Annotated in this window: 57 protein-coding genes, 5 tRNA genes and 3 pseudogenes (1 of these 65 running past the window's edge); 32 read left to right on the top strand and 33 right to left on the bottom strand. The window is 70.4% G+C overall.

Going from position 1 to position 53,684, the window contains the following annotated elements; translation table 11 throughout:
* The first annotated feature begins 153 nt into the window (after nt 1–153).
* The 14 genes from ccmA (at nt 154) to RDV84_RS18230 (ending at nt 11,061) form a co-directional block, all read left to right on the top strand.
* On the top strand, nt 154–1,014 hold the full coding sequence (gene ccmA, locus RDV84_RS18290; RefSeq protein WP_425606235.1) for a heme ABC exporter ATP-binding protein CcmA: 861 nt from the start codon (nt 154–156) through the stop codon (nt 1,012–1,014).
* A 148-nt stretch (nt 1,015–1,162) separates the two neighbouring features.
* Nucleotides 1,163–1,867: a heme exporter protein CcmB gene (gene ccmB, locus RDV84_RS18285; RefSeq protein ID WP_309151141.1), complete on the top strand. Its 705-nt coding sequence runs from the start codon at nt 1,163–1,165 to the stop codon at nt 1,865–1,867.
* A 112-nt stretch (nt 1,868–1,979) separates the two neighbouring features.
* Nucleotides 1,980–2,732 (top strand): heme ABC transporter permease CcmC, encoded by a 753-nt coding sequence (gene ccmC / locus RDV84_RS18280; RefSeq protein ID WP_250449955.1) that lies wholly within the window; start codon nt 1,980–1,982, stop codon nt 2,730–2,732.
* On the top strand, nt 2,729–2,905 hold the full coding sequence (ccmD, locus tag RDV84_RS18275; protein ID WP_309151140.1) for a heme exporter protein CcmD: 177 nt from the start codon (nt 2,729–2,731) through the stop codon (nt 2,903–2,905). Before ccmC ends, ccmD begins: the two co-directional genes overlap by 4 nt.
* Complete coding sequence (gene ccmE, locus RDV84_RS18270) at nt 2,902–3,369, top strand: cytochrome c maturation protein CcmE (protein WP_078996315.1); 468 nt, start codon at nt 2,902–2,904, stop codon at nt 3,367–3,369. Before ccmD ends, ccmE begins: the two co-directional genes overlap by 4 nt.
* A gap of 237 nt (nt 3,370–3,606) precedes the next feature.
* Nucleotides 3,607–5,625: a heme lyase CcmF/NrfE family subunit gene (locus RDV84_RS18265; RefSeq protein ID WP_309151139.1), complete on the top strand. Its 2,019-nt coding sequence runs from the start codon at nt 3,607–3,609 to the stop codon at nt 5,623–5,625.
* A complete protein-coding gene (locus RDV84_RS18260) occupies nt 5,622–6,245 on the top strand; it encodes a DsbE family thiol:disulfide interchange protein (protein ID WP_309151138.1) in 624 nt (207 codons plus the stop codon). The genes RDV84_RS18265 and RDV84_RS18260 overlap by 4 nt, the downstream gene beginning before the upstream one ends.
* A gap of 104 nt (nt 6,246–6,349) precedes the next feature.
* Nucleotides 6,350–6,793 (top strand): cytochrome c-type biogenesis protein, encoded by a 444-nt coding sequence (locus RDV84_RS18255; RefSeq protein ID WP_078996361.1) that lies wholly within the window; start codon nt 6,350–6,352, stop codon nt 6,791–6,793.
* 11 nt (nt 6,794–6,804) lie between these two features.
* The gene (locus tag RDV84_RS18250; protein ID WP_425606370.1) at nt 6,805–7,836 is read left to right on the top strand and encodes a tetratricopeptide repeat protein; all 1,032 of its coding nucleotides are present in this window, start codon (nt 6,805–6,807) and stop codon (nt 7,834–7,836) included.
* A gap of 57 nt (nt 7,837–7,893) precedes the next feature.
* On the top strand, nt 7,894–8,016 hold the full coding sequence (locus RDV84_RS26830) for a DUF6053 domain-containing protein (RefSeq protein WP_425606236.1): 123 nt from the start codon (nt 7,894–7,896) through the stop codon (nt 8,014–8,016).
* A 151-nt stretch (nt 8,017–8,167) separates the two neighbouring features.
* A complete protein-coding gene (metX, locus tag RDV84_RS18245) occupies nt 8,168–9,328 on the top strand; it encodes a homoserine O-acetyltransferase MetX (RefSeq protein WP_309151136.1) in 1,161 nt (386 codons plus the stop codon).
* Complete coding sequence (locus tag RDV84_RS18240; protein ID WP_057947848.1) at nt 9,325–9,921, top strand: cysteine dioxygenase family protein; 597 nt, start codon at nt 9,325–9,327, stop codon at nt 9,919–9,921. Before metX ends, RDV84_RS18240 begins: the two co-directional genes overlap by 4 nt.
* Before the next feature lie 113 nt (nt 9,922–10,034).
* Nucleotides 10,035–10,487 (top strand): DUF2214 family protein, encoded by a 453-nt coding sequence (locus tag RDV84_RS18235; RefSeq protein ID WP_309151135.1) that lies wholly within the window; start codon nt 10,035–10,037, stop codon nt 10,485–10,487.
* Between the two features lie 13 nt (nt 10,488–10,500).
* Nucleotides 10,501–11,061 (top strand): AAA family ATPase, encoded by a 561-nt coding sequence (locus tag RDV84_RS18230; RefSeq protein ID WP_309151134.1) that lies wholly within the window; start codon nt 10,501–10,503, stop codon nt 11,059–11,061.
* Nucleotides 11,062–11,092: 31 nt separating this feature from the next.
* Here RDV84_RS18230 and RDV84_RS18225 read toward each other — a convergent pair whose 3' ends face one another.
* The 3 genes from RDV84_RS18225 to RDV84_RS18215 all read right to left on the bottom strand — a co-directional run bounded on the left by RDV84_RS18225 (nt 11,093) and on the right by RDV84_RS18215 (nt 12,853).
* On the bottom strand, nt 11,093–11,359 hold the full coding sequence (locus RDV84_RS18225; RefSeq protein ID WP_078996321.1) for a hypothetical protein: 267 nt from the start codon (nt 11,357–11,359) through the stop codon (nt 11,093–11,095).
* Nucleotides 11,360–11,516: 157 nt separating this feature from the next.
* The gene (locus RDV84_RS18220) at nt 11,517–12,257 is read right to left on the bottom strand and encodes a CPBP family intramembrane glutamic endopeptidase (RefSeq protein WP_309151133.1); all 741 of its coding nucleotides are present in this window, start codon (nt 12,255–12,257) and stop codon (nt 11,517–11,519) included.
* A 137-nt stretch (nt 12,258–12,394) separates the two neighbouring features.
* Nucleotides 12,395–12,853, bottom strand: a complete 459-nt coding sequence (locus RDV84_RS18215; protein ID WP_309151132.1) for a hypothetical protein — start codon at nt 12,851–12,853, stop codon at nt 12,395–12,397.
* Between the two features lie 282 nt (nt 12,854–13,135).
* Between RDV84_RS18215 and RDV84_RS18210 the strand changes: the two genes are divergently transcribed.
* Nucleotides 13,136–13,687 (top strand): hypothetical protein, encoded by a 552-nt coding sequence (locus tag RDV84_RS18210; protein WP_309151131.1) that lies wholly within the window; start codon nt 13,136–13,138, stop codon nt 13,685–13,687.
* Between the two features lie 52 nt (nt 13,688–13,739).
* Here RDV84_RS18210 and RDV84_RS18205 read toward each other — a convergent pair whose 3' ends face one another.
* The gene (locus RDV84_RS18205) at nt 13,740–14,042 is read right to left on the bottom strand and encodes a hypothetical protein (protein ID WP_057947855.1); all 303 of its coding nucleotides are present in this window, start codon (nt 14,040–14,042) and stop codon (nt 13,740–13,742) included.
* 265 nt (nt 14,043–14,307) lie between these two features.
* Between RDV84_RS18205 and RDV84_RS18200 the strand changes: the two genes are divergently transcribed.
* Complete coding sequence (locus RDV84_RS18200; protein ID WP_309151130.1) at nt 14,308–14,742, top strand: hypothetical protein; 435 nt, start codon at nt 14,308–14,310, stop codon at nt 14,740–14,742.
* Nucleotides 14,743–14,924: 182 nt separating this feature from the next.
* Here RDV84_RS18200 and RDV84_RS18195 read toward each other — a convergent pair whose 3' ends face one another.
* The 3 genes from RDV84_RS18195 to RDV84_RS18185 all read right to left on the bottom strand — a co-directional run bounded on the left by RDV84_RS18195 (nt 14,925) and on the right by RDV84_RS18185 (nt 16,486).
* Nucleotides 14,925–15,293 (bottom strand): hypothetical protein, encoded by a 369-nt coding sequence (locus RDV84_RS18195; protein WP_309151129.1) that lies wholly within the window; start codon nt 15,291–15,293, stop codon nt 14,925–14,927.
* 406 nt (nt 15,294–15,699) lie between these two features.
* Complete coding sequence (locus RDV84_RS18190; protein WP_057947857.1) at nt 15,700–16,074, bottom strand: hypothetical protein; 375 nt, start codon at nt 16,072–16,074, stop codon at nt 15,700–15,702.
* Nucleotides 16,075–16,081: 7 nt separating this feature from the next.
* Entirely contained in the window at nt 16,082–16,486 is a 405-nt protein-coding gene (locus RDV84_RS18185) for a hypothetical protein (protein ID WP_309151128.1), read from the bottom strand.
* Between the two features lie 264 nt (nt 16,487–16,750).
* Here RDV84_RS18185 and RDV84_RS18180 point away from each other — a divergent pair, with 264 nt between their 5' ends.
* A complete protein-coding gene (locus RDV84_RS18180; protein WP_158229799.1) occupies nt 16,751–16,927 on the top strand; it encodes a hypothetical protein in 177 nt (58 codons plus the stop codon).
* 460 nt (nt 16,928–17,387) lie between these two features.
* Here the strand turns inward: RDV84_RS18180 and RDV84_RS18175 are convergent, their stop codons facing one another.
* From RDV84_RS18175 to RDV84_RS18160, 4 genes are all read right to left on the bottom strand, one after another.
* Nucleotides 17,388–17,600, bottom strand: coding sequence for a hypothetical protein (locus RDV84_RS18175; protein WP_309151127.1), 213 nt, complete (start codon nt 17,598–17,600; stop codon nt 17,388–17,390).
* A 237-nt stretch (nt 17,601–17,837) separates the two neighbouring features.
* Nucleotides 17,838–17,924, bottom strand: a tRNA-Leu gene (locus RDV84_RS18170).
* Between the two features lie 67 nt (nt 17,925–17,991).
* Entirely contained in the window at nt 17,992–18,156 is a 165-nt protein-coding gene (locus RDV84_RS18165; protein ID WP_157490385.1) for a hypothetical protein, read from the bottom strand.
* 2 nt (nt 18,157–18,158) lie between these two features.
* Nucleotides 18,159–18,476, bottom strand: a complete 318-nt coding sequence (locus RDV84_RS18160) for a hypothetical protein (protein WP_309151126.1) — start codon at nt 18,474–18,476, stop codon at nt 18,159–18,161.
* A gap of 225 nt (nt 18,477–18,701) precedes the next feature.
* On the opposite strand from RDV84_RS18160, the gene RDV84_RS18155 reads away from it, so the two are divergent.
* Nucleotides 18,702–19,532, top strand: a complete 831-nt coding sequence (locus RDV84_RS18155; RefSeq protein WP_309151125.1) for an NRDE family protein — start codon at nt 18,702–18,704, stop codon at nt 19,530–19,532.
* 96 nt (nt 19,533–19,628) lie between these two features.
* Here the strand turns inward: RDV84_RS18155 and RDV84_RS18150 are convergent, their stop codons facing one another.
* The 10 genes from RDV84_RS18150 to RDV84_RS18110 form a co-directional block, all read right to left on the bottom strand.
* Complete coding sequence (locus RDV84_RS18150; RefSeq protein ID WP_309151124.1) at nt 19,629–20,165, bottom strand: hypothetical protein; 537 nt, start codon at nt 20,163–20,165, stop codon at nt 19,629–19,631.
* A 486-nt stretch (nt 20,166–20,651) separates the two neighbouring features.
* The gene (locus tag RDV84_RS26825) at nt 20,652–20,783 is read right to left on the bottom strand and encodes a DUF6053 domain-containing protein (RefSeq protein WP_425608177.1); all 132 of its coding nucleotides are present in this window, start codon (nt 20,781–20,783) and stop codon (nt 20,652–20,654) included.
* Between the two features lie 96 nt (nt 20,784–20,879).
* Nucleotides 20,880–21,230, bottom strand: coding sequence for a hypothetical protein (locus RDV84_RS18145; protein WP_309153752.1), 351 nt, complete (start codon nt 21,228–21,230; stop codon nt 20,880–20,882).
* A gap of 105 nt (nt 21,231–21,335) precedes the next feature.
* Nucleotides 21,336–21,539, bottom strand: a complete 204-nt coding sequence (locus tag RDV84_RS18140) for a PspC domain-containing protein (RefSeq protein WP_057947864.1) — start codon at nt 21,537–21,539, stop codon at nt 21,336–21,338.
* Nucleotides 21,540–21,585: 46 nt separating this feature from the next.
* Nucleotides 21,586–21,966 (bottom strand): YfeK family protein, encoded by a 381-nt coding sequence (locus RDV84_RS18135; RefSeq protein ID WP_158229801.1) that lies wholly within the window; start codon nt 21,964–21,966, stop codon nt 21,586–21,588.
* 23 nt (nt 21,967–21,989) lie between these two features.
* Nucleotides 21,990–22,715, bottom strand: coding sequence for an SGNH/GDSL hydrolase family protein (locus tag RDV84_RS18130; protein ID WP_309151123.1), 726 nt, complete (start codon nt 22,713–22,715; stop codon nt 21,990–21,992).
* A 243-nt stretch (nt 22,716–22,958) separates the two neighbouring features.
* On the bottom strand, nt 22,959–24,029 hold the full coding sequence (locus RDV84_RS18125) for a class III poly(R)-hydroxyalkanoic acid synthase subunit PhaC (RefSeq protein WP_078996336.1): 1,071 nt from the start codon (nt 24,027–24,029) through the stop codon (nt 22,959–22,961).
* A 1-nt stretch (nt 24,030) separates the two neighbouring features.
* Complete coding sequence (gene phaE / locus RDV84_RS18120; RefSeq protein ID WP_309151122.1) at nt 24,031–25,389, bottom strand: class III poly(R)-hydroxyalkanoic acid synthase subunit PhaE; 1,359 nt, start codon at nt 25,387–25,389, stop codon at nt 24,031–24,033.
* 214 nt (nt 25,390–25,603) lie between these two features.
* Complete coding sequence (locus tag RDV84_RS18115) at nt 25,604–26,218, bottom strand: CDP-alcohol phosphatidyltransferase family protein (protein WP_309151121.1); 615 nt, start codon at nt 26,216–26,218, stop codon at nt 25,604–25,606.
* Nucleotides 26,219–26,402: 184 nt separating this feature from the next.
* Nucleotides 26,403–28,358, bottom strand: coding sequence for a 3-hydroxybutyrate oligomer hydrolase family protein (locus tag RDV84_RS18110; protein WP_309151120.1), 1,956 nt, complete (start codon nt 28,356–28,358; stop codon nt 26,403–26,405).
* Nucleotides 28,359–28,461: 103 nt separating this feature from the next.
* On the opposite strand from RDV84_RS18110, the gene RDV84_RS18105 reads away from it, so the two are divergent.
* A complete protein-coding gene (locus RDV84_RS18105) occupies nt 28,462–29,124 on the top strand; it encodes a response regulator transcription factor (protein WP_250449933.1) in 663 nt (220 codons plus the stop codon).
* A gap of 330 nt (nt 29,125–29,454) precedes the next feature.
* Here RDV84_RS18105 and RDV84_RS18100 read toward each other — a convergent pair whose 3' ends face one another.
* Nucleotides 29,455–32,787 carry a hybrid sensor histidine kinase/response regulator gene (locus RDV84_RS18100; RefSeq protein WP_078996341.1) on the bottom strand — a complete coding sequence of 1,111 codons (3,333 nt, stop codon included), beginning with the start codon at nt 32,785–32,787 and terminating at the stop codon, nt 29,455–29,457.
* Nucleotides 32,788–33,110: 323 nt separating this feature from the next.
* A complete protein-coding gene (locus RDV84_RS18095) occupies nt 33,111–35,279 on the bottom strand; it encodes a TonB-dependent receptor (protein WP_309153751.1) in 2,169 nt (722 codons plus the stop codon).
* Between the two features lie 307 nt (nt 35,280–35,586).
* Between RDV84_RS18095 and RDV84_RS18090 the strand changes: the two genes are divergently transcribed.
* Nucleotides 35,587–36,984, top strand: coding sequence for a GntP family permease (locus RDV84_RS18090; protein WP_057947871.1), 1,398 nt, complete (start codon nt 35,587–35,589; stop codon nt 36,982–36,984).
* A pseudogene (locus RDV84_RS26815) lies at nt 36,909–37,073 on the top strand (DUF6053 domain-containing protein); the annotation flags it as partial. The gene RDV84_RS18090 and the pseudogene RDV84_RS26815, both read left to right, overlap by 76 nt.
* On the opposite strand, the pseudogene RDV84_RS26810 reads toward RDV84_RS26815, so the two are convergent.
* Nucleotides 37,001–37,165 (bottom strand): annotated as a pseudogene (locus RDV84_RS26810) (DUF6053 domain-containing protein); the annotation flags it as partial. The pseudogenes RDV84_RS26815 and RDV84_RS26810 overlap by 73 nt on opposite strands.
* Between RDV84_RS26810 and RDV84_RS18085 the strand changes: the two are divergent.
* The 6 genes from RDV84_RS18085 to RDV84_RS18060 all read left to right on the top strand — a co-directional run bounded on the left by RDV84_RS18085 (nt 37,150) and on the right by RDV84_RS18060 (nt 43,179).
* On the top strand, nt 37,150–38,061 hold the full coding sequence (locus RDV84_RS18085) for an STM4015 family protein (RefSeq protein ID WP_078996343.1): 912 nt from the start codon (nt 37,150–37,152) through the stop codon (nt 38,059–38,061). The pseudogene RDV84_RS26810 and the gene RDV84_RS18085 sit on opposite strands and share 16 nt — an antisense overlap.
* Nucleotides 38,062–38,089: 28 nt before the next feature.
* Entirely contained in the window at nt 38,090–39,259 is a 1,170-nt protein-coding gene (locus RDV84_RS18080) for an STM4014 family protein (RefSeq protein WP_309153750.1), read from the top strand.
* Nucleotides 39,252–40,085: an STM4013/SEN3800 family hydrolase gene (locus RDV84_RS18075; protein WP_057947873.1), complete on the top strand. Its 834-nt coding sequence runs from the start codon at nt 39,252–39,254 to the stop codon at nt 40,083–40,085. Before RDV84_RS18080 ends, RDV84_RS18075 begins: the two co-directional genes overlap by 8 nt.
* Nucleotides 40,082–41,482 carry an STM4012 family radical SAM protein gene (locus RDV84_RS18070; protein WP_309151119.1) on the top strand — a complete coding sequence of 467 codons (1,401 nt, stop codon included), beginning with the start codon at nt 40,082–40,084 and terminating at the stop codon, nt 41,480–41,482. The genes RDV84_RS18075 and RDV84_RS18070 overlap by 4 nt, the downstream gene beginning before the upstream one ends.
* Nucleotides 41,483–41,486: 4 nt before the next feature.
* Nucleotides 41,487–42,338 carry an STM4011 family radical SAM protein gene (locus RDV84_RS18065; protein ID WP_309151118.1) on the top strand — a complete coding sequence of 284 codons (852 nt, stop codon included), beginning with the start codon at nt 41,487–41,489 and terminating at the stop codon, nt 42,336–42,338.
* 91 nt (nt 42,339–42,429) lie between these two features.
* Complete coding sequence (locus RDV84_RS18060; RefSeq protein WP_078996347.1) at nt 42,430–43,179, top strand: hypothetical protein; 750 nt, start codon at nt 42,430–42,432, stop codon at nt 43,177–43,179.
* A 180-nt stretch (nt 43,180–43,359) separates the two neighbouring features.
* On the opposite strand, the gene RDV84_RS18055 is transcribed toward RDV84_RS18060, so the two are convergent.
* From RDV84_RS18055 to ppsR, 7 genes are all read right to left on the bottom strand, one after another.
* Nucleotides 43,360–43,998, bottom strand: a complete 639-nt coding sequence (locus RDV84_RS18055; protein WP_309151117.1) for a DUF1294 domain-containing protein — start codon at nt 43,996–43,998, stop codon at nt 43,360–43,362.
* A gap of 265 nt (nt 43,999–44,263) precedes the next feature.
* Nucleotides 44,264–44,339, bottom strand: a tRNA-Glu gene (locus tag RDV84_RS18050).
* 58 nt (nt 44,340–44,397) lie between these two features.
* A tRNA-Ala gene (locus tag RDV84_RS18045) sits at nt 44,398–44,473 on the bottom strand.
* A gap of 85 nt (nt 44,474–44,558) precedes the next feature.
* Nucleotides 44,559–44,634, bottom strand: a tRNA-Glu gene (locus RDV84_RS18040).
* Between the two features lie 49 nt (nt 44,635–44,683).
* Nucleotides 44,684–44,759, bottom strand: a tRNA-Ala gene (locus RDV84_RS18035).
* Between the two features lie 45 nt (nt 44,760–44,804).
* The gene (locus tag RDV84_RS18030) at nt 44,805–45,356 is read right to left on the bottom strand and encodes a DUF1249 domain-containing protein (RefSeq protein ID WP_250449929.1); all 552 of its coding nucleotides are present in this window, start codon (nt 45,354–45,356) and stop codon (nt 44,805–44,807) included.
* A gap of 322 nt (nt 45,357–45,678) precedes the next feature.
* Nucleotides 45,679–46,500 (bottom strand): posphoenolpyruvate synthetase regulatory kinase/phosphorylase PpsR, encoded by an 822-nt coding sequence (gene ppsR, locus RDV84_RS18025; RefSeq protein WP_057947877.1) that lies wholly within the window; start codon nt 46,498–46,500, stop codon nt 45,679–45,681.
* 158 nt (nt 46,501–46,658) lie between these two features.
* Between ppsR and ppsA the strand changes: the two genes are divergently transcribed.
* Together ppsA and RDV84_RS18015 are read left to right on the top strand one after the other, a co-directional pair.
* Nucleotides 46,659–49,046: a phosphoenolpyruvate synthase gene (ppsA, locus tag RDV84_RS18020; protein ID WP_309151116.1), complete on the top strand. Its 2,388-nt coding sequence runs from the start codon at nt 46,659–46,661 to the stop codon at nt 49,044–49,046.
* A gap of 8 nt (nt 49,047–49,054) precedes the next feature.
* Nucleotides 49,055–50,062, top strand: coding sequence for a mechanosensitive ion channel family protein (locus RDV84_RS18015; protein WP_309151115.1), 1,008 nt, complete (start codon nt 49,055–49,057; stop codon nt 50,060–50,062).
* A 231-nt stretch (nt 50,063–50,293) separates the two neighbouring features.
* Here RDV84_RS18015 and orn read toward each other — a convergent pair whose 3' ends face one another.
* A complete protein-coding gene (gene orn / locus RDV84_RS18010; RefSeq protein ID WP_078996352.1) occupies nt 50,294–50,875 on the bottom strand; it encodes an oligoribonuclease in 582 nt (193 codons plus the stop codon).
* 63 nt (nt 50,876–50,938) lie between these two features.
* On the opposite strand from orn, the gene RDV84_RS18005 reads away from it, so the two are divergent.
* Nucleotides 50,939–51,424: a DUF2721 domain-containing protein gene (locus RDV84_RS18005; protein ID WP_057947880.1), complete on the top strand. Its 486-nt coding sequence runs from the start codon at nt 50,939–50,941 to the stop codon at nt 51,422–51,424.
* A gap of 53 nt (nt 51,425–51,477) precedes the next feature.
* Here the strand turns inward: RDV84_RS18005 and RDV84_RS26805 are convergent.
* A pseudogene (locus RDV84_RS26805) lies at nt 51,478–51,585 on the bottom strand (hypothetical protein); the annotation flags it as partial.
* 35 nt (nt 51,586–51,620) lie between these two features.
* On the opposite strand from RDV84_RS26805, the gene RDV84_RS18000 reads away from it, so the two are divergent.
* Complete coding sequence (locus tag RDV84_RS18000) at nt 51,621–52,103, top strand: DUF2721 domain-containing protein (protein WP_240635310.1); 483 nt, start codon at nt 51,621–51,623, stop codon at nt 52,101–52,103.
* A 754-nt stretch (nt 52,104–52,857) separates the two neighbouring features.
* Nucleotides 52,858–53,684 carry the 5' portion of a Cache 3/Cache 2 fusion domain-containing protein gene (locus RDV84_RS17995; RefSeq protein WP_057947881.1) on the top strand. It continues 310 nt past the right edge of the window, so only the first 827 of its 1,137 coding nucleotides appear in the window; its start codon is at nt 52,858–52,860; its stop codon lies beyond the right edge, outside the window.

The raw sequence follows: 53,684 nt of genomic DNA, 5'->3' as shown, positions 1-53,684 counted from the left end.
TTTCGCTCCTGCTTGACCACTGGTACCTGGCCGCCCTCTCCAATCCCGTCATTCCGGCGAAAGCCGGAACCCCATGTTGACTTTGCCCCTGGCAACCAGCGCGGCGACGCGGGTACGGCCACAAGATCAAAATGGGTTCCGGCTTTCGCCGGAATGACGGGTCGCAGGGCTCGGGCTTGGCCCCTGGCCCTTGAGCCGAGGACCCGGCCTCGACGCGACGCAGCAACGAACCGCCTTCCACGAACCGTATCGATCGCCGGCACCCGACCCGCCCGCCCCCGGCACTCACTGAACAGGACGACTCGCATAAACTCCCCGATCCGCGGCCGCCCGGCCGCACGGTATCCCTTCCTTCCGCACGACCGCCCGGTGACCGCCCTGCCCTCCGCCGCCCCACCGTTGCTGCACGCCCGTGGCCTGCGCTTCGCCCGCAACGACGAACCCGTGTTCGGGCCGCTGGAGTTCGCGGTCGAGGCCGGCGAGGCCTTGCTGGTGCAGGGCGACAACGGCGCCGGCAAGACCACCTTATTAAGAGTGTTGGCCGGGCTGCTGCGCGCCGACCACGGCGAGGTGGCGCTGCAAGGGCAGCCGGCCGACCCGGCCCGGCGCGCCCGCGCGATCGCCTACCTGGGCCACCTGCCCGGGCTCAAGGCCGATCTGAGCGCGCTGGAGAACCTCGATTTCCTGTGCGGCCTGCACGGCCGCCGGCCGAGCCAGGACGCCGCCGGCGCGCTGGCGACCGTCGGCCTGGCCGGGTACGAGGACGCGCTCGCCCGCCAGCTCTCGGCCGGGCAGAAGAAACGCCTGTCGCTGGCGCGGCTGTGGATGTCGCCGGCGCCGCTGTGGCTGCTCGACGAGCCCTACGCCAACCTCGACCTGGAAGGCATCGAGCTGGTCAACCGCATGGTCCAGGCGCACCTGCGCGAAGGCGGCGCGGCCCTGGTCACCACCCACGGCGCCTACGCCGCGCCGCCGGTGCGGACCCGCCTGCTGATCCTGGAGAAAGCCGCATGACGGCCAGGTCCCGGTCCGCGATCGCGAACGCCCGTGCGATTGCCGGCTCGCCCGCGGCGGCCGCAAACGGCCGCTCGCGCGCCGCGATACGCACCGCCGCGGCCCGCCTACCCGCCCACGCCCGCCCGCGCGCGGCGGAGCCCCACGCATGAGCCCGGCCACCGACGCCGCCCTCGCGCCCGGCCTGATCGGCTCGGCCCGCGCCCTGATCGCGCGCGACCTGCGCCTGCTCTGGCGCCGCCGCGGCGACGCGCTGCAGCCGGCGCTGTTCGCCCTGCTGACCGTGATGCTGTTCGCGCTGGCGCTGGGCGGCGAACGCGCGGCGCTGGCCAAGGTCGCCGCCGGGGTGCTGTGGCTGGCCTGCCTGCTGGCCGGACTGCTGGCGCTGGAAAGCCTGTTCCGCGGCGATGCCGAGGACGGCTCGCTGGAACAATGGATGCTGGCGCCGGTGCCGCTGGGCTGGCTGGTCGCGGTGCGCACGCTGGTGCACTGGGCCACCACCTCGCTGCCGCTGCTGCTCGCCGCGCCGGTGCTGGGCGAACTGCTGTACCTGCCGCGCGACCAATTGCCGGTGCTGCTGGCCTCGCTGGCGCTCGGCACGCCGGTGCTGAGCCTGCTCGGCGCGGTGGTCGCCGCGCTGACGGTCGGCATGCGGCGCTCTGGTATCCTCGTGGCCTTGCTGGCCTTGCCGTTGTACGTGCCGGTGCTGGTGTTCGGTGCCGGCAGCGTGGCGCGGGCGTCCCAGGGACTGGACCCGGTCGGCGGCTTGCTGCTGCTGGCCGCGATGCTGGCGGTGGCCCTGCTGCTGGCGCCGTTGGCGGCCGCTGCGGCAATCCGCATCGCGTTGAACTGACGGCGCGGCGGCATAGTCGGAACTCTCGTCCTTAGCCCGCGCGCCGCCCAGCGCGCCCAACCGTCCAGGCCGCCCCCGCGACCCAGACGCCAGACCGCGAACGAACCGCTGCATGAATCCGCTCGTCCTGTGGTTCCACAAACTCGGCTCGCCGCCCACCTTCGACCGCTTCGCCGCGCGCTGGGCGCGCTGGGGCTACGGATTGGGCCTGCTGGTCATGGCCTGGGGCATCTATAGCGCGCTGTTCGTGGCGCCGCCGCACCGCGAGCAGCTCGACGGCTTCCGCATCTTCTACATCCACGTGCCCAGCGCCTGGATGAGCCTGGCAGTGTTCGCGCTGATGGCGGTCTATGCGGCCATCGCCCTGGTCTGGCGGATCAAGCTGTGCGAGATCCTGGCCATGGCCTGCGCGCCGATCGGCGCCGGCTTCACCCTGATCACCCTGGCCACCGGCTCGATCTGGGGCAAGCCGATGTGGGGCACCTGGTGGGAATGGGACCCGCGCCTGACCACCGAACTGATCCTGCTGTTCCTGTACCTGGGCGTGATCGGCCTGTACCACGCCATCGACGACCGCCGCGCTGCGGCGCGCGCCGCCGGCCTGCTGGCCATCGTCGGCGTGGCCCTGCTGCCGGTGATCCGCTACTCGGTGGTGTGGTGGAACTCGCTGCACCAGGGCTCGACCATCAACATGTTCGGCCCGTCGCACATGGACCCGAGCATGGTGCCGCCGCTGATCTGGATGCTGATCGGCACCAAGCTGTGGTTCGTCGGCGCCCTGCTGGCGCGCGCGCGCGCCGACAACCTGCGCCGCGAATCGGGCAAGGCCTGGGTGACCGAACTGGCGATGGGCAAACGCGCATGACCCACCTTCCCTACATCGTCGGCGCCTACGCCGTGTTCGCGGTCGTGCTGGGCTGGGACTACATCTCCAGCTCGCTGCAGATCCGCCGCGAGCTGCGCATCGCCCGCCAACGCGCCGCGCGCGCGGCCGCCCGTCCCGCGTCGCGCGACGCCTCCACCGAGTTGAGCCGATGAATCCGACCCGCCGCCGCCGTCTGTTGTGGGTGCTGGGCCTGGTCGCCGCCGCCGGCGCGGCCACCGCCCTGGTCGCCACCGCCCTGCAGCGCAACATCGCCTACCTCTACACGCCCAGCGAAGTGCTGCGCGGCGAGGCCGGCGGGCACGCCCGCTTCCGCCTCGGCGGCATGGTCGCCGCCGGTTCGTTCCAGCGCACGACCGGCTCGCTCGACGCCAGCTTCCGGGTCACCGACGGCGACGCGCAGATGCCGGTCAAGTACACCGGCATCCTGCCCGACCTGTTCCGCGAGAAGCAGGCGGTGGTCGCCACCGGCCGGATGCAGGGCGACACCTTCGTCGCCGAAGAAATCCTGGCCAAGCACGACGAGAGCTACATGCCCAAGGAAGTGGCCGACAAGATGGGCCAGGCGCACAAGAAGCACGATGTGGCGGCGCCCGGCGGCGCGGAGGCGGCGCGTTGATCGCGGCGGACGCAGCCCTGCATTCCCGCACCTGCCGCATGCGCCGTCGCCCGGGCGCGAACCGCGCCCGCCTCGCGCCGGCGAGCGCAGCGAGCGTCCATGCAGGCCGCGCGCGCGGCGCACCGGCGCAAGCCCCGCATCCGCATCCGCACGCGCGCCGTCCGCGCATCGAGCCCGCGCGACGCCCGCGACCGATCTTCGCCGCCCGCTCCCCGCACCTCACCAAGGCGCCGCCCCATGCTGCCTGAACTCGGCCAGATCGCCCTCATCCTCGCCCTGCTGATCTCGGCGCTGCAGGCGAGCCTGCCGCTGATCGGCGCGCAGCGCGGCATCGATGCGTGGATGGCGCTGGCGCGGCCGGCCGCGTACTCGCAACTGGTGCTGGTCACGTTCGCCTTCGCCATCCTCACCGAGGCCTTCGTCACCCAGGACTTCTCGCTGCGCTACGTCGCCGAGAACAGCAACACCCTGCTGCCGATGGCCTATCGCTACTCGGCGGTGTGGGGCGCGCACGAAGGCTCGCTGCTGCTGTGGGCGCTGGTGCTGGCGCTGTGGACCGGCGCGGTGGCGCGCTTCTCGCAGGCGCTGCCGGCGCCGGTGATCGCGCGCGTGCTGGCGGTGATGGGCATCGTCAGCGTCGGTTTCCTGGCGTTCCTGATCTTCACCAGCAATCCGTTCGCGCGCCTGCTGCCGGCGGTGGAACAGGGCCGCGACCTCAACCCGCTGCTGCAGGACCCGGGCCTGATCATCCATCCGCCGATGCTGTACATCGGCTACGTCGGCTTCAGCGTGCCGTTCGCCTTCGCCATCGCCGCGCTGCTGGACGGCAAGATCGACGCGCGCTGGCTGCGCTGGACCCGGCCGTGGACCAACATCGCCTGGGCCTTCCTGACCCTCGGCATCGGCCTGGGCTCGTGGTGGGCGTATTACGAACTGGGCTGGGGCGGCTGGTGGTTCTGGGACCCGGTCGAGAACGCCAGCTTCATGCCGTGGCTGGCCGGCGCGGCGCTGCTGCACTCGCAGGCGGTCACCGAAAAACGCGGCAGCTTCCGCGGCTGGACGTTGCTGCTCGCCATCGCCGCGTTCTCGCTGTCGCTGCTGGGCACCTTCCTGGTCCGCTCCGGCGTGCTGACCAGCGTGCACGCGTTCGCCGCCGATCCCTCGCGCGGCCTGTTCGTGCTGATCTTCCTCGGCATCGTGGTCGGCGGCTCGCTGCTGCTGTACGCGCTGCGCGCGCCGTCGGCGCAGGACGATCCGGGCAAGCCGTTCGAGCCGTCCTCGCGCGAAACCCTGCTGCTGGCCAACAACCTGCTGCTGACCACCGCGTGCGCGATGGTGCTGCTGGGCACGCTGTACCCGCTGCTCGCCGATTCGCTGAACCTCGGCAAGATCTCGGTCGGCCCGCCGTACTTCGCGCTGATGTTCGTACTGCTGATGACGCCGCTGGTGCTGCTGCTGCCGTTCGGCCCGCTGTTCCGCTGGCAGCGCGAGCAAGTCTCGCGGCCGCTGGCGATGCTGGTGCCGTGGGCCGGCGTGGCCGCCGGCGCGGCGATCGCCGCGTTCTTCCTGGCGCCGCAGGGCCCGCTCAAGGTCGCCGCCGGCGTCGGCGGCGCGCTGTGGGTCGCCGCGGGCACCGCGCGCTTCGTGTGGACGCGCCTGCGCGGCGACGGCGCGCGGCCCGGCGCGAAGCGCTTCACCGCCGAAATGCTCGGCATGACCCTGGCCCACTCCGGCGTCGCCGTGTTCCTGGTCGGCGCGCTGCTGGTCGAGGGCCTGAGCGTGCAGCGCGAAGTCGCGCTGGCGCCCGGCAAGAGCCTGGACCTGGGCCGCTATTCGTTCCGCTTCGACAGCGTCAAGCACAGCGTCGGCCCGAACTACGAAGCCGACTACGGCACCGTCACCGTGTTCGACGGCGACAGGCAGCTGACCGTGCTGCATCCGGAAAAGCGCGCCTACGCCAGCGGCGGCCAGGTCATGACCGAGGCGGCGATCGCGCGCGGCGTCACTCGCGACCTCTACGTCGCCCTCGGCGAGCCGCTCGGCGACGGCGCCTGGGCGGTGCGCGTGCACATCAAGCCGTTCGTGCGCTGGGTCTGGGCCGGCGCGCTGCTGATGATGCTCGGCGGCTTCGTCGCCGCGGCCGACCGGCGCTTCCGGGTCAAGGCCGACGCGCGCGCCGGCGCCGCGCCGCAGCCGCGCAACGCCGGCGAGCCGCTGCACGCCGTACGCAACACCGCAGGAGAGCAACAGGCATGAACACCCCCGACTCCCGCCCCGGGTCCACCTCCGGCGCCACCCGCTGGCTGCCGCTGGCGGTGTTCGCCGCGCTCGCGATCCTGCTCGCCGCCGGCGTCTGGCTCAGCCGCAACCCCGACCGCGAGAAGCTGCCCTCGCCGCTGATCGGCAAGCCCGCGCCGCGGTTCTCGCTGCCGGTGCTGCACGAGGCCGGGCGCCTGATCTCGACCGAAGACCTGCGCGGCGCGCCGTACCTGCTCAACGTCTGGGGCAGCTGGTGCCCGGCCTGCCGCGACGAACATCCGGTGCTGACCCGCTTCGCCGAGACCAAGCGCGTGCGCGTGGTCGGCTTCAACTGGAAGGACGAGCACGCCGACGCGCTGCGCTGGCTGGAGCAGTACGGCAATCCGTACTTCGTCGTCGCCGTCGATTACGAAGGCAAGGCGGCGATCGACTGGGGCATCTACGGCGCGCCGGAAACCTTCCTGGTCGACGCCCATGGCATCGTGCGCTGGAAGTTCGTCGGCCCGCTCACCGACGCGGTCATCCGCGAACAATTGATTCCCGAGCTCGACCGGATCGCCACCAAGGCCGGTGCCCCCGCCGCGGGCGCTTCGCTCGCAGCCGGGACCGCGCGATGAGCGCCGCCGGCCCGCGCGCCGCCGCGCCCGGCGGCGCCCGCCGCATCGCCGCGACGCTGCGCCACGCGGCCTGCGCCGCGCTGCTGTCGGCGAGCGCCTGCGCGATGCTGTCGGCGCCGCTGTCGGCGCAACCGGCCAACGACCCCGCGCCGCTGCGCTACAGCGATCCCGCCGAGGAGCGCCGTTTCCACGACCTGGTCGCGGAACTGCGCTGCGTGATGTGCCAGAACCAGTCGCTGGCCGACTCCAACGCCCAGATCGCCCACGACCTGCGCCGCGAAGTGCTGGACCTGATGCGCCAGGGCAAGAGCGATGCGCAGATCAAGGAGTTCCTGGTCGCGCGCTATGGCGAGTTCGTGCTCTACCGTCCTCGTGTTGAATCCACCACCTGGCTGCTGTGGTTCGGCCCGGCGCTGGTGCTGTTGGCCGGCGGCTACCTGGTGGCGAGGGTGATCCGTACGCGCGCCAGCGGTACCGGCGCGGACGACGGCACGGCCACCGACCTCGGGCGCACCTCGCGCGGCGGCGAAGACGAACAGGAGTGGTGATGGCGGTGACGATGGGCTCGGGTTCCACCCTCGCGTTCGCCGTGGCGGGCGCGGCGCTGGTGCTGATCGTGCTGGGCTACGCCCTGCATCCGCTGTGGCGCGCGCGTCCGCGGCTGGGCATCGGCCTGGCCGCCTCGCTGGCGCTGGCGACGGCGGCGCTGTACCTGGGCCTGGGCACGCCGCGCGCGCTCAAGCCCGAGCAGCGGCGCGCGCCGCAGACCCTGGCCGAGGCGGTCACCCAGCTGGAATCCGAACTGCAACGCGACCCCAACCAGATCGAAGGCTGGCGCCTGCTGGCCAGCGCCTACACCGCGCAAGGCCTGGCGGTAAAAGCGCGCGACGCCTATGCGCGCGCGCTCAAGCTGGCGCCGGACAATCCCGACCTGCTCGCCGAAGCCGCCGAAGCGCGCGCGCTGGCCACGCGCGAGCGCCGCTTCGACCAGGAAGCGATCCGCATGCTCGAACACGCGCTGCAGCAACAGCCGATGCACCAGCGCGCGCGCTGGTTCCTCGGCATCGCCCAGCGCCAGGGCGAGCGCCCGGCCGACGCGGCCAAGACCTGGGAACCGCTGCTGGCCGTGGTCCAGCCCGGCACCGCGGCGGGCCTGCTCGAACAGATCAACGGCGCGCGCAAGGACGCCGGGCTGGAGCCGCTGTCGCCGCCGGCGCCCGCCAGCGCCGATGCCGCCGCGGCCGGCCCCGGGCTGAAGGTGCGGGTCGAACTCGCGCCCGCGCTCAAGGCCCGGCTGCCGGCCGGCGCCAGCGTGTTCGTGCTCGCGCGCCAGGACGGCGGCCCGCCGATGCCGGTGGCGGTGGAAAAACACCCGGCCGGGAGCTTCCCCCTGGAGGTCACCCTGGACGACGGCGACAGCCCGATGCCGACCATGAAACTCTCGCAGCTGCCCAAGGTGCAGGTGCTGGCGCGGGTGTCGGCCTCCGGCAACGCGATCCCGCAACAGGGCGACCTCGCCTCGGCGCCGCAAACCGTGGCCACCGGCGGCGCGGACACGGTGGTGGTGACGATCGACCGCGTGGTCGAGTGATTCGCTGAAGCCGTCGTTGCCGGACGGCGTCGATGCTCGGTCCCGACGCCTGCTCTTGTGGGAGGGACTTCAGTCCCGACGCTTTCCGCTCGGATCGCCACTGTCTGCAACAAGAGCGTCGGGACTGAAGTCCGTCCCACAAGAGCAAGCCCGGCACCGACCAGTGCCATATCGCGATAACGCAATCGCCGTTGCCGTCGCACCCGCGCGCCATGACGATGGTTTAGGCTGCACCGCGACCGCCGCGCCCGCGACGCGCGGCCCGAACACGCCCAGACGCGTCCACCCCGTTCGCACGAACGCCGGCCCGTGCCGGCCACACGAGCAAGGCATGACCGAATTCATCCCGCCCGGCACCCGCCACATCGACCTGCCCTCGCCGTTCCCGATGAAGCGCGGCGGCGCGCTGACCGGCGCGCGCATCGCCTACGAGACCTGGGGCGAGCTCAACCCGCAACGCGACAACGCCATCCTCATCGTCACCGGCCTGTCGCCCGACGCGCACGCCGCCGCCAACCCGGGCAATCCCGAGCCGGGCTGGTGGGAGGCGATGCTCGGCCCCGGCAAGCCGATCGACAGCGACCGCTGGTTCGTGATCTGCGTGAACTCGCTGGGCAGCTGCAAGGGCTCGACCGGCCCGGCCTCGCTCCACGCCGTCCGCGGCGAGCCCTACCGCCTGGAGTTCCCCGAGCTGTCGGTCGAAGACGGCGCCGACGCCGCCGCGCACGTGGTGCGCGCGCTCGGCATCGAGCGGCTGGCCTGCGTGATCGGCAACTCGATGGGCGGCATGACCGCGCTGGCGCTGCTGATCCGCCATCCCGGCCTGGCCCGCGCCCACATCAACATCTCCGGCGCGGCGCGCGCGCTGCCGTTCTCGATCGCGATCCGCTCTTTGCAGCGCGAGGCGATCCGGCTCGATCCGAAGTGGAACCAGGGCCGCTACGACGAAACCGACTACCCCGAGTCGGGCATGCGCATGGCGCGCAAGCTCGGCGTGATCACCTACCGCTCGGCGCTGGAATGGGACGGCCGCTTCGGCCGCGTGCGGCTGGATTCCGATCGCCTCGACGAGGAACCCTTCGGCCTGGAATTCGAGGTCGAAAGCTACCTGGAAGGCCACGCGCGCCGCTTCGTGCGCCGCTTCGACCCGAACTGCTATCTGTATCTCAGCCGCTCGATGGACTGGTTCGACATCGGCGACTACTGCGACGACGGCGACGGCCTCGACAATGATGAACAGGTGCTGCGCGGCCTGGCCTCGATCCGGATCGAAAAGGCCCTGGCCATCGGCGTGCACACCGACATCCTGTTCCCGCTGCAGCAACAGCGCGAGATCGCCGACGGCCTGCGCGCCGGCGGCGCCGACGCGCGGTTCCTGCCGCTGGAATCGCCGCAGGGCCACGACGCGTTCCTGGTCGACATCGGCCGCTTCGGCCCGGCCGTGGCCGGATTTCTCGCCGACCTGCCCACGGGCGTAGAATCGGCGGCATGAACGCCACCGACGCCCTGCCCGATTTCGACTTCCCCGGCCACGACAAGCTGGTCGCCGCCATCGACGCCGCGGTCGCCGCCGGCGACGAGCACGCGGTCACCGCGGCCTTGCGCAACACGCTGTGCAAGATGATCCGCGACCGCGACGTGAACCTGCCCGACTGCGTGTTCGACCCGATCGAAGACCACTACGCCCGGCGCGAGCTCTACCGCAGCCCCGAACTGGGCTACAGCGTGGTGGCGATGACCTGGGGCCCCGGCCAGGGCACGCCGATGCACGACCACAGCGGCCTGTGGTGCGTGGAAGGCGTGTGGGACGGCGAGTTGGAGATCACCCAGTACGAACTGCTCGAGCGCAACGGCGAAAACTTCCGCTTCCGCGCCGCCGGCGGCATGCACGCCGGCCCCGGCAGCGCCGGCAGCCTGATCCCGCCGCACGAGTACCACACCATCCGCAACGCCAGCGAAGACGCGGTGGCGGTGTCGCTGCACATCTACAAGGCGCCGATGGAATGCTGCTCGATGTTCGTCCCGCGCGAGGGCGAGTGGTTCCGGCGCGTGGACAAGGCGCTGGAAACCGACGAAGCGGCCTGAAGGCAGGAGTGAGCGTGGAGGAGTGAGGAGCGAGCGAAAGCCGCTCGTTCGCCACGGCGCTCCGCCTGCTGCTTGCGCTCACTCCTCACTCCTCCACGCTCACTTCTCGCCTCATGCTCACCGACCTGCTCCTGGCCGCCGTCCACCATCTCCTGCTCTTCGCGCTGATCGCGATGCTGGCGGCCGAAGCGGTGCTGCTGCGCGGTCCGATCGACGCGGCCGCGCTGCGCCGCCTCGCCGGCCTCGACGCCGGCTACGGCATGAGCGCGGTGCTGTTGCTGATCGTCGGCGCGCTGCGCGTGGTCTACGGGGTCAAGGGCCACGCGTTCTACCTGCACAACCCGTGGTTCCACGCCAAGCTCGGCCTGTTCGTGCTGGTCGCGCTGTTGTCGATCCTGCCGACCGTGCGCTTCCTGCGCTGGCGGCGCGCGCTCAAGGCCGATCCGGGCTTCCTGCCGGATCCGCGCCAGGTCGGCGCGCTGCGCCTGCTGATCCGGCTGGAACTGCTGGCCGTGGCCGCGATCCTGGTCTGCGCCGCGGCGATGGCGCGCTACGGCGGCTTCTGAACGGCGCGCCGCGATGTCGCCCGCGCCCGGCGCGCAGCCGCTCGAATTCGGCGGACACGTCCTGCTGCTGTCCGGCCCGCCCGGCGCCGGCAAGACCACGCTGGCGCGCGCGCTGGCGGCGATGCCGGGCTCGGCCAAGGCCCATCTGCACGGCGACGATTTCTGGCGCGCGCTCGGACACGGCGCGATCGCGCCCTACCGGCCCGAGGCGCACGCGCAGAACGCGGCGGTGATCGACGCGCTCGCCGCGGCCGCGCAAGGCTACGCCGGCGGCGGCCTGTTCGTGGTGGTCGACGGCGTGATCGGGCCGTGGTTCCTGGCCCCGTTCCGCCGCCTCGCCGCACCGGTGCATTACCTGGTGCTGCAACCGCCGCTGCAGGCCGCGATCGAGCGTTGCGGCGCGCGCGGCCATGGCCTGAGCGACGCGCAGACGATCGCCGCGCTGCATCGGCAGTTGTCCGAACTGGGCCGCTGGCAGCCGCACGCACTGGCGACCGGCGAGGCGGGCGCGGACGACATCCTGCAATCGATCCTGCGCATCCTCGCCGCCGGCGCGCATCGCCTGCCGGCGTGAGCGCGCGCGACGCGCGGTCGCGCCGCCCGGGTCAGAACACTTCCTGGACCTGGGTTACCTTGCCGTCGCGCACCGTGATCAGCACGGTCTTGTTGCCGAGGAAGTACTCCAGGCGCTCGCCTTCGCGCGCGCCGAACTTGTTCTCGACCGGCACCGTGCGGCTGGGCTGGCCGGCGACTTCGAACACCCGCCCGACCGGGTCGCCGACGCTGACCAGCTTGTTGCCGAAGGCGACCGCCTGGGCGAGCGCCGCGGTCGACAGCGCGGCGAACAGCAAGAACGCGAAGATCTGGCGCATGACGGCTCCTCGTGGTTGGGCGCTTGGGGGATGGGACAGCGCCTTGCGAGCGGATCGTACCCATTAATCGCCGGGGCGCCTGCGCAGGAATCGACATTGTGGAAGCGATCGCGCGCCCGCCGCAGGCCGTGCAGCTGCGGTTCAACCTGGCGCCGCGTCAACCGCCGCCGAGGTACGCGTCGAGATAGGCGCTGAGGTGGAAAGCCAGGTTCGCCACCGAGTGGATCAGCAGCGGGAACAACAGACTGCCGCTGCGAAAACGCAGCCAGCCGCCGGCCAGACTGCCGATGAAGGGGAACAGCGCCGACATCGGGTCGAACGAATACGCGCCGCGCGCATAGCCCAGCCCGTGCCAGAGCCCGAACACCACCGCGGTGGCGACGATCGCCGCCCAGGGCATGCGCTCCTCCCGCCGCGGTTCGCGCCCGCCGATCCAGCCCAGCAACAAGGCCGGCGCGATGCCGCGATAGGCCAGTTCCTCGGCCAGACCGGGCATGCTGACCTGGAACGCGAGCGTTTCCGCGTCCGCCACGCCCGGCTTGAACCACAGTCCCAGGCCCAGCCCCCACACCACGAACAATCCCAGCACCGCCAGGCTGGTGCCCAGGTGCCGCTGGCGCAGCGTCAATCCGAGCGCGGCCGGCTTGATTCCCAGCGCCAGCGCGACCAGCGCGGCCAACGCCAGGCTGTACAGCTTGCCCGACCAGTTCCAGGCGCCGCCGACCACGGCCAGCGCCGGCACGCTCGACGCCAGGCCGGTGACCAGATCGTCGAGCCCGAGATAGAGCGCGAACAGCGCTCCGGCCGCGAGCGTCAGCCGGCGGTCGAAGGGCTTGCACAACGCGAACACCACGAACGCGGCGACGGCGAAGCTGAGAGAGAAGATCGCCGCATCCATCCGATCGCGCTCCGGAACCATGATGCGCCGGCAGCGGCGCGATCGCCGGATGATCGGAATTCGTCTCGACGACGGTCAACCGAAGAAAGTCAGGGTGCCCAATGGCGGCCCGCGCCGCGACGGCGCACGCCGCGGTCTCAGCGCGGCAACAATCGCTCGATTTGTTCGCGCTCCTCCAGCGGGCGCTGGAAACCGCCCGGGTACGCCGGCTCATAACGGTTGCCTTTGAGCGGCACGCCCTTGAGCAGGAAGATGCCGCGCGAGCCGACGACCTGCTCCCGCATCGTTCCCAGTTGGTAGTGCCACATCGACCACAGCGGCACGCGGATGCGCGGCGGCAGCGAGCCGGCGCGGGTGAACAGCACCGATTCGACCTTCAGCTCGAAACTCATGCGGTTGGCCGATCCGGGGCCGGTGCGCGCCGCAGGATCGTCCAGCGCGCGGCCGCGGCCGTCGACCATGTCGACGCCGACGACGGTGGCGACGACGACGTGATCGGACTCGCGCACCAGGTCCTCCAGCGGCTTGGGCGCGATGGACGTGGCGCAGGCAGGGGCGACGAACAAGGCGGCCGCGAAAGCGAGGGCGTATTTCATCGGGGTCTGCATGTCGGGGCGGATCGGGACAGCGTAGCGCGTGCCGGCGATGCGGCGGCGCCGACTTGCGGACGCGGGCAGGCCCGCCACGGGGTCGCGCCCGCCGCAGGCGATGGCGATGGCGATGGCGATAGCCGGAGTATGCTGCGCCGACACGACCGTACGCAGCAACGCTGCCGACGCGTTCGCGGCGCCTGCCTACGGCGTCTGACCGCCGGCCTCGCCTTGGCCGGCGCCCTCCTTTTCGCCCTGTCGACGCCCGCGCCCCGCGCCCGCCCCCGCATGATCCTGAAAAAATTCGAAATCCCGGCCGGACGGCCGATCCCCGAAGACCAACGCGGCTATTTCGGCCCTTCCGCCGAACTGGTCCGGTTCAAGCCCGCGCCGGTGCTGCCGGCCGAGGTCGTCGGCCGCCGGATCGACGAAGTCTGCTCGAACCTGGGCACCTACGGCATGGGCGGCGCCGGCATGTTCGGCCTGCGCCTGGACGCGCAATGGCTGGTGTTCGCGCTGTGGGGCGCGGCGCAATGGATGATCGCCGAGGGGCGCCGGGTCGAGGACGCTCGCTACGCCCGCGACGGCGCGCCGCCGCCGTGGCGCTCGGACCTGGGCGACGAACTTTCCGGCCGGGTGCTCGGCCGCACGATCGCCGCGCTGGACGTGCGCCGCAAATCCATGGACCTGTCGCTCGACGACGGTTTCGCGATCCGCATCGACGAAGACCCGGCCACGCGGCCGATCTGGGAAGGCAACCAGAAACCGCGCAAGTTCGGCTGGCGCGACGACCTGCGCCGGGCGGTGTTCCTGTGCCCGACCGACGAGATCTGGATCTGACCGAAGCGCAGCCGTTCGAGCCCGGATCGACCGCGTCCGGCGCCGCCACGCCTCAGATCGGCGTCTGCTGCCCCACCGCATGCGCCAGGTGCGCGATCGCCTGGCTCATGCCTTCGCGGAACAGCAGATCCGGCGCGTTGGCCAACTGGCGCGGATCGCGCACCAGGCCCAGCGCGTTGGACGAATCCGCGGACGGCGCGCGCGCGATCAACTGCATCGAGAACTCGCGGTAGGCCGAGCACTCGCCCTTCATCCGGGCCAAGTCCTCGGCCATGAACTGCAGCTGCTGCTGCATGTACTGCATCCCCTCTTTGAGCTCCTGCAGCGCGGCGTGTTCGGTCACGTCGTTCCCCATGTGGCAGGTCGGTTGGCGGCGACAGCCTAACCCAGCCGCGGCCGCGGAACTGGGCGCCGGCGCAACTACGTCAAGCGGGCGGGCAAGCGGCCAGGCGCGAGCCGGCAGTGCGTCGCGGATCGGGCGCGCCGTTGTGTCGCGGCGACCGGCCTCCACCGCGGGCCGTGCGTCCGGGCCGGACGACCGCTCGCGCGCCGCCAGGCACGGCAGAATGATGCCGGCGCCGGCTTGGTGCCGGCCTCCCTCCATCGACCGTGCCGCCCCCATGCCCCTGCCGCCCGCCTGCCTGAGCGCCCAACGCTGCATCGACGAATTCGTGCGCGGCGGCGGCGATGCGGACCTCATCGCCGCGACCCTGGACGGTCTGCTCGAACTCGACGAAACCCAGCTCGGCCCCGCCGAAGCGGCCGCCGAACTCGCCGCCCGCCACATCGCCGACTGCCCGCACTGCCGGCCCTGGCACGACGCCCGCGACCCGGTCCGCGCCGCCTGGCGCGCGCGCACCGCCCGCTATTGCTGCGCGGCGATGTTCGAAGCCGTCAACGAACCGCGCGCGCGGCCGACGTTTTCCTTCGCCCTGTTCCGCAACGAGGACCCGTGCTGGCGCATCGACGGGCAATGGAGCTTCGCGCGGTATTGCCCGTGGTGCGGCAAGCTGCTGCCGGAGCGGGCGTTCGAGCCCGGCAGCGCCGGCGACTGATCGCTCGTGCCGTAGCCGAGCCGCGGGAGCGAAGCGCTCGCCGCGGCGGCCGGGTGAATTCAGTCGGCCCCGCCTTGCGACCTGCGCCGCATCGCGCATTGCCGGGCCGATCCAGCGCTTGCATGCGCGGCGCAAGAAAGAACGCTCGCGATCGACGACGGACATCGCCGCCGGGCCGACACTCACTGCGATGGAAACTTCGAATACTCGCGCTCTTTGCTTTGGTAGCCGTACTTCACCGCAAGCGCGAACACGATCAAATGCGCCAGCGGCGCGACCCACAGCGGCAGTACGGCGTAGTCGCCCGCGCCCGCGAAGCCCGCGAGCGCGATGACGACGACATTCGGCAGAAACAGACCCCAGGCGACGTCGTGCGAGGAGCCGCCCAGCAGCGACCAACTCAACAGCGTGGCCAGCAACACCGCCCGCCAAACGCAGCCGAACGCACTCACTTGCTGGCGATAGCCGTACCGATACCCGAAGAACGCCGTCACGCCCACCGGCAGCAAGGCGATCGCGACGACGCCCAAAACCGAGAAAGAGTCCGACACCCGATTCGCTCCTCGCCCCGTGCGCTGTCCGATGGCAGCGCTGCACCTGTCATGGCCGGACCGGCTTCGGCCCGAGTCGCTTGCCTCCAACGACCGTCGAACGCCGCGGCGCTGCGACGATGCCGTCCCGGAGAACCCCACGCGCGGACAGTTGCACGCCCAGCGGGGTTTCGGCAAGACGTGACGTTCGGCCAGCCCTGGCGGCTCGAAGGCGCCCATCGCGCCCGTGCCTGAGAGGCTGCGGCATCAAAGCGACGGTGAGCTGGCGCTGCGCGCCAACCTCCAGACCGGCAAGGCTGGGAACGCGCCGGGCACGGGACGCCTTCGACGTCGAGAAGCGATGCGGCGAGCAAACCGCGCAAGCGTCGGGGATCGGGCGCGCGTCGCGAACGCGACGCGCGGACGCTCAACCGCGATGCGACCGGCTCACCCGCCGTTCGGCCCAGTTCAACTTCGGCGCCGGCTCCAGCAACTCGGGCTCGGTGTTGGCCGCCAGGGCCTTCAAGCGCACGGCGGTGAACTGTCCGTCGCCGAGCAAGTCGAAGCGGCCCGAAGGATTCTTCAAGATCGCGTCCCGGTTGAGGAAGGTCTCGCCACCCGGCTGCGGAGGACGCTGCGCGCTGCACAGCTCGATCGCCAGCTTGAGCTTGCTGGTCCCGCTTCTATGCCACGGGTGCCCCGGGACCAGGCGGCTGACCATCGCCGTATCCAACTCGACGACGACCTCTTTCCCGGTGACCGACTGGCAGCGCCCGATGGCGATATCGAAACTGTTTTGCATGCGTGCCTCAACGGACAACGGCGGTGAGCTTGCTGTTCAATCGCGCCTCTTGCATCAAACCCCGCAACCGGGCCTCGATGACCGCAAGCCCGCCCAGGCGCGCGGACGCGCGCAGCGAGTACACGGGAGTCCTGCGCCCCAGGATCGTCCGGCTGTTGCGCTGGACAGAAACATTGGTCGATCCGCAGGCGCGCATCCACAGCGCGCGCAACGCCTCCGGACCTATCGTCTGATCGACCGGGAGAGTGAACTGGAACCACTCGACATGATGTTCCACGGCGCTCCACTCTTTGCGATTGAACGCCAGTATGCGCGCCATCGCGCAAAACCGCCGGAAAAACCGCGAAAAATAAAAAGCTGGTGCGGCGCGGATATTGAGCGTAGGGTGACCGAGCAAACCTGTGTTTTTCATCGCGACGCGCGCGAACGAGGCAACAGCGCCGCCTTTCCATGATGCGACGCGCAGCGCTCGGACATTATCGCCGCGACCGTCCCGCTCGATCTGAACGATTTAGTCCTGAATCGGGATCGAGCAGACGTTACGCCCGAATTGTTGCGGTGTTGTTCTCGAACGGTGATCGCCCGCGCGCGAAAGCGCGATGCCTTGTTAACCGCTCGACGCGCAGCTTCGACTGATCCGAGTCGCTCCGATCCGGATCAAACATAAGGTGAGCAAATGGGCAACCATCAGCAAGGCCAACCCGGTCAGCCGGGCCAACAGGGCGATCCCGGCAAGCGGGACCAGCAGGGCCAACAGGGACAGGAACAAAAGGACCGCGAGCGTCCCGGTCAGGATCAGGGCGAGGACGATCAGGACCAGCGGCAGCGCGGCGGACAGAACCCGCAGCGTTGATCCGCCCCTGATCGGAAGAAGGCCCCGTTCGGGGCCTTCTTTCTTTTTCGCGGTAGCGCGTCGAGGGCGCAGCGAAACGCCGGGGCGTTGTCGTCTCGGCGAAGCGTCGCCAGACGTCGGCCGCGATGAATCGCCTTACGCATGCCTGCCGCTTCGTTCGTCGGATATTGAGCAGATTGCGTCGCGCTGCGAGCCTGAAAGAGCCGCTCGGCTCGGATTGCGCGCTAGCTATCGAGCATTCGGCCGGACTCGAGCGTGCGGCAAGCGCCTTTTTAATCGCGGTGATGGAGTGTTCGATCTTGTCGGTTTCGGCTTGGCTGGGCGACTTCGCCCACGAGCCAAAGCGCTCGTCCTATGTCGTGCTGACGGTGTTCACGAATTCCCCTTTAGTTGGAAACTCCCCAGCCAATACGGATTGCGACGAGGGCTACACTTTTCAAGGGGTCGCCCCGACTTACCCCTAAGCCCGTACCGTCAAGCGCTTGCCAGTGGCGACGATCTCGAAGGTTTGGTCGTCTATGCGGTTTACTGCGCCACCTCCCGAGAGGTGGAACGAGGGCAAGCCTTCGATGCGGCCTGGTCCACTAAGGTCGCTGGTGTTGATGTAGCTGCGGCGAACGGGGACGGCGTAGCGGTTGCCGTCATCGTCGTAGGCGTCGAACGTGTCCGACATGGCGGTTTCTCCGATAGGCCAGTGCCTAGCGTCGCAGAACTTTGTCTCGGAGGCTGCGACCGCTCGGGGGGGCGAAGTCAGGCGGCGAGTGCGGGCCCCCGAGGCCGCAAAACGGGTCGTAGATGCGCGCCCTCCAGGTCGTAGTGCCGTGTAGACGGGCCTACGGGCCGTGTACGGGTCGTGACCCGACTGCTCAAAACAAAAGGGTTAGGCCGCGAAGCCTAACCCTTTGTTTTTTGGTGCCGGAGGTGGGACTCGAACCCACACGCTTTTAAGGGCGGCGGATTTTGAGTCCGCTGCGTCTACCGATTCCGCCACTCCGGCAGCGGGTCGCGCATCATAGCAAGGCCGGGGCCCGGCGTCTGCCCCGTCCGGCTCAGCAAAGGCACGCTCAGCTGGGGCGGCGCGGTTCGATCGGCTCGGCCGCCGCCGTCGCCTCGTCCTGCGGGTCGCGATGCGGCGGCGCCTCGCCGCCGCCGGGTTCGCCGGCCGACGCGGCCGCGGCCACGACCGGCCACAGCGCGACGGTGCAACGGATGGCGGCGGCGGTGAGCATGGTCAGGTCTCCGGTTGAGGGCGTCGGCATCCCAGGCAGCGGCGGCGGCGGCCGTGGCGGCTGCGCTGCGGCCGCGACAACAGGCCGCCGCAGGGGCATTGCGGCTCCCTGCCGCGTTCCCAGCGCCACAGGCGCCAGCACGAATGGGCGAGCATCGTCGCGGCCGTGCCGAGGCCGCCGAACTGCAGGCACTGCGCCAGCCGCGCATAGGAACCCGCCGGCGCCGTCGCGGCGGCCTGGGCGGCGTCCGCCAGCAGGCTCCCGGCGGCGAACGCACCCGCCGCGACCACCGCGGCCGGCGCGAACAATTGCAACAACATCCTGGCGCCACGATTCATCGATTGCCCTCCCCTGCGAGCCGGCCGAATGGCGAGCCGGCTAGCAAAGCGGGGAGCGATCTCAATCGATGCGACGGTGGCCAGAATATGGCCAGCGCGGCGCCGCGGCATCTGCCATAGGTCCCGTCCGGACTGCGCCCGCGGTCGGTTGCCGCGCGCGCGCGGCTGTGAGCAACTATGCGGCGATGGCAGGACTAGAATGCGGCCATGTGCCTGATCGCCCTCGCCTGGCAACACCATCCCCGCTATCGCCTGGCGTTGATCGCCAACCGCGATGAAGCCCACGCCCGGCCGACCGCGCCGGCCGGCGCCGATCCCGACGATGCGCACGCCTTCGGCGGCCGCGATCTTTCGCAGGGCGGCAGTTGGCTGATGGTGTCCGACCGCGGCCGCCTCGCCGCGGTCACCAACGTGCGCGACGGGCGCCAGCCCGAAACCGCGCCGCGCTCGCGCGGCGCGCTGGTGCGCGACTTCGTCCACGGCGCGATGAGCGCGCGGCAATGCCTGGACGCGTTGCGCGCGGACGCCTCGCAATTCGGCCGCTTCAACCTGCTGCTGTGGGACGGCGACGCGCTGCGCTTCGGCAGCAACCACCCGCCCGCGGGCGCCGGCGGCTACCAGACCTTCGCCGTCGCCCCCGGCGTGCACGCGATGACCAACGGCGCCTTCGACGCCGCCTGGCCCAAGAGCGGACTGGCCACGCGCGCGCTGTCGGCGTGGCTGGATTCGCCGGCCTCGCTGCAGGCGCCGCTGCGCCGCGACGGCGACGCGCCGTCGAGCGCCGACCCGGGCCTGGCGATGCTGTTGGCGGCGATGGCCGACACCACCCTCGCCCCCGACGAGGCGCTGCCCGACACCGGCGTCGGCCTGGAGCTCGAACGCCTGCTGTCGCCGCCGTTCGTGCTCGGCGAGCGCTACGGCACGCGCTGCAGCACCATCGTGCTGGTCGGCGCGGACGGCATCGACTTCATCGAACGCCGCTACGGCCCCAACGGCGCCGACGGCGGCGAAAGCGCGGCGCATCTGCCGCTGCGCTGAGGCGTCCGCGCGCAGAGCGTCCTGCGCGAAGCCACGTAAAAACGCCGCGGGGATGCGATCCCCGCGGCGGCGTGCCGGCCTTCGATCAGGGTCGGATCAGAAGAAGCACTTGCCCACGTACGGCGGGCTGAAGTCCGGCGAGTAACCGCGCACGACGAAGTAGCTGATGCCGCCCGGCTCGCGGTAGCTCGGCTCGCCCTTGCAGCCGATCAGGGCGTAGGTCGCCCGCCGCGTCGGCGTGGTGTAGGCGCGGTAGAGCTGGTTGTCGAGGTAGATGTCGCTGTCCGACAGCGCCGGGCGGGTGCCGTTGAGGGTGTCGATCTGGTCGATCAGCCAGTCCTCGCGCGAGAACGCGTCGAGATGATGGCCGCAGCGGGTGCGCACGTCCTGGGTTTGCTTGCAGCGGTAGTACTTGACGATCAGCGCCGGCCCGAAGCCGTTCGGGCGCTGGTAGACCTTGCGGCCGTTGTAGAAGACCTGGGTGATCGCGCCGCTGGTGTTGTTGGCGTTCCACCAGTTCACCACCGCTTGCTCGTCGGCGAACGGGCCGTTGGGAATGGTGAACTGGGCATGCGCGGGCTGCAGCGCGGCCAATCCGAGCAGGCCGGCGAGCGCGATTGCGACGATTTTCATGAAAGCTCCTTTTCGATGGAAGAGCGGCGGCTTCGGTGGAAGCGCGGCGATCGCGCATCGGCCGCTGCGCGAATCCGGGAACGCGCGCACGCCGACGGCGCGCGCGCATCCTGCGCTCGCGCGGTCGTTGTGTTTGAAGGGGCGTCCCGAACGCGCTTATTAGAACGCAGCGGCGTTGCGCCGACTGCGACGGCGTGCCGCGCCGGCCGCGCGAATGAATAGGCTGCAAGCGCCATTTTTCCGCGCCAGCGTGGGCTCGGCGCGACTGCGACGGCGCGCGACTGCGACGGCGGCACCGGACACGCGCGTGGCGTTCGCGTAAATGAGAAGGCCCAGGCCTCGAGGAGATTCCTCGGGTGTCCGGGCCTTCCGTTGTCGGAGCGGTTTCAACGGTTTCAACAGACTTGCGACCGTTGATTGTTCTCCGACGCGCGCAGGGTAGCGCCGCCCACGTTAGCCGGCGATCAAATCCGCGTGAGCGCGATGCTAGCCACCGATAGTTGGCCGACCCGACGTGCGAGCGACGTGCGCTGTTGTGGGAGGGACTTCAGTCCCGACGCTTTCGTTCCCGTTCGCGGCGATCGGATCGAACAGCGTCGGGACTGAAGTCCCTCCCACAACAGCGGCTGCGTAATCGCTTGCGCGCGGGTCGATGAGCGCTCGCGCACCTGACCTTCGCGAGTCTGGATTCGCGCGTGGAAAAAAACGCCACGCTCAACCCGGCCACGGCCACCAGCCGCGCCCGGTCTGGGCGTAGCGGTCGGCCGCGCGCTCGAAGCGGTTGCGCACGCTGATGCCGCCGCACGCCAGGTACAGCGGCAGGAACAACGGGCCGAGCACCATGTACTGGTAGACGTGGGCGCGCTCGTGGTCCGCAAGGCAGATCGGCGGCTCTTCGCCGTGGCCGGCGTCGTGGGCGTAGGTGTGGCAGAGCGAATCGAGATCGTGGCCGGTGTGCAGGATTACGTTGCCGAGCGTGATCGCCCCGCCCGGCCCCCACGGCCAGTGCTGGAACACCAGCGCCAAGTCGCGTCCGCGCCAGCGCGCGCGCGCGCCGAACGGCATCGCCAGCAGGCCGGCGAGCAGGCCCAGCGCGCTGATCGGCGAGGTCCACACCACGCCGAGCGCGGTGCCAGCCACGCGGGCGCAGGTTCGCAACGCCGCGCCCAGTCAGCAGCCCTCTTCCGGGATCAACAACCACAGCACCAGATAGGCCAGCGCGACCGGCAGCACGAAGGTCGCCAATGCCAGCACGACGAAACCCGCGCGCACCAGCACCGGATTCCAGCGCAGGCGCAAGGCGAGACCGCCGCAGACACCGGCCAGCATCCGGTCGTGGCGCGAACGGCACAGGGATCGGGTGGCGCTGCTCATCGTCCGCGGGCGCTCCGGGCGGTGGGTCCGCGGCCAGTCTAGCGCGTCAGGGCGACGGCGGAGTCGCTGGCGAAGGCGGTTTCGCGTTGCGTAGCTGAACGAGCCTGGCCCGCAACCACGCGGCCGCCGGCGTGGCCGCGTCGCCGCCGCAGCGCACGTGGTAAGGCTTGCCGCTGAGGCTGCTTTCGCTGGCCGCGCGCTCGATGAACAGCTCGGCGGTGTCGGCCAGATCGCGCTTGCGCAGGTAGGCCAGTTTCTTGCGCAGGTGCGCCTGCGCCTGGGCCGCGTCGTACCAGCTGCCGTTGCGCTCGAACTGGCAGCCTGAGCGGCCCAGGGCCTGGATCAAGTGTTCGGTCTCGCGCTCGGCCTGCGCCGAGGGCGCGGCCCGCGCGGGGGCGGCGGCGGCCAGCGCCAGGACCAAGACCATGCCGAAAGAAGAAGCCGTTGCGTTCATGCCGGCGAGGGTAGCTTGGCCAGCCACGGGCCGACCACGCCGATCCATATCTCGTAACCGGCGCGGTTCATGTGCAGGCGGTCGGCGAGGAACAGTTCCTCGCGCGGCGCGCCGCCGGCGTCGAGCATCGGCGCGTACACGTCGAGATAATCGACGTTGCGCACGCCGCGGGCGAAGTCGCGGACCAGGGCGTTGGCCTCGCGCACCTGCGGCAGCAGCGCGGCGCGCGAGGGGCTGGGCTTGATCGAGACGAAGGCGATGCGCGCCTTCGGCGCGGCCGCCTGCACCTTGCGCACGAAGGCGGCGAAGTCGTCGCGCACCTGGCGTGGGGTGCGGCCGTCGTTGAGGTCGTTGTCGCCGGCGTAGAACACCACCGCGCGCGGCTGGTACGGAACGACGATGCGCTCGGCGTAGTGGACCGAGTCGTACACGCGCGAGCCGCCGTAGCCGCGGTTGATCAGGGCGACGCCGGGGAAGTCGTCGGCCAGGGTGGTCCACATCCGGATCGACGAGCTGCCGACGAACACCACGCTGCCGGGCATGCGCCGCACGCGCGCGTCCTGCGCTTCGAAGGCGCGGATCGCCGGCTCCCATTCGGCCGAATCGCGCGGCGCGGTGCCGGCGGGCGCGGGAGCTTCGGAAACGGCGATGCCGCCGGGCTGCTGCGCGGTGGCGCAGGCGGCGAGCAGGACGAGCAACAGCGGCAGCAGGAAACGACGCATGCGCGGACTCCGCGATGGGCAGGGTGGAAGACTAACCGGTGCGGCGTTAAGGCGGGCGATGAAGTTAGCCGCAGGCAGCGAGCTTGGAGGCCGACCCGCAGGCGCGGCGGCGCATGTCGGTGCGCGGCGATCGGAGCGGAAAGCATCGGGCCTGAAGGCCCTCCCACCAAGCGGCTCTGCCAGCAAGCGTCAGGCTTGAGGCGCTCCCACGATGCGGCGGCATCGTGGGAGGCGCGGGCGCGCTCAGCGCGAGCGCTGGGTCAGCCAGTCGTGGATCGCGCCGGGCACTTCGCGCTGGGCGCGGCCGGAGACGTAGATGCCGATGTGGCCGCCCTTGAACGACAGTTCGCTGTAGTCCTCGCTGCCGACCAGGTCCTTGAGCGCCTTCGACGCGGCCGGCGGCACCAGGTGGTCCTGCTCGGCGTAGATGTTGAGCACCGGCATGTCGACATAGCCCAGGTCGACCGCGCGGCCGCCGATGTCGATGCCGCCATTGACGAAGCCGTTGCCCTGGTAGAACTGCTTGATGAACTGGCGGAACGCCTCGCCGGCCTGGTCGGGCGAATCGAAGATCCACTTTTCCATGCGCAGGAAATCTTCCAGCGCGCGCTTGTCGTCGAGGATGTCGATCAGGCCGACGTACTTCTGCACGAACAAGCGCCACGGCTTGAGGGTGAGGTAGCACCAGTTCATGACGTCGGCCGGCACGTTGCCGAGCGTGTCGACGAATTGATCGACGTCCAGGCCGCGGGTCCAGTTCGAGAGCATGTTGTCGCGGGTGTGGAAGTCCACCGGCGTGACCATGGTGATCAGGTTGCGCACCTTGGCCGGGTTCAGCGCGCTGTAGCACAGCGAGAACGCGCCGCCCTGGCAGATCCCGAGCAGGTTGATCGCGTCCTGGCGGTACTCGCGGCGCAGGTGGTCGACGGCGCCGCCGAGGAAACGCTGGATGTAGTCTTCGAGCTCCAGATAGCGGTCGGAGCGGTCGGGATAGCCCCAGTCGAGGATGTACACGTCCTGGCCGCGTTCGAGCAGGCCGCGCACGATCGACTTGTCGGCCTGCAGGTCGACCATGTACGGCCGGTTGACCAGGGCGTAGGCGATCAGCAGCGGCGCCTTGGCGGTCGGCGCCTGCTCGCCGCGGAAGCGGTACAGGGCGACCTTGCCGTCGCGCCAGACTTCCTCGCGCGCGGTCGCGCCGTAGTCGATGTCGTCGACCTCGTGCAGGGTGTCGAGGCCGGCGCTGAGCTTGCGCTGGGCGGTCATCGCTTCCTGCGCCAGCGATTCGGCGGTGAAGTTGATCGGTGCGGTCATCTCAGCGCGCTCCCTGCTTGGCGGACTTCAGCGACTTCGCGGCCGGCTTGGCGGCGCGCTTGGACGCGGCGGCGGCCTTGGCGGCGGCCGGGCGCGCCGGCGGCTGCGGCCGGGCGATGGCGGTTTTCTTCGCGGCGCTCTTGCCGGCCGGCTTGGCAACGACCGGCTTGGATGCAACCTGCTTCGATGCGGCCTGCTTAGAGTCGGCCCGCTTCGAGCCGACCTGCTTCGAGCCGACTTGTTTCGATGCCGCTTGCCTGGAAGCGCCCTGCTTGGGCGCCGCTGCCTTCGCCGCAGCCGGCTCGACCGTCGCAGGCGCGGCCTGCGCCGCCGCGCCGGCCTGCGCCGCGCGCGGCTTGGGCTTGGCGCCCGCGCCCTTCTTCGTCGCCGGCCCGGCCCCGACGGCAGGCTCGCCGCCGTCGTCGCCGCGCAACCGCTGCAGTTCGTCGCGCAGGCGACGCAACTCGCGCTCGAGCTGGACGATCTTGCGGTGCGCCGAATCGATCTCGGTGCGGGTCGGAATGCCGTACTGGCCGCTGGCCTGCTCGATCTCCTTCTGCACGCCGGCGCGCAAACGCATCTGCGAATTGACCAGCGCCGCATAGGCGTCGCGGAAACGCGGCGACAGCGCGATCTCGGCGTAGGCGTCCTCGGCCGCGTCGATCCACAGGTCGAACAGCGCGCGCGCGCTGCCGATCTGGCGGCCCGGCTCGCTGCGTTCGGCCAGCTTGTCCTCGAAGCGCTTGAACGCGTCCTGGCCGGCCTCGGCCATCAGCGCGTTGTAGGCCTGGCTCTGCTGTTGGTAATTCAGATAGGCCTGGGCCAGTTGCTGCACGCGCTCCTGGTGCTCGCGGGCGAAGCCGAACGCGGGCAGGCCGAGCAGGCTGGCGCCGCCGTCGCTGAGGCGTTCCAGGAACGGCTTGACCTGTTCGGCCCAGCGCGCGAAATCCTGCTGGCCGGGGCCGCGCATCGCGCCGAACACGTCGGCGAAGGGATTGGCGCCCTGCCCGCCCAGCGCCTGCTTCCAGGCGCCGGCGATGTCGGACGCGGACGCGTCGCGGCCGGCGAACTGCGCGGCCAGTTTCTGGATCTCGCCGAACCAGCCGCGCGCCTGGCTGTTGAAGCGGTCGAGCGTGTCCTGCACCTGCGGCTGGCCGCCGCCCTTGGCCAGCTGCGACCACCAGTTCAGCGCCTCGCTCCAGCCCGGGATCGACGGCTGCGCCGGCGGCTGCGGTTGCGCGCCGCGCATCATCTCGCCCCATGCGCCCCAGTACTGTCGCGCCAGGCGCTCGAAATCCTGCGGATTGAAACCGGCGCCGAAATCGCCGGGATTGTTCGAGCCGAAACCGAAATTCGCCATCGCCGCCTCCAGGGTTTGCCCGGATGATAGCAATGGCGCGTTGCCGGGCGCTGCCTGTGTCGTGGGGCACACAACGGCGTGAATGCGACCGCTTCCTGTAAGAGCGGCGCGAGCCGCGACCGCGGGGCCGCAAGCTTGCGCCGCAAGCGCGGCGTCGCAGTCGCGGCTCGCGCCGCTCCTGCAGGGAGGGACGAAGCCGCGACGCGCGTTGCGCTCAGGGTTTCGGAATACGCAGCGTCTTGCTGATCATCAGCGAGCCCGACAGCGCGAACATCAGCACCAGCGGATGGAACAGCCACGGGCCGACGCGCACGCCGCCGAACCACAGGTTATCGCCGATCGCACCCTGCCATGCCGCCACCGCCAGCACGATCACCAGCAGCAGGCTGGTCGGGATCGGCGTGCCTTCGAAATACTTGACCTTGCCTTCGTCGCCGGCGAGCGCCTCGGCGGTGACGTTGTAGCGCGCCAGGCGGCTCACGCCGCAACCGACGAAGTAGCTCAGCACCACCCAGTCCCAGCCGCCCTGCAGGCCGCAGGCATAGGCCAGCGCGGCCGGGGCGACGCCGAAGGAGATCACGTCGGCGAGCGAATCGAGTTCGCGCCCGAGCGTGGACGACGACTTGCGCCAGCGCGCGACGCGGCCGTCGAGCGCATCGAACACGAACGCCAGCGGGATCAGCGCCATGCCGATCATCAGGTTGCGCACGTCGCCGTCCTGCAGGAAGCGCATCGCCGCGAAGATCGCGCCGGTGCCGCAGAAGGCGTTGGCGAGGGTGAACCAGTCCGCGAGGTGGAACTCGCGGAGCATCGAGAAATGACGCGGCATGCGGCGCAGCTCCGTGGCCGGCGGCCGCGCGGGCCGCCTGGGGGCGTTCAGCCTGCCAAAGCCGGCGCATTCGCCGCAAGGGGCCAAGGTCGCACGTCCGCCAGCGGCCGCGTGCGCGAGCGCCGCTATGCGCGGCCGCCCGCGCGGCGGCTGAATCCCGCGCCAACCGCCGCCGCGGCGGCGCTTACTTCGGCACCGCCAGGTTGTCGGTCTTCATCCCCTGCCCCTGCGCGCGCGGCACGGTCTCGACCACCGCATCGCCCGGCAGCGCCGCGCCGCCGGCCAGGTGCGCATCGACCCGGTCCAGCGCCGCGTACACGTACGGCAGCAGCGGCAGGTAGCGCGCGCCCAACGCCGGCAGCCCGAGGAAGGCGTCGAAGTGCTGCACGTTGCGGATCTGCCAATAGCTCACCTGCGCGCCGGCCTTGCGCGCCATCGCCACGTACGGCGCGCTGCTGAACGCCGGCGGGATCAGGCCGTCGTCGAGGCCGTGCACCACCACCATCGGCAGGCCCTTGCGCGGCGCGCCGGCGCGGGTCTGCTCCACGCCCTTGCGCACGCGCTCGCCGGCGCGGCGCAGCGCGGCCCGGTCCACGTCCGCGCGCAGCGGCTGGCCGGTCCACAGTTCGCGCAGGCCGGCCATGCCGTCCAGGCGCGGCGTCGCGCCGGCGGCCGGCGGCCCGAACAGCTGCACGCCCGCGCCCGGCGGAATGCCGCTGGCGTCGGCCCACCACGTGGCGCGCTCGCCGTCGCTGGCCGCGCGCGCCAGCGGCGGCGCGTCGGGGCCGGCCGGCGTCGCCGCCGAATAGACGTAGCGCAGCCACGGCTGGTCGGCGCCGGCGCCTTCACCGAGCGCCGGCGCGTAACGGCCGTAGGCCGAGGCGTAGGTCGCCGCGACTGCGCGCCACAGGTCGAAATTCACCGACAGCGCGCCGGCGCGCAGCGCCTCGTCGCTCCAGCCGTCGCCGCGCATGCGCTCGTACGCGGCCTGCGCGCGCGCGGCGGTGTCGCCCGTGCGCGCGGCGTCGCCGAGCAGGTCATGCTCCGCCGCGAAGTCGCAGAACGATTGCGCGCTGTCGCCGGTCAGCGGCGCCACCGGCATCGCGCCGAGCGGCTTGTGCAGCAGCGCGCACGGCATCATCAGCGCGGCCTGGGTGGTGTAGTCGTACAGCGGCCGCGCGCCGGCGACGTAGACGTTGGGCTCGCCGGCGACCACCGCGTCGAGCCAGGGCTCGTCGTTCAATTCGGCCGCGCGCAGCACCGCGCCGCCGCCGTTGGAGATGCCGACCGCGATCACCCGTGTGTTGGCCCACGTGAACGGCGCCGCATCGGGAAACGCGCGGTCCAGCGCGCGCAGCGCGAACTGCGCGGCCTGGCGCACGTGCCGGCCCCAGTCGGCCTCGGGGTTGTCCTGCGAATGCGCGTGCTTGAACGCGACGCCGCCGGCCTTGCGCGCCTGCGCGTCGGGTTCGAACGCCAGTTCGCCGTCGCCCGGCTTGCCGACGGTGCCGTCGGCGCGCACGCCGAGGCCGACGTCGAGATCGAAGTAATCGGTGCCCGCGCCCTTGTCGGTGTAGGCCACCGCGCAGCCCTTGGGCAGGCCCCAGGCGCCGGCCACGGCGATCGAGCCGTAGATGCCGCGCGAACCCGACGAGGCGCTGACCACGATGCAGCGCTTGTCGCGATCGAAACCGTCGGGCACCTGCACCAGCACGCGGTGCGGCTGTTTCGCCCCGGGCAGGCGCGCGAACGCGCTGTACTCGCGGCCCGGCACCGGCGCCACGCTGCCGTAGAGCTCGCCGTAGCCGCCGCCGGGCGCAAGATCGGCGATGCCGCGCCAGTTCGACCACAACGCGCGCCGGCGCAGTTCCGCCGCGGTCGGATGGGCGGCGTCGGCGAACGCCGGCGGCACCATCGCGCGCAGGCCGTCCAGGCCGAGCCCGGCGCTGAGCAGATCGTCGCGGTCGCGGTGGTCGGTCTGGCGTTCGGAACTGAACATCGCGGCGGAGTCCTGTGCGGTCGTCTTGCCGGCCGGCTTGGCCGCGGACGTGCGCGCCGGCGCGGCGCTGGCGGCGCCGGCCGCGCAGGCCAGCAGCAGGGAGGCGGCCAAGGCCGCGGTGCGTAGGGTATGGGCGCTCATCCGCGCAGGCTAGCAAGCCGCCGGCTCGCGCTCATCGTACTTTGGTACACCTGCGCGCCGCGGGCGCGCGGCGCCGTCGCCGCGGCCTGCTACGCTTGCGGCGATGCCGACCCTGCTGATCGCCGACGACCATCCGCTGTTCCGCGCCGCGCTGCGCCAGGCCGCCGCCGACGCGGTGCCCGAGACCGTGGTGCGCGAGGCCGGCACGCTCGACGACGCGTTGGCCGCGCTGGAAGCCGAACCGGGCATCGATCTGGTCCTGCTCGATCTGCACATGCCCGGCAACCACGGCCTCGCCGGCCTGGCCGCGATCCGCGCCCAGTTTCCCGGCACCGCGGTCGCGGTGGTGTCGGCCAACGACGATCCGCGCGTGGTCCGGCGCGCGCTCGACCACGGCGCCGCCGGCTACCTGCCCAAGAGTTCGGGCCTGGACGAACTGCGCGACGCGATCCGCGCGGTGCTGGCCTGCGAACAGTGGCTGCCCGCGTCGCTGCGCGCGGCGGTCGCGCGCACCCACAGCGAACGCGGCGACGCCGACCTCGCCGCGCGTCTGGCCAGCCTGTCGCCGCAGCAGTTCCGGGTGCTGAGCCTGGTCGCCCAGGGCTTGCTCAACAAGCAGATCGCCGATCGCCTGGACGTCCAGGAGCGCACGGTCAAGGCGCACCTGTCGGCGATCTTCGACCGCCTCGGCGTGCGCAACCGCACCCAGGCCGGCGTGGTGTTGCGCGAGCTGGAACTGGCCGATCCGGCGCGACGGATCGAGTAGTCCCGACAGCCGCAATCGGTAATCGCCGAAACGGCTTCGTCGCGGTCGCTACAGCGACGCTCGTTCTCTGTTCCCGTTCGCGGCCCCTAGCCGCTCACCCAGGCTCACGTCAAGCTCTCCGGGCCTCACCGCGAGGCCCAATGTTGTCCACACAGCCTGTGGACAAACCTGCGGACAGCGGGGGTGCGAGGGGGCGCAATCCTTTGTTACATAAGCATTGCAACAGATTTGGCGAAAAAATCGCCAGTGGATTTCTCGACGTCCGTCGCGGAACCATCCGCCGCTCGTCGGGACCGCATCGGGCCCCGCCCGGCCCGGCCCCGAGCCCGTTCAGCCGGCCGCCGCGGCGGCCGCGAGCAGGCGGTCGAGCACCGACTTCAGCGCCAGCGGCTTGACCGGCTTGGCCAGCAGCGAGCGGCCCGCGGCCTGCACCGCCGCGCGCACCGGCGCGCTGCCGTCGGCGCTGAGCAACAGGCACGGCCGCGCGCCGAACTCGGCCTCCAGGCGCGCGGCCAGGGCCAGGCCGGTGTCGTCGCGGTCGAGGTGGAAGTCGAACAGCCACAGTTGCGCCGGCGCCGCGCGCAACGCCGCGCGCGCGCCGGCATCGTCGGCGGCGGTGACCACGTCGCAGCCCCAGCGCTTCAGCGTTTCGGCCAGCGCGGCGAGCGCCTGCGCGTCGTTGTCGACCGCGAGCACGCGCAAGCCGGCCAAGGCGCCGCGCGCGCCCGCCGGCAGCGGCGCCTGCGCCGCGCGCACCGCCGCCACGCGCACGCCGAACGCGGTGCCGCGGCCGACTTCGCTGCGCAGGCTCAGCGGCGCCTGCAGCAACTGCGCGATGCGGTCGGCGATCGACAGCCCCAGCCCCAGGCCCTGCCCCGGCGCATCCGGGCCGCGGCGGAATTCCTCGAAGATCGCCTCGCGCTGGGCCGGCTCGATGCCCGGCCCGCTGTCGTGCACCTCGATGCGCAGGCCGCCGCCGGTGCGGCGCACGCCCAGCAGCACGCGGCCGCGCGCGGTGTAGCGCACCGCGTTGGCGAGGAAGTTCTGCAGCACCCGCCGCAGCAGTTGCGGATCGCTGCGGGTCCACGCGCGCGTGGGCACGTAGCGAAAGCGCAGGCCGCGCGCGGCGGCGATCGCGGCGAACTGCGCGGCCAGCGGGTCGAGCACTTCGGCCAGCGGAAACTCGCGCGGCTGCGGCTCCAGCCCGCCGGCCTGCAGACGCGACATGTCGAGCAGGCCGGTCAGCAGGTCGCCGGTGGATTCCAGCGCGCCGCCGATGCGCGCCACGGTGTCGCGCTGGGCCGGATCGTCGACCTGCTGGCCGAGCGCGTCGGCGAACAATTGCGCGGCGTGCAGCGGCTGCATCAGGTCGTGGCCGACCGCGGCGAGGAAGCGGCTCTTGGCTTCGTTGGCGCGCTGCGCTTCCTGGGTGGCGACTTCCAGGTCGGCGGTGCGCTCGGCCACGCGCTGCTCGAGCGTTTCGTTGGCCTGGATCAGCCCGGCTTCGGCGCGACGGAACGCGGTGACGTCGGTGAAGGTGGCGACGAAGCCGCCGCCGGGCATCGGATTGCCGCGGATCTCCAGGATGCTGCCGTCGGCGAGCACCCGCTCGGACAGGTGCGCGGTGCCGGCGCGCATGTAGGCCAGGCGCCGCTGCAGCGCGCGTTCGAGATCGCCCTGGAACGGCAGCCGGTGCATCGCCCAGCGCGCCAGGTCGGCGATGGGACGGCCGACCTGCAGCAGCTCCGGCGGGAAATCGAACAATTCGGCATAGCGGCGGTTCCACGCCACCAGCCGCAGTTGCGCGTCAACCACGCTGATGCCCTGGCTCATGTTCTGCAGCGCCGCTTCCAGCACGCGCTGGTTGAAGCGCAGGTCGGCCGAGGCTTCGCCGACGATCGCCGCGACCGTGTCGAGATCGCGCCCGGCCTCGCGCCGCGCCGCGTCGAGCAGCACCCGCGCCGACGACGAGCCCAGCACCGCGGCCAGTTCGCGCTCCACCCCGGCTTCCACCGCCGCCGCCACCGGCGCGCCGGTCGGCACGCCGTCGAGCAACTGCGCGACGCGCTCGCGCGGCAGGAAGCGCAGGCCGGCGTTGCGCAAGGTCTGCGCGTCGAGGCCGCGACGCGCGTCGCGCGCCGGTTCGCGCCGCCACAGCGCGGCCAGGATCGTGACCAAGGTACCGGCGAACAGGCTGGCGCCAACCGCGCGGCCGAGCCGGCTCCAGCCGGTCAGGCCGAACAGGCGCTCCGGCGCCAGCCATTCCAGCCCCAGCGGCCCCTGCGCGACCCAGGCCGGCACCGCCCCGCGCGCCTCGAACAGCATCGGCAGCAGCAACGTCCACGCCCACACCGCGAAGCCCGCGGCGATGCCGGCGATGGCCGCGCGCGCCGGGGTTTGCGGCCGCCACACCGCGAACGCCAGCGCCGGCGCCAGCGTCGCCAGCGCCGAGAACGAGACCGCGCCGACATCGGCCAGCGCCTCGCTGCCGGCGATCAGCCGGCTGTAGCCCCAGGCCAGCAGCATGATCGCGACGATGCCGGCGCGGCGCAGCGCCAGCACCCGTCCGCGCAAGTCGCGGTTGCGCGACCACGCCCCGCGCAGCAGGTTCGGCGCGAACCAGTGATTGCCGATCATCAGGCTCAGCGTGAGCGTGCTGACCACGACCATGCCGGTGGCGGCGCTGAGCCCGCCGAGGAAGGCGAACAGCGCCAACCCCTGCTGCCCTTGCGCCAACGGCAGCGCCAGCACGTACAGATCGGACGGCACCTGCGCGCCGAGCAGGCGCTGGCCGAGCATCGCCACCGGCAGCACCGGCGCGGCGATCAGCAGCAGGTACAGCGGGAATTGCCAGCGCGCGGTGCGCACGTCGCGTTCGTCGCGGCATTCGACCACCGCGACATGGAACTGGTGCGGCAGGATGAACATCGCCAGCGCGCCGAGCAGCACCAGCGGGGCGAAGCCGCCGGCCGGATCGCTGGGCGGCGCGGGTTGCGCCGGCGCTGGCGGCAGCGCATCCAGGCCGAACCACACGAACGCGCCCAACGCCAGCATCGCCGCCAGCTTGAACACCGACTCGAACGCCATCGCCAGCACCAGCCCGCGATTGTGTTCGGCGGCGCTGGCGCGGCGGGTGCCGAACAGCATCGCGAACAGCGCCATCGCCAGCGCCACGTACAGCGCGCTGTCGCGCCAGGCCGGCAGCGCGGCGCCGTCGGTGGCGCGGGTGGTGAGCATGGCGAAGCTCATCGCCACCGCCTTCAATTGCAGCGCGATGTACGGAATCAGGCCGAGCGCGGCGATCAGGGTGACCAGCGCGGCCAGCCACGCGTCCTTGCCCAGCCGGGTGGCGATCAGGTCGGCCAGCGAGGTCGCGTTGGTCTCGCGCGCGAGCCGTACCAGCTTGACCATGAAGCCCACGGCCAAGGCGTAGAACAGGATCGAGCCGAGGAAGGTCGGCGGCAGCGGCCAGCCGTAGCGCGCGGCCTGGGTGACGGTGCCGTAGAACGTCCAGGAGGTGCAGTGCACCGCGAGCGACAGCGCGTAGATGTGATGCCAATGGCGCGCCAGCACGCCCGGCCGGCGCTCGGCGAACAGCGCGGTGCCGAACATCAGCGCCAGCCAGGCCAGGCTGGCCAGGGCGACGGTGGTGAGGCTCAGCATGGGCATGGCGGGCGGCGCATCGGCGCAGGATAGCGGTGGGATGCGGCCCGGAACAGCGCGGCCGCGAAGGCGCCCTGCAGGAGCCGCGCGAGCCGCGACTGCGGCGATGCAACTACGCCGAAACTTTCTACGCGGCCCGCAACCCCGCAGTCGCCGCTTGCGCCGCTCCTACAGTCGCTGCGCTGGGCATCGGCGCGACCTGCGACCGCGAAAGCGAACGGGGCGTCCCTGCCCCGCCCTCAAAAAATCCGGGCCTGCGTCCCCCGAACGCAGGCCCGACGCGGCGTCCCGGCCGCACTCCCCTTTCGACGCTTGGAACGAAATCAGAAGTCGTACTTGACCGTCAGCGAGTACTGGCGCGGCGCGCCGTAGAAGCCGGTGTACACGCCCAGCGCCGAGTTCAGGCTGTAGCCGGTGGTGCGGTATTCCTTGTCGGCGAGGTTGCTGCCCTGCAGCGACACCGTCCACGGTCCCTGGCTCTTCCAGGTCACGCCGGCGTTGACCAGGCCGTAGCCGTCCTGGGTGATCGGCAGCGCGCCGGTGCGCACGATCTCGGTGGTCGCGACCACTTCGCTCTGGTAGCTGTAGCCCACCCGCGCCGACAGATTGCTGCCGTCGGACAGGTCGGTGCGGTACTCCAGGTTGAGCGCGCCGGAGAATTCGGGCGCGTTGGTGAACTCCTGTTCCTTGGCGATGTTGACGCCGGCGTACATGAACTCGTCGTACTTGGCGTCGAGCCAGGCCAGGTTGCCGGAGATCAGCCAGTTCTGGCTCGGCAGCCACTGGTACTCGACTTCCAGGCCCTGCACCGTGCCCTTGCCGGCGTTGGTGAAGTCGCCGAAGAACGCGTCCTCGGTGCCGTCGCCGTTGCTGTCGTAGGCGGTGAACACCGACAGCTGGATGTCCTTGTACTTGTTGTGGAAGTACGACAGGTTCAGGAACAGGCGCTGGTCGAAGAAGGCCATCTTCGTGCCCAGCTCGTAGCTGTCGACGACCTCGTCGTCGAACGGCTCGGCCGAGCGCGGCACCGCCGCGGCCTGGGCGCGGATGTTGTAGCCGCCGGACTTGAAGCCGCGCGTGGCCAGGCCATAGACCAGGATATCCGGGGTCAGCTGGTAGTCCAGCGAGACCTTCGGTGAGGTGTTCTTGAAATTGATCTTGCGGTCGAAGTTGGCCAGGATCGCGCCGCTGGGCACGGTGAAGCTGGCGTCGCGATAGCCCTGGTTGAACACCTTGGCGCGCTTGTCCTCGTCGGTGTAGCGCGCGCCGACGTCGAGCTTGAGCTTGTCGGTCAGGTCGAACGTCCAGTCCGCGTAGAACGCCAGCGATTCGGTATAGACCGTGCCCTGGGTGTCGCCGAAGCTGGCGTTGAAGAAGTTGTTCAGCACCTGCCCGCCGGCCTCGCCGTCGAAGGCGTAGATGCCCATCACGCCGCGCGCGCGGCCGCCGCCGTCGTAGTTGGCCTGCAGTTCGTGGCTGACCTGCTCGTCGCTGTAGAACGCCTTCACGTCGGCGATCTTGTTCGGCAGGGTGTCGAAATCGATGTTGGTCTCGGTGTCGGACTCGCGCTTGGCGACGACGTACTTGAACGTCCAGTCCTCGTTGGCGCGCCAGTTCACCACCGCCGACACGCCCTTGATCGTGGTGTCGTTGACGTTGGGCATGCCGCTGCGGATGTCGTAGCGGTCGTCCAGCGGCGCCAGGCCCGGGGCGAAGCGGTTGGGCGCGAGCATCTTGGCGCCGCGCACGCCGGACTGGTCGTCCATCCAGTCGAACGCGAACTGGATGTCGACCGCGTCGCTGACGTAGGCGCCGAGGCTGCCGCGCACGGCCAGTATCTCCTTGTCGCTGACATCCTGGCCGGTCAGCCGGTTCTCGCCGAAGCCGTCGCGGTTGAGGCTGGCCACCGACAGGCGACCGCGCAGGGTGGCGTCGCCGCCCTGGGTCGCGCCGCCGATCGGGCCGGCGACCGCGGCCTTGACGTCGAGCTGGCCGTAGTTGCCGACGGTGACCGCGGCGAAGCCGTCGAACTGGGTCGGCAGGCCGCGCGAGATGTACTTGATCGCGCCGCCGATGGTGTTCTTGCCGTACAGCGTGCCCTGCGGGCCGCGCAGCACTTCGATGCGCTCGACGTCGAACACGTCCAGCAGCGCGCCCTGCGGGCGGGCGATGTAGACATCGTCCATGTAGATGCCGACGCCCGGGTCCACGCCCCACAGCGGATCGGACTGGCCGACGCCGCGGATGTAGGCGGTGATGGTGCTGGAGGAACCGCGCGCGGCGTAAATGGTCAGGTTCGGCACCTGCGCGTCGAGGTCGCTGAGGTCCTCGATGTTGAGCCGGTCCAGCGCCTCGGGCGTGAACGCGGTGATCGCCACCGGCACTTCCTGCAGGGTTTCCTCGCGCTTGCGCGCGGTCACGGTGACCCCGCCGAGGTTCTTGGCCTCGCCCGCGGCCGGCGCGGCGTCCTGCGCCCAGGCCGCCGGCGCCATCAAGGCGAAGGCGACGGCGGAAGCGAGCGCGGCGCGGCGTGCGCCGCCATGGCGGGAGTGTGCGTTGATGCGGATCACGATGGCTGTCCCTCCCCCGGGAGCTGGGTGCGAATGTGTGCGATGCCTGCGCGGAATCGGCGCGCGACGCCGTCGCGCCGCGCAGTTCCCCGTCATGGCGCACAGCCTAGGAGCCGGCCGCCGCGCCCGGCAGCTGTACCTTCGGACAATGCCGCCCGCGCCGCCGCATTGCCGACACTGCGCGCAGCCGGGCCCGCCGCCCGCGCCGCAATGAGGGGAATCCGAACCGATGGCGTTTTTGATCGTGCTGGCCGCGCTGTGCTTCCTGATGTACGTCGCCTACCGCGGCCACAGCGTGATCTTGTTCGCGCCGGTGGCGGCGCTGGGCGCGGTCCTGCTGACCGACCCGGCGCTGGTCGCGCCGATGTTCACCGGCCTGTTCATGGACAAGATGGTCGGCTTCCTCAAGCTGTATTTCCCGGTGTTCCTGCTCGGCGCGATCTTCGGCAAGGTGATCGAGACCTCGGGCTTCTCCAAGTCGATCGTCGCCGCGACCATCCGCCTGGTCGGGCGCGAACGCGCGATGCTCGCCATCGTCGCGGTGTGCGCGCTGTTGACCTACGGCGGGGTGTCGTTGTTCGTGGTGGTGTTCGCGGTGTATCCCTTCGCCGCCGAGCTGTTCCGCCAGAGCGACATCCCCAAGCGGCTGATCCCCGGCACCATCGCGCTGGGCGCGTTCACCTTCACCATGGATGCGCTGCCGGGCACCCCGCAGATCCAGAACATCATCCCGACCGCGTTCTTCGGCACCGACACCTGGGCCGCGCCGTGGCTGGGCACGCTCGGCGGGGTGTTCATCCTGATCGTCGGCCTGATCTATCTGAACTGGCGCCGGCGCAGCGCGCTCAAGGCCGGCGAAGGCTACGGCACGCAACTCGTCAACGAGCCGGCGCCGTTCGCCGGCGGCACCCTCGCCCATCCGCTGGTGGCGATCGCGCCGCTGCTGGTCGTCGGCGTCGCCAACAAGCTCTTCAGCGAATGGCTGCCGCGGTTCTACGGCAAGCAACACAGCTTCGTCCCGGCGGTGATCGGCGACGCCGCGCCGGTGGTGCAGGAGGTGTCCAAGGTCGCCGCGATCTGGGCGGTGGAAGGCGCGTTGCTGCTCGGCATCGCCACGGTGCTGGCGTTCGCCTGGAAGCCGGTGACGAAGAGTTTCGCCGAAGGCAGCAAGGCCGCGATCGGCGGCGCGTTGCTGGCGGCGATGAATACCGCCAGCGAGTATGGCTTCGGCGCGGTGATCGCGGCGCTGCCGGGTTTTTTGGTGGTGGCCAACGCGCTCGGCGCGATCCCCAACCCGCTGGTCAACGAGGCGGTCACCGTGACCGCGCTGGCCGGCATCACCGGTTCGGCGTCCGGCGGCATGAGCATCGCCCTGGCGGCGATGTCGGAGACCTTCATCGCCAACGCCCAGGCCGCGAACATTCCGATGGAAGTGCTGCACCGCGTGGCCTCGATGGCCTCCGGCGGCATGGACACCCTGCCGCACAACGGCGCGGTCATCACCCTGCTGGCGGTAACCGGCCTGACCCACCGCCAGGCCTACAAGGACGTATTCGCGATCACCCTGATCAAGACCGCGGCGGTGTTCGTGGTGATCGCGACGTTCTACGCCACCGGGCTGGTCTGAGCGGCCGCGCTGTTGTGGGAGGGGCTTCAGCCCCGATGCTGTTGTGCCAGATCGCCGCGAACGGAACGAAAAACATCGGGGCTGAAGCCCCTCCCACGGTTACGCCGGTCCCGCTCCTTAGGTATGCTTCGCCCTCGTTTACCCAACGCAGGCAAGGAGCCCCACGTGACCATCGGCGAATACTCGCAGATCTACCGCGGCAAACGCGTCGTCGAATTCCGCATGGGCGCCACGCCCGCCGGCGGCGACGTGGTCTACCGGCTAACCCAGGACTACGACAGCGAAGAGAGCCAGCGTGCGCTGCTCGACGACTTCCTGTCCAAGGTCGATCCGGCCGAACTGGAAACATTGATCGTCGGCGCCTGGAGCGAGGCCCACGACGAGGGCCCGCAGGGCTACATCGACGCGCTGATCGAATACCGCGCCAAGCTGCCCAAGCTGACCGCGCTGTTCTTCGGCGACATGACCTACGAGGATTGCGAGATCTCGTGGATCACCCAGACCTCCTACAACCCGCTGCTGGCCGCGTTCCCGCAGCTGCAGTCGCTGCGCGTGCGCGGCTCCACCAGCCTGGAACTGCAGGCGTTCTCGCACGACGCGCTGGAAGAGCTGGCGATCGAATGCGGCGGCCTGCCGAGCCAGATCGTCGACGCCGTCGCCGGCTCGACCCTGCCCGCGCTCAAGCACCTGGAGCTGTGGCTCGGCAGCGACAACTACGGTTTCGACGGCGGCCTGGCCCCGTACCAGAACCTGCTCGCCAAGATCGGCCCCGAGCGCCTGCGCTACCTGGGCCTGCGCGATTCGGAAATCAGCGACGAAGTGGCCGTGTGGCTGGCGCAGCAACCGTGGCTGGGCTCGCTGCAGACCCTGGACCTGTCGCTGGGCACCATCGGCGACGTCGGCGCGCAGGCGCTGGCGGAAAGCCCGAACCTCGGCGCGCTGGAGCGCATCGACCTAAGCCACCACTACATCTCCGAAGCGTGGCAGGCCAAGCTGCGCGCGCTGCCATGCCAGGTGGTGCTCGACGATCCCGAGGAAGAGGACGACGGCGACCGCTACGTGGCGGTGTCCGAGTAAGCAGTCCATGGCGCCCCCCGGCTGGCTGCTGATCGGTCCGCGCGACAGCCGCCGGCTGCGCGGGCTGCAGCAGGCCCTGCGCGAACGCGGCTTGGCCGCGGCCGAGGAACTGCATTACGAGGACTTGCTCGACGGCGGGCTCGGCGACGGGCTCGACGGCGGCGCGCTCGCCACGCCGCAGCGCGCGGCCGAGCGCATCGCCGCGCGGCCGGGCGCGCTGGTCAAGATCGAATCGCCGGGTGAAGCCCCGGCCCTGCACGCGGTCCTGATCGAGCGCGGCTGGCGCGCGCTCGGCGCGCCCGGCGCGCCGCCGCGACCGCTCCAGCACGGCGAACTGGCGTACCAGCACTATTGGTACGCGGGGTTTCGCGAGTTGCTCGACGCCCTGCCCGCGCGCGCCGGTTACCTGAATCCGCCCGACGACATCGCCGGCATGAGCGACAAGCTCGCCTGCCAGCTGCGCCTGCGCGCGCAGGGCATCGCGATCCCGCCGCTGCTCGGCGAACTGCACGGCTACGAACACCTGCGCGCGCTGCTGCGCGAGCACGGCGCCGGCCAGGTGTTCGTCAAGGCCCGCTACGGTTCGTCCGGCGCCGGCGTGCTGGCCTATCGCGCCGACCGCAGCGGGCGCGAAGCGGCCTACGGCTCGGCCGAACTGGTCGAAGACGGCGGCGTCGCGCGCGTGTTCAACTCGCTGCGGCCGCGCCGCTACGACGACGGCGCGCAGATCGCGCGCTTGGTCGACGCGATCGCCGCGCAAGGCGCTTACCTCGAGCGCTGGATTCCCAAGCCGCGCGCACCCGACGGCGAAGGCGGCCACTACGACATCCGCGCGGTCGCCCTGGACGGCTTCCTGCGCCACCGCGTCGCCCGCGTCGGCCGCGGCCCGCTGACCAACCTGCACCTGGGCAACCGCCGCGGCGCGCTGGCGCAGTGGCTCGACGATTCGGCCATGCACGCGCTGGAGATCGCCACCCAGCAGGCGGCGATGGCGTTCCCGCGCAGCCGCATGATCGGCTTCGACCTGATCCTGCGCGACGGCCGCAGCTGGGTGCTGGAAGCCAACGCCTTCGGCGACCTGCTGCTCGACCTGCCGTGGCAGGGCCTGAGCACCTACCAGGACCAGGCGCTGCTGCGTCCGGTGCCGGCATCGAACGCGCCGCAGGCGCCGCACGCGCCGGAGCCGGCGCATGCCTGAGTCCGCCGCCCGCTACGACAACCCCGACATGCGCGCCGTGGTCGGCCGGCGCGACCTGTTGCTGGTCACCCTCGACACCCTGCGTTTCGACGCCGCGCAGGAATGCTTCGCGCGCGGCGAACTGCCGGTGCTGGCGCGATGCCTGCACGCGCACGGCTGGGAACGCCGGCACACGCCCGGCAGCTTCACCTACGCCGCGCACGCCGCGTTCTTCGCCGGCTTCCTGCCGACCCCGGCGCGACCCGGACCGCATCCGCGCCTGTTCGCGCTGGACTTCGAAGGCAGCGAGACCACCGCCGCCGGCACCCACGTGTTCCGCGACCGCGCCGACATCGTCTCGGGCCTGCGCGACGCCGGCTACCGCACGATCTGCATCGGCGGCGTCGGCTTCTTCAACAAACGCAATCCGCTCGGCTCGCAGTTTCCCGGCCTGTTCGACGAAAGCCACTGGCATCCGGGCCTGGGCGTGACCGCGCCGGATTCGACCGAACGCCAGGTCGCGCTGGCCTGCGAGCGCCTGGGCAGCGAAGAACTGCGCGACCGGCGCTGCTTCGTCTTCGTCAACGTCTCCGCCCTGCACCAGCCCAACCGCCACTACCTGCCCGGCGCGGACGCCGACGGCTACGCCAGCCATCGCGCCGCGCTGCGCTACGTCGACGCCGCGCTGGCGCCGCTGCTGGACGCGCTGCGCGCGCGCGGCGGCGCCTTCGCCATCGTCTGCTCCGACCACGGCACCGCCTACGGCGAGGACGGCTTCCATGGCCACCGCCTCGCCCACGACACGGTGATGACCGTGCCCTACGCGCACTTCTTCCTCGATCCATGAACGCCGTCGTCCATACCACCGCCGCCCCGAGCCTGGCCGAACTGCTGCGCCTGCCGCCGTACCAGGCCTATTCGTATTCCTATCCGCACAAGACCGCCTACCGCCCGCTGCAGCCGCCGCGCGGCCTGCGCGAACTGTGGGCCGGCGAACCGCGCGATTCGCTGTTCCTGTACCTGCACGTGCCGTTCTGCAGCTACCGCTGCGGCTTCTGCAACCTGTTCGCGCTGGCGCGGCCGGAGCCGGCCAAGGTCGAGCGCTATCTCGACCAGATGGAGCGCCAGCTGCGCGCCACCTGCGAGGCGTTGGACCAACACCGCTTCGTCCGCTTCGCGATCGGCGGCGGCACCCCGAGCTATCTCGACGCGGCGCAGTTGCGGCGGCTGTTCGACATGGTCGAACGCCACGCCACTATCGACCTGCGCGCGATTCCGGCCGGGATCGAGGTCTCGCCGGAAACCGTCGACGAGGACAAGATGCGGCTGTGCCGCAAGCGCGGCATCGACCGGGTCAGCATGGGCATCCAGAGCTTCAGCGAGGCCGAGGTGCGCGCGCTGGTGCGGCCGCAGCAGCGCGCGGTGGTCGAACAGGCCATCGCCGCGATCCGCGCCGCCGGCGTGCCTACGCTGAACCTCGACCTGATCTACGGCATCGCCGGGCAGACGGTCGCCAGCTTCCTGGCGTCGATCGACAGCGCGCTCGAACACCGCCCGGAAGAGCTCTACCTGTACCCGCTGTACGTGCGCCCGCTGACCGGGCTGGGCCGGATCGAAGCCAAGGCCGAGGCCAAGTTCGAGGCCAAGGCCGGCGCGCGCCTGCCGCTGCAGGCCGAGCCGATGGACGAGCGCCTGGCCCTGTACCAGGCCGGCCGCGACCGCCTGCTCGCCGCCGGCTACCAGCAGGTGTCGATGCGCATGTTCCGCGCGCCGCACGCGCCCGACGTCGCCGCGCCGGTGTACTGCTGCCAGAGCGACGGCATGGTCGGCATCGGCTGCGGCGCGCGCTCGTACGCCTCGACCCTGCACTACTCCAGCGAATATGGCGTCGCCCGGCGCAGCGTCGCCGAGATCCTCGACCACTACCTGGAACGCGACCCGGCCTCCTTCGCCGCCGCCGACTACGGCATCGCCCTGGGCGAGGAAGAACGCCGGCGCCGGCACGCGATCCAGTCGCTGCTGATCCGCCCCGGCCTCGACCGCGCCGACTACCGCCGCCGCTTCGGCGCCGACTGCCTCGAACACCTGCCGCAACTGCGCGAACTGTTCGAACACGCGCTGGCGGTCGAAAACGGCGAATGGATCGAACTGACCGACGCCGGCCTCGCCCGCGCCGACACCATCGGCCCGTGGCTGGCCTCGGCGGCCATCGTCGAACGCATGCGCGACTACCGCCTGGGCTGAGCGCATGCACCTGTCCCTGCTCTACCGCGGTCGCCTGAGCAGTTGCAATTACGACTGCGGCTACTGCCCGTTCGCCAAGACCTACGACAGCCGCGAGGCGCTGCGCCGCGACGCCGCCGACCTCGCCCGCTTCGTCGACTGGGCCGGGGCGCAGCGGATGCAGCTGTCGGTGCTGTTCACCCCCTGGGGCGAAGGCCTGGTCCGCCGCCATTACCGCCAGGCCCTGGTCGCGCTGAGCCGGATGGCGCACGTGCGCCGCGCCGCGATCCAGACCAACCTCTGCGTCGGCCTGCGCTGGCTCGACGACGCCGACCTCGGCAAGCTCGCGCTGTGGTGCACCTACCACCCGACCCAGGTCGGCCGCGCCGCGTTCCTGGCCCGCTGCCGCGAACTGGACCGGCGCGGCGTGCGCCACAGCGTCGGCATGGTCGGCTTGCTCGAGGACCTCGACGAGATCGAAGCGATGCGGCGCGAACTGCCGGCGACGACGCCGATGTGGGTCAACGCCTTCGACCCGCGCCCGCCGGACTACTACGACGCCACCCAGATCGCGCGGATCGAGGCCATCGACCCGCACTTCCGCTACAACCTCGCGCCCGCGCCGAGCCTGGGCGCGCCGTGCCTGACCGGCGAGAGCGTGGTCTCGGTCGACGGCGACGGCGAGGTGCGCCGCTGCCACTTCGTCGACCAGCCGCTGGGCAACCTCTACGACGGCAGCTTCGCCGCCCAACTGCGCCAGCGCGCCTGCCCGAACGCGCGCTGCGACTGCTACATCGGCTACGCCCATCGTCCCGACCTGCCGTTCCAGCGCGATTACGCCGGCGGCGTACTGGAACGCGTGCCCTCGTTCGTCTAGCTGTAGCGACGGCCGTCCTGGCCGCCGCCCCACCCCACCAGGCCGCCGCATCGAGCAGCCCCGCCCCTCCCTTTCGCAAAGGACCGCCAGCATGCCCAACCTCTCCCTGCGCAACGCACTTCTCGCCGCCCTGCTGATCCCGGCCGCGCTGGCGCCGGCGTTCGTTCCGGCCCATGCGGCCAAGCCGTCGAAGTCGAAGGCCGCCAAGGCGGCCAAGGCCGCGGCGCCCAAGAACACGCTCAAGCCCGAGCAGGTCGCCGAGCTGTACGCCCGCATCGCGCTGCGCCAGGACGCCGAAGCCGCGACCCAGCTCAACGACTACCTCAAGCCGCTGTTCCCCAATGGCGAGAAGGCGGTCGTCCTGGCCGACCAGGCCGCCATGGACGCGCAGTACGACGGCTTCGCCGACGCCATGCTCGAGGACATGCCCAAGGTCGACAAGAAGAAGGCCAAGCCGGCCGTCGCCGCGGCGATCAAGCGGGTCAACCTGCTCGCGTCCGGCGCCGAATGCCGCGGCGTGTCGAACCGCGAATACGCCAACGAATACGTCAAGAACGGCCGCATCGCCGAGGTCGAGATGCAGTGCACCGTGCCCGTGCTCGGCGCGCGCCTGCAGGAAGTGCTGGCGGGCAAGGGCGCGCCGGCCAAGCTCAAGACCAAGAAGCTGCTCGAAGGCGTCGCCGAGTTCGACCGCGCGCTCGGCCAGGCCGGCAGCCGCACGATCCCGGCCAAGCTGACCCTGTACGCCTCGGCCAAGGGCCAGCCCTGGAACACCGGCGGTGCCGACGACATCGTCGAGACGGTGCACAACGGCATGTACGGCCCGGCCGCCGCCGAGTAAATCCACTGGCACGACCGCATCGCGATTAGACAAAACCCCCGGCCGAGCCGGGGGTTTTGTCGTGCGATCGCCGCGGGATTCCCGACGTCGCCACCGCGGAAAGCGGCTGCGCCGCGTTCGCGCCGGGCAACCGACGCTCGCCGCCCGGACACCGAAAATTCTCGCGCGCGCAGCGAGCCGCTAGACGCGACCGTCGAGCAACAGATCGGTCAACGCGCGCGCCCAGCCCAGGCGCACCGCAGCGGCCACGGCGACCAGATTGAGCAGCACCGTGCCCCAGAACTTCGCCTGGAACGACGGCTTCACCGTCTTGTGGCGGAACTGCTGCTGCGCGATCAACGCGCCCGGCCAGCCGCCGAGCAGATCCAGCAGATGCAACGTGTTCTCGGGCGTGCGCCGCCGGCTCGCGCCCGCCGCATCCTTGTCCAACCAATAGGCGATGTAGGACGCGAAGCTGAAAAACCCCTGCACCAGGGGCACCGCGGCCGGCACCCAACCCAGCGCGCCCAGCGCGGTCACCGCCAGCAACGCCGATACACCCAGCGCCCGCCGCGGAATCCGCCGCAACGGCGAAGGCCCGGCGGACGGCGACGGATGCCGCTCGATCCGCTGCCCGGCGAAACGCACATCGACCGCATTCGCGCGGCCCTTGGCATCGTTCGCGACCCGATACGAAATCAGGTCGCCGAGCACCGGCCGGCGCGAACCCGGCTGGAACGCCTTGACTTGCACGAACGCCCGCGCGCCGCCGTCGTGCGCGACCACGAAACCGAAGCCCTTGTCGTCGTTCCATTCGCAGATCCGGCCCGCCAGTCGCATTGCATCGTTCCCCTGCAATGTGCGTTGAGTTTCGACCGCGGCGAAGCCCGGGCGTCGGGCGACAGCGGAATTCGCCAAGCGCGGCACGGGCTTCATCGCGACGCCCAGCGTAAATCAATCCGGCGGCCTTGCAGACAGATTCGCTTGCTCGCTGGCGCTGGCGCGGCAGATGAGCGCGACGCGCCAGACCCGATGCGGATACGAATTCCACAACCGCAAAAACAACCAGGGCCGCCTTTTGGCAGCCCTGGCTGTTCAATCGATTTGGCGTCCCCACGGGGATTCGAACCCCGGTCGCTACCGTGAAAGGGTAATGTCCTAGGCCTCTAGACGATGGGGACAAAACTGGTTTGGAGCATTCCGGCGGCTTTTCGAAACCCTTTCACGCGTTCGAAAAGTTGGTGGAGCCAGCCGGGATCGAACCGGCGACCTCCTGCATGCCATGCAGGCGCTCTCCCAGCTGAGCTATGGCCCCACGCGCTGGAAACTCTCTGTGTCGCATCGAAACCCCGAAAACGCAGGGCTTCAATATAAAACCCCCTGGACAGGGGGTTTTGGTGTGGCGTCCCCACGGGGATTCGAACCCCGGTCGCTACCGTGAAAGGGTAATGTCCTAGGCCTCTAGACGATGGGGACAAACCTCTGAAACTTATTCCCTTCGAAACCCTTTCACCAGTTCGAAGAGTGGTGGAGCCAGCCGGGATCGAACCGGCGACCTCCTGCATGCCATGCAGGCGCTCTCCCAGCTGAGCTATGGCCCCACGGGCTGGAAAGACGAACATCTTAGCGGGCGTTCAGCGAAGTCGTCAAGCATTCATCGCTGAATTTTTTGCCGCTCCGTCGTGCCCTGCTCCGCGAGGATCGTCCTCGTTCGGATCGGGCGGCGACGGGTCGAGTTCGACGGGGCGCAATCTTGTCATGCCATGCCCGCGTTCGGCTAGATACTCGAGCCACTTTCCGAGAAAAGTATTCATGCGCATGCGATGGCCGAGCACCTGCGCCGGCGGCGGGTACATGCCGATCGCGTCCTGCCAGCGCCGTCCCACATAGCAGTGGGTGGCCTCGACCTGATGCGCGTCGTGGTACAGCCGCACGTAGGCCGAAGGATCGGGTTCGCCGGTCAGCGGGTCCTGCATGGCGTAGGTCAGGCGCAGCTCGGTGGTGTAGCGATGCTGCTCGAGCACGTCCAGGCGCAGGTCCAGGCCGTCGCCGACCTGCGACAGGTACGTGCCGCGCGCGAGCCCGGCCGGCTCGAACATGCGGGTGAGGCGTTCGTGGTTCTCCGCGTACAGGCCCATCAACCAGCCGAAACGGCTGAGCTTGGGGATGCGCGCGAAACGGGAGGCGGCTTGCGTCATGCACGCGATCCTACACGCTGCGCGGCGTTCGCGGCAGGATTGACGGAATGACGAAAAACCCTTAAATTATAGGCTCTTTCGCGATGTCGGCGGGCACGCAAAAAGGCCTCTCGAAACGCCGCAGCCAGCGCGTCGCGCGCCCGCCTCCATTCAGCATCGCCCTCTCCCACCACGCCCCTCCTCCGCCGCGTCATGCCGGCAGCCTCGCCCGCGCGCATCGCGCCGGCCGCGACTGCGCGCGCGAAGGCCGAAAAAAAGCCCGGCGCGTTTGCGCGCACCGGGCTCTTCGCCGCCTCGGCCGCAAGCGGCCTGAACGACGCGTTCAGAACATCTCGCGGTGGATCCCCAGCGTGGTCATGACCTTGCTGGCGATCTCCTCGATCGATGTGTGGGTGGTGCTCAGGGTCGGGATGCGCTCGGCGCGGAACATCGACTCGGCCGCGGCCACCTCGGATTTGCAGGTCTCGAACTTGGCGTAGCGCGAGTTCGGCCGGCGCTCCTGACGGATCTGCTGCAGCCGCACCGGATCGATGGTCAGGCCGAACAGTTTCTGCCGGAACGGCCGCAGCCGCGGCGGCAGGCGGTCGTGCTCGAGGTCTTCCTCGGTCAGCGGGTAGTTGGCCGCGCGCACGCCGTAATGCAGGGCCAGGTAGACGCAGGTCGGGGTCTTGCCGGCGCGCGACACCGCCACCAGGATCAGGTCGGCCTCGTTGTAGTCCACGCTCTGCCCGTCGTCGTGGGTCAGGGCGTAGTTCATGGCGTTGATGCGGCGGTGGTAGCTGTCGAAGTCGACGATGCCGTGGGCCTGGTTGATGCGGCGCTGGCGGGTCTCGTGCAGCTCGCGCTCCAGCGGTTCGATGAACGGCGCGAAAACGTCGAGCATCAGCGCCCCGCTCTCGGCCAGGGCCGCGCCGACCTCGCCGTCCATGCAGGAATTGATGACCACCGGGCGCACCCCGTAGGCCACCGCCGCCTCGCGGATCTTGCCGGCGACCTCCTGCGCCCGCTCCACCGTGTCCACGAACGGGATGCGGTCGGTGACGAAGCGGGTCTCGGTGAACTGCGTCAGCAAGCTGTGGCCGATGGTCTCGGCGGTGATGCCGGTGCCGTCGGAAACGTAGAAGACCGGGCGGGTTCCTGCCATCGATAACCTCGTCTAAGAAAACGGTGCCAGTCGGAAAAAGCCCGGGGGCCAGTACAAAAAGCCCGCCGGATCAAGCTTGTATGCCCCGGACGCACGGGCGATCATATCGTCTTGGCCGCGCCTCGATGCGTCCTAGTCCCCCTCGGAGATAGTGTGTCTTGAACGAGAACATCCTCTGGCTGCACGCGCTGCGCCTCCACGACCTGGCCCGCGTCGGCGGCAAGAACTCCTCGCTTGGCGAGATGATCGGCAACCTGGCCAACCTGGGCGTCTCGGTCCCCGGCGGCTACGCCACCACCGCCGAGGCCTTCAAGGCCTTCATCGCCCATAACGACCTGCACCAGCGCATCTACGACCGCCTCGCCACGCTCGACGTGGAAGACGTGCCGGCGCTGACCAAGGCCGGCGGCGAAATCCGCGGCTGGGTCATCGACGCGCCGCTGCAGCCCGACCTGGACCAGGACATCCGCGCCGCCTACCGCAAGCTCTGCGACGAGAATGCCGGCAGCAGCGGCGGCGACGTCGCCGTCGCGGTGCGCTCCTCGGCCACCGCCGAAGACCTGCCCGACGCCTCGTTCGCCGGCCAGCAGGAAACCTTCCTCAACGTGACCGGCGAAGACGACGTCGTGCGCAAGGTCAAGGAAGTCTTCGCCAGCCTCTACAACGACCGCGCCATCGCCTACCGCGTGCACCACGGCTTCAAGCACGAGGACGTGTTCCTGTCGGCCGGCGTGCAGCTGATGGTGCGCTCCGACGTCGGCGCGTCCGGCGTGCTGTTCACCCTGGACACCGAGTCGGGCTTCCGCGACGTGGTGTTCATCACCTCCAGCTACGGCCTGGGCGAAATGGTCGTGCAGGGCGCGGTCAATCCCGACGAGTTCTACGTCTACAAGCCCACCCTCAGCCAGGGCAAGCCGGCGATCCTGCGCCGCAGCGTCGGCGCCAAGCAGTTGCGCATGGTCTATTCGGACCAGCCCGGCGAGCGCGTGCGCACCGAGGACACGCCGGCCGAGCTGCGAAGCAAGTTCTCGATCACCGACGAAGACGTGCACGAACTCGCCAAGCAGGCGCTGGTGATCGAAAAGCACTACGGCCGGCCGATGGACGTTGAATGGGCGAAGGACGGCGTCAGCGGCAAGCTGTTCATCGTCCAGGCTCGCCCGGAAACGGTGAAGTCGCGGGCCAAGGCCACCCAGATCGAGCGCTACCAGCTCGGCCAGCGCGGCGCCGTGATCGCCGAGGGCCGCGCCATCGGCCAGAAGATCGGCAGCGGCGTGGCGCGCGTGGTGCGCAGCCTCGACGACATGGCGCGGGTGCAGCCCGGCGACGTGCTGGTCGCCGACATGACCGATCCCGACTGGGAGCCGGTGATGAAGCGCGCCGCGGCGATCGTGACCAACCGCGGCGGCCGCACCTGCCACGCGGCGATCATCGCGCGCGAACTCGGCGTGCCGGCGGTCGTCGGCACCGGCAACGGGCTCGACACGATCAAGGAAGGCGAGACCGTCACCATCAGCTGCGCCGAAGGCGACACCGGCTACATCTACGACGGCGCCCTGCCGTTCGAACGCCACGTCGCCGACCTCGACAAGATGCCGCCGGCGCCGCTCAAGGTGATGATGAACGTCGCCAACCCCGAGCGCGCGTTCGACTTCGCCATGCTGCCCAACGCCGGCGTCGGCCTGGCGCGGCTGGAGATGATCATCGCCAGCCACATCGGCATCCATCCCAAGGCGCTGCTGGAATACGCGCAGCAGGATGCGGCGACCAAGAAGAAGATCGACGAGAAGATCGCCGGCTACGGCGACGACCCGGTGCAGTTCTACGTCGACCGCCTGGCCGAGGGCATCGCCACCATCACCGCCTCGTTCGCGCCGAACCCGGTGATCGTGCGCCTGTCGGACTTCAAGTCCAACGAGTACGCCAACCTGATCGGCGGCTCGCGCTACGAGCCGCACGAAGAGAACCCGATGATCGGCTTCCGCGGCGCCAGCCGTTACGTCGATCCGTCCTTCACCGATGCTTTCGCCCTGGAGTGCCAGGCTGTACTCAAGGTGCGCGAGCGGATGGGCCTGACCAATTGCTGGGTCATGATCCCGTTCGTGCGCACGCTCGATGAGGGTCGCCGCGTGGTCGAGGTGCTGGAGAAGAACGGGCTCAAGCAGGGCGAGAATGGTCTCAAGATCATCATGATGTGCGAGGTGCCGTCGAACGCGCTGCTCGCCGACGAGTTCCTGGAGATCTTCGACGGCTTCTCGATCGGCTCCAACGACCTGACCCAGCTCAGCCTCGGCCTGGACCGCGATTCGGCCATCGTCGCGCAGCTGTTCGACGAACGCGACCCGGCGGTCAAGAAGCTGCTGGCGATGGCGATCTCGGCCGCGCGCGCCAAGGGCAAATACGTCGGCATCTGCGGCCAGGGCCCGAGCGATCATCCGGATCTGGCCGAGTGGCTGATGCAGCAGGGCATCGAGTCGGTGTCGCTGAATCCCGACACCGTCGTCGACACCTGGCTGCGCCTGGCCAAGGCCAAGGGCCAGGGCTGAGTTCCGGCATGGCGAAAAGCGACGCCGTCGTGGCGACCACCGCCCAGACCGTCCAGGCGGGGCCCGCGAAAGCGGCCGCCGCCAAGGCTCAGGCCGCCGATCCCGTCATCGGGCTCGGCGCCGGTTTCGACTTCGACAAGCTGATGGGCTGGGCCCAGACCCAGGGCCTGAAGCTGCTGGCCGCGCTGGCGATCCTGCTGATCGGGCTGTGGATCGCCAAGCGCCTGTCGCGGGCGCTGGAGCGGGTCATGACCCGCGCCAACATGGAAGTCACCCTGCGCGGCTTCCTGCGCAATATCGCCTATGCGGTGATGGTGGTGGTGGTCGCGGTGGCCGCGCTGCAGGCGCTCGGCGTGCCGACGACCTCGGTGCTGGCGGTGCTTGGCGCCGCCGGCCTGGCGATCGGCCTGGCGCTGAAGGACTCGCTGTCCAACATCGCCTCGGGGGTCATGCTGATCGTGCTGCGGCCGTTCCGCGCCGGCGACTACGTGCAGGCCGCCGGCGTCGAGGGCACGGTCGAGCAGATCCGGGTGTTCCAGACCCGCCTGCGCACCATCGACAACCGGGTGATCGTGCTGCCCAACAGCCTGATCACCACCGCGGTCATCGTCAACTTCACCGCCAACCCCAAGCGCCGCATCGACCTCACCGTCGGCGTGGGCTACGACGACGATCTGAGAGTCGCCAAAGACACTCTGCTGGCGCTGGCCGGCGCACACCCGAAGGTGCTCAAGGATCCGGCGCCGGAAGTGCTGGTGACCGCCCTGGCCGAGAGCAGCGTCAACCTGGAGCTGCGCGCCTGGGCCAAGACCGGCGATCTGGTCCACACCAAGAGCGACCTGGTCGAGGCCATCCGCAACGACCTGATCGGCAAGGGCCTCAACATCCCGTATCCGCAGCGCGACCTGCACGTGTACCACCACGATGCGGACGGGCGGCCGATCGGCGAGGTGTTGACCAAGGCGGTGGCCGACGACGGCGACGTTGCGGCGGCCGGCGCAAAGCCCAAGAGTTGAGCTGTTCGCGGGGGGCGCACGCCCTCCCCCTTCGCCGCGCCAGTGGGATTCTCCCTGTAGGAGCTGCGCAAGCTGCGACTGCGCAAATGCAACTGCGGCGAAACCTTGATCGCGCCTTCAGCCGCGCCGTGTCGGCTTCATGCCAGCGCCGGTTCGCGGAGTTCGCGGTCGCAGTTCGCGCAGCTCCTACAGTCGCTGCGTTGCGGCCTCACGCGAGACCGCAAGAAAGGCTCAGCCCGCGAGCCCGCCGAGCTTGCCCATGAACCCGCGGTAATGCCGCAGCTCGGCGATCGAGTCGTGCACGTCGCTCAGCGCGGTGTGCTTGCTGTCCTTGTGCATCCCCGCGAGCACCTCCGGCGCCCAGCGCCGCGCCAGTTCCTTGACCGTGCTGACGTCGAGGTTCCGGTAATGGAAGTACTTCTCCAGCTTCGGCATGCAGCGGTGCAGGAAGCGGCGGTCCTGGCAGATCGAGTTGCCGCAGATCGGCGAAGTGTTCGGCGCGACCCAGTCGGCGAGAAACGCCAGGGTCCGGCGCTCGGCCTCTTCCATCGTCACGCCCTGCTCCAGCACGCGCTGCCACAAGCCGGACTTGCCGTGCTGGTTGCGGTTCCACTCGTCCATCGCCTCCAGCCGCTGCAACGGATGGGCGATGGCCAGTTCCGGGCCTTCGGCGAGCACGTTGAGCTGGGCGTCGGTGACGACGGTGGCGATCTCCAGGATCGAGTCGCGGTCGGTGTCCAGCCCGGTCATTTCCAGGTCGATCCAGATCAACCGGTGTTCGTGTCCGTGCTCGTGTCCGGGGTGTCCGCTCATGGCTCGCCGTAGGGTTGCAGGTCGCGGCATGATAGCCCACCCGCCCCCGATGGCCGCGCCGCGATGACCGCCAACGCCCCCGACGTCCACTACGCGATCCTGACCGCGATGCTGGCGCCCGCGTTCTTCCTGACCGCGACCGCCTCGTTGCTGCTGTCGGCCAACAACCGCCTGGCCCGGGTCATCGACCGCGCCCGGGTCCTGCTCAAGGAACTGGCCGAGACCGAGGACGCCGAAGAGCGCGAGCTGATCGAACGCCACATCCTGCGCCAGAAGAAGCGCAGCCGGATCATCCTGCGCGGCAGCCAGTTGCTCTACACCGCGATCAGCTTCTTCGTCGGCACCAGCCTGACCGTGGCCGGCGACGCCGTGCTCGGCTATCGCCTGGGCCTGGTGCCGACCGTGCTGGCCGCGTTCGGGGTGCTGTCGATGTTCGCCGCCAGCCTGCTGCTGGCGCGCGAATCCTCGCTGGCGGTGGAGGCGGTCAACGAGGAGATGGACCACGGCCACGCCAGCGCGGTCAAGCGCTGGGCCAAGGCGCGCGGCTGAGCGGGCGGCGGCTTCGAAGCCGCGCCGGAGCGGCGTCGCCCTGCGGGAGGGCCTTCAGGCCCGACGCTTTTCGGTCCGCCGCCACGCACCGACGGCGCGAACCGGCCGAACAGCGTCGGGGCTGAAGCCCCTCCCACAACAGCTCCCCGCGCTTGCGGCATCATGGGATCCCACGCACGCTCCTCCGCACGCCGCCATGCCCGACCCGCTGCAACTGAGTTCGCACTACGCCGTGGTCTCGGCGATGATCACGCCGGCCTTCTTCCTGACCGCCACCGCTTCGCTGCTGGTGTCGTCGAACAACCGCCTGGCGCGCGTGGTCGACCGCATGCGCCAGCAACTGGCGACGCTGGAAGACACCGTCGACGAGCACGCGCGGCAGTACCTGGAAGCGCGCATCATCCTGCACCGCCGGCGCGTGCGCCTGATCCTGACCTGCCTGCAACTGCTGTACGGCGCGATGACCGCCTTCGTCGGCACCAGCCTGGCCATCGGCATCGACCAGTTCGCCGACTACCGCCTGCGCGGCGTGCCGACCGGGCTGGCGATGTGCGGCGTGCTGCTGGTGCTGGCCGCCTGCATCAACATGGGCCGCGAAGCGCGCATGAGCGTGAGCATGCTCGACGCCGAAGTGAAGCGCGAGTTCGACCGCGACCACGGCCGCAGGAAACGCGGCTGACCCTACCCCTGCGCGCGCCGGGTTTCGCGGAGAATCGGCACTGCGTCACAAAGCTCGATCGCGCGCCGGCCTTCGCGGCCCACGCAGGCATGCGCAAGCGTCATGCGCGCACGCGCAAAGTCCGGGCCCGCATCGCCACATCGCCGGTGCATCGACGCAGCGCGCGATTCGCGCGCAGCGAGCGCGGGCCGCGCGGCGCACTTTTTCTGTCGCGCCAGCCTCTCGCTTTTTGCACGCGCCTCGCCGATGCGGACGCAAGCGTATACGCGATACGGCACTGCCGGCGGCCATGCCGCGGGCCGCGCTGCGTGTCGGCCAGCACATGCCGCATAAGCGCTCCGCACAGTTCGCAAGGTTCGCCGGCGTCCGTCCGGCGACGGCAAATTCTTCTGCGACTGGCCGCACGATCCGCGATCGCCCGCTATCGATATGCTGCGCCCGCCACCGACCTATAGCTTGTAGTCGAGCGTGGCAAACCGACCTCCACGCTCGACGCGCACAGCGCACCAGATACACAAGAACGACTCGCACGCCACACCGCCAGTACGCCGGCCGCATTCGCAGACGGGTAAGCCGCGCCCGCTGCGCAAGCCACGAACGCGTTGTGCAACAAAAAACGATGCCGCTATCTTCTGGCCGTCGTTCGGCCGCCGATACGCGCATCGGGCAAGGAGCGCCCCGCCGCATCGCCCGCGCAATCGCGCGGCTGCGGTCCGAACCGCATTTCATCAACGCGCTCCAGGGGAATGATCCGATGTTTCTTCACTCGTTGCGGGTGCGCCTGCTGCTGCCCGTGCTGGCGCTGGTGCTGGTCGCCGTGCTCGCCTTGACCGTGGTGCTCGCCATCGCCCAGGCGCGCCACGTGCGCGCCGACGCCGCCCAATCCATCGAACGCCGCACGCTGGCGCTGCAGAGCCTGTTCGGCGTCACCCGTTCGATCATGCTCGACCGCACCCACGACGCCATGCGCCTGCTGCGCAGCGAAGGCCGCAAGCTCGGCGCCGCCAGCCTGGGCGGACGCGTCACCGTCGGCGGCCGCGCCAGCAACGACCTGGTGCTCGGTAGCGTCTCGCAGGCCAACAACTTCGCCTTGGTCGACAGCGTCACCGCCATCGCCCAGGGCACCGCGACCTTGTTCGCGCGCGACGGCGAGGACTTCGTGCGCGTCGCCACCAACGTGCGCAAGGACGACGGCAGCCGCGCCATCGGCACCCAGCTCGATCCGCTCGGCCAGGTGATCCCGCACATGCGCAAGGGCGAGAACTTCTATGGCGTGGTCGACATCCTCGGCACGCCCTACGTCACCGGCTACGAGCCGATCTTCGCCGACAGCGACGCCCGCCGCGCGATCGGCGTGTGGTACGTGGGCTACAAGACCGACCTGCAGGCGCTGTCGGAAGTCGTCGACGCCAGCCAGGTGCTGGACTCGGGCTTCATCGCCGTGTTCGACAGCAAGGACAAGCTGCGCTTCCACTCCAAGACCGGCGCGACCGTCGATCCGGCGCAGATCGCGCGCATCGCCCAGGAAACGCCGGACGGCTGGGTGGTCAGCCGCGAGGAAGTGCCGAACTGGGGCTTCAC

Origin of the sequence: Lysobacter yananisis (assembly GCF_031199375.1) — a bacterium.
GTDB classification, from domain to species: Bacteria; Pseudomonadota; Gammaproteobacteria; order Xanthomonadales; family Xanthomonadaceae; genus Lysobacter; species Lysobacter yananisis.
This window is presented reverse-complemented; position numbering and strand designations above follow the sequence as displayed.

Bases quoted from the DNA above. Each gene is read 5' to 3' on its own strand.
- ccmA (WP_425606235.1), top strand. From the start codon at position 154: ATGACGGGTCGCAGGGCTCGGGCTTGGCCCCTGGCCCTTGAGCCGAGG.
- ccmB (WP_309151141.1), top strand. From the start codon at position 1,163: ATGAGCCCGGCCACCGACGCCGCCCTCGCGCCCGGCCTGATCGGCTCG.
- ccmC (WP_250449955.1), top strand. From the start codon at position 1,980: ATGAATCCGCTCGTCCTGTGGTTCCACAAACTCGGCTCGCCGCCCACC.
- ccmD (WP_309151140.1), top strand. From the start codon at position 2,729: ATGACCCACCTTCCCTACATCGTCGGCGCCTACGCCGTGTTCGCGGTC.
- ccmE (WP_078996315.1), top strand. From the start codon at position 2,902: ATGAATCCGACCCGCCGCCGCCGTCTGTTGTGGGTGCTGGGCCTGGTC.
- RDV84_RS18265 (WP_309151139.1), top strand. From the start codon at position 3,607: ATGCTGCCTGAACTCGGCCAGATCGCCCTCATCCTCGCCCTGCTGATC.
- RDV84_RS18260 (WP_309151138.1), top strand. From the start codon at position 5,622: ATGAACACCCCCGACTCCCGCCCCGGGTCCACCTCCGGCGCCACCCGC.
- RDV84_RS18255 (WP_078996361.1), top strand. From the start codon at position 6,350: ATGCTGTCGGCGCCGCTGTCGGCGCAACCGGCCAACGACCCCGCGCCG.
- RDV84_RS18250 (WP_425606370.1), top strand. From the start codon at position 6,805: ATGGGCTCGGGTTCCACCCTCGCGTTCGCCGTGGCGGGCGCGGCGCTG.
- metX (WP_309151136.1), top strand. From the start codon at position 8,168: ATGACCGAATTCATCCCGCCCGGCACCCGCCACATCGACCTGCCCTCG.
- RDV84_RS18240 (WP_057947848.1), top strand. From the start codon at position 9,325: ATGAACGCCACCGACGCCCTGCCCGATTTCGACTTCCCCGGCCACGAC.
- RDV84_RS18235 (WP_309151135.1), top strand. From the start codon at position 10,035: ATGCTCACCGACCTGCTCCTGGCCGCCGTCCACCATCTCCTGCTCTTC.
- RDV84_RS18230 (WP_309151134.1), top strand. From the start codon at position 10,501: ATGTCGCCCGCGCCCGGCGCGCAGCCGCTCGAATTCGGCGGACACGTC.
- RDV84_RS18225 (WP_078996321.1), bottom strand. From the start codon at position 11,359: ATGCGCCAGATCTTCGCGTTCTTGCTGTTCGCCGCGCTGTCGACCGCG.
- RDV84_RS18220 (WP_309151133.1), bottom strand. From the start codon at position 12,257: ATGGATGCGGCGATCTTCTCTCTCAGCTTCGCCGTCGCCGCGTTCGTG.
- RDV84_RS18215 (WP_309151132.1), bottom strand. From the start codon at position 12,853: ATGAAATACGCCCTCGCTTTCGCGGCCGCCTTGTTCGTCGCCCCTGCC.
- RDV84_RS18210 (WP_309151131.1), top strand. From the start codon at position 13,136: ATGATCCTGAAAAAATTCGAAATCCCGGCCGGACGGCCGATCCCCGAA.
- RDV84_RS18205 (WP_057947855.1), bottom strand. From the start codon at position 14,042: ATGGGGAACGACGTGACCGAACACGCCGCGCTGCAGGAGCTCAAAGAG.
- RDV84_RS18200 (WP_309151130.1), top strand. From the start codon at position 14,308: ATGCCCCTGCCGCCCGCCTGCCTGAGCGCCCAACGCTGCATCGACGAA.
- RDV84_RS18190 (WP_057947857.1), bottom strand. From the start codon at position 16,074: ATGCAAAACAGTTTCGATATCGCCATCGGGCGCTGCCAGTCGGTCACC.
- RDV84_RS18185 (WP_309151128.1), bottom strand. From the start codon at position 16,486: ATGAAAAACACAGGTTTGCTCGGTCACCCTACGCTCAATATCCGCGCC.
- RDV84_RS18180 (WP_158229799.1), top strand. From the start codon at position 16,751: ATGGGCAACCATCAGCAAGGCCAACCCGGTCAGCCGGGCCAACAGGGC.
- RDV84_RS18175 (WP_309151127.1), bottom strand. From the start codon at position 17,600: ATGTCGGACACGTTCGACGCCTACGACGATGACGGCAACCGCTACGCC.
- RDV84_RS18165 (WP_157490385.1), bottom strand. From the start codon at position 18,156: ATGCTCACCGCCGCCGCCATCCGTTGCACCGTCGCGCTGTGGCCGGTC.
- RDV84_RS18160 (WP_309151126.1), bottom strand. From the start codon at position 18,476: ATGTTGTTGCAATTGTTCGCGCCGGCCGCGGTGGTCGCGGCGGGTGCG.
- RDV84_RS18155 (WP_309151125.1), top strand. From the start codon at position 18,702: ATGTGCCTGATCGCCCTCGCCTGGCAACACCATCCCCGCTATCGCCTG.
- RDV84_RS18150 (WP_309151124.1), bottom strand. From the start codon at position 20,165: ATGAAAATCGTCGCAATCGCGCTCGCCGGCCTGCTCGGATTGGCCGCG.
- RDV84_RS18145 (WP_309153752.1), bottom strand. From the start codon at position 21,230: ATGCCGTTCGGCGCGCGCGCGCGCTGGCGCGGACGCGACTTGGCGCTG.
- RDV84_RS18140 (WP_057947864.1), bottom strand. From the start codon at position 21,539: ATGAGCAGCGCCACCCGATCCCTGTGCCGTTCGCGCCACGACCGGATG.
- RDV84_RS18135 (WP_158229801.1), bottom strand. From the start codon at position 21,966: ATGGTCTTGGTCCTGGCGCTGGCCGCCGCCGCCCCCGCGCGGGCCGCG.
- RDV84_RS18130 (WP_309151123.1), bottom strand. From the start codon at position 22,715: ATGCGTCGTTTCCTGCTGCCGCTGTTGCTCGTCCTGCTCGCCGCCTGC.
- RDV84_RS18125 (WP_078996336.1), bottom strand. From the start codon at position 24,029: ATGACCGCACCGATCAACTTCACCGCCGAATCGCTGGCGCAGGAAGCG.
- phaE (WP_309151122.1), bottom strand. From the start codon at position 25,389: ATGGCGAATTTCGGTTTCGGCTCGAACAATCCCGGCGATTTCGGCGCC.
- RDV84_RS18115 (WP_309151121.1), bottom strand. From the start codon at position 26,218: ATGCCGCGTCATTTCTCGATGCTCCGCGAGTTCCACCTCGCGGACTGG.
- RDV84_RS18110 (WP_309151120.1), bottom strand. From the start codon at position 28,358: ATGAGCGCCCATACCCTACGCACCGCGGCCTTGGCCGCCTCCCTGCTG.
- RDV84_RS18105 (WP_250449933.1), top strand. From the start codon at position 28,462: ATGCCGACCCTGCTGATCGCCGACGACCATCCGCTGTTCCGCGCCGCG.
- RDV84_RS18100 (WP_078996341.1), bottom strand. From the start codon at position 32,787: ATGCTGAGCCTCACCACCGTCGCCCTGGCCAGCCTGGCCTGGCTGGCG.
- RDV84_RS18095 (WP_309153751.1), bottom strand. From the start codon at position 35,279: ATGGCGCCGGCGGCCTGGGCGCAGGACGCCGCGCCGGCCGCGGGCGAG.
- RDV84_RS18090 (WP_057947871.1), top strand. From the start codon at position 35,587: ATGGCGTTTTTGATCGTGCTGGCCGCGCTGTGCTTCCTGATGTACGTC.
- RDV84_RS18075 (WP_057947873.1), top strand. From the start codon at position 39,252: ATGCCTGAGTCCGCCGCCCGCTACGACAACCCCGACATGCGCGCCGTG.
- RDV84_RS18070 (WP_309151119.1), top strand. From the start codon at position 40,082: ATGAACGCCGTCGTCCATACCACCGCCGCCCCGAGCCTGGCCGAACTG.
- RDV84_RS18065 (WP_309151118.1), top strand. From the start codon at position 41,487: ATGCACCTGTCCCTGCTCTACCGCGGTCGCCTGAGCAGTTGCAATTAC.
- RDV84_RS18060 (WP_078996347.1), top strand. From the start codon at position 42,430: ATGCCCAACCTCTCCCTGCGCAACGCACTTCTCGCCGCCCTGCTGATC.
- RDV84_RS18055 (WP_309151117.1), bottom strand. From the start codon at position 43,998: ATGCGACTGGCGGGCCGGATCTGCGAATGGAACGACGACAAGGGCTTC.
- RDV84_RS18030 (WP_250449929.1), bottom strand. From the start codon at position 45,356: ATGACGCAAGCCGCCTCCCGTTTCGCGCGCATCCCCAAGCTCAGCCGT.
- ppsR (WP_057947877.1), bottom strand. From the start codon at position 46,500: ATGGCAGGAACCCGCCCGGTCTTCTACGTTTCCGACGGCACCGGCATC.
- RDV84_RS18015 (WP_309151115.1), top strand. From the start codon at position 49,055: ATGGCGAAAAGCGACGCCGTCGTGGCGACCACCGCCCAGACCGTCCAG.
- orn (WP_078996352.1), bottom strand. From the start codon at position 50,875: ATGAGCGGACACCCCGGACACGAGCACGGACACGAACACCGGTTGATC.
- RDV84_RS18005 (WP_057947880.1), top strand. From the start codon at position 50,939: ATGACCGCCAACGCCCCCGACGTCCACTACGCGATCCTGACCGCGATG.
- RDV84_RS18000 (WP_240635310.1), top strand. From the start codon at position 51,621: ATGCCCGACCCGCTGCAACTGAGTTCGCACTACGCCGTGGTCTCGGCG.